60 protein-coding genes, 1 tRNA gene and 1 pseudogene (2 of these 62 only partly in view) are annotated in these 54,367 nt (G+C 64.1%); 30 read left to right on the forward strand and 32 right to left on the reverse strand.

Translation table 11 applies throughout. The features are described from left to right. Positions 1 to 605, forward strand: the 3' portion of a protein-coding gene (locus C0V78_RS07960) for a sulfite exporter TauE/SafE family protein (RefSeq protein ID WP_101797232.1). Its footprint begins 178 nt before the window's first position; 605 of the gene's 783 nt are visible here — the last part of the coding sequence; its start codon lies off the left edge, out of view; the stop codon is at positions 603 to 605. A 124-nt stretch (positions 606 to 729) separates the two neighbouring features. On the opposite strand, the gene C0V78_RS14760 is transcribed toward C0V78_RS07960, so the two are convergent. From C0V78_RS14760 to C0V78_RS07990, 7 genes are all read right to left on the reverse strand, one after another. Continuing rightward, a complete protein-coding gene (locus tag C0V78_RS14760) occupies positions 730 to 1,197 on the reverse strand; it encodes a hypothetical protein (RefSeq protein WP_144039856.1) in 468 nt (155 codons plus the stop codon). Then, on the reverse strand, positions 1,194 to 2,075 hold the full coding sequence (locus C0V78_RS07965; RefSeq protein WP_101797233.1) for a tail fiber domain-containing protein: 882 nt from the start codon (positions 2,073 to 2,075) through the stop codon (positions 1,194 to 1,196). Before C0V78_RS07965 ends, C0V78_RS14760 begins: the two co-directional genes overlap by 4 nt. After that, entirely contained in the window at positions 2,075 to 3,616 is a 1,542-nt protein-coding gene (locus tag C0V78_RS07970; RefSeq protein ID WP_101797234.1) for a hypothetical protein, read from the reverse strand. The genes C0V78_RS07965 and C0V78_RS07970 overlap by 1 nt, the downstream gene beginning before the upstream one ends. After that, a complete protein-coding gene (locus C0V78_RS07975; RefSeq protein WP_101797235.1) occupies positions 3,616 to 3,876 on the reverse strand; it encodes a collagen-like protein in 261 nt (86 codons plus the stop codon). The genes C0V78_RS07970 and C0V78_RS07975 overlap by 1 nt, the downstream gene beginning before the upstream one ends. After that, positions 3,873 to 4,184: a hypothetical protein gene (locus C0V78_RS07980; RefSeq protein ID WP_101797236.1), complete on the reverse strand. Its 312-nt coding sequence runs from the start codon at positions 4,182 to 4,184 to the stop codon at positions 3,873 to 3,875. Before C0V78_RS07980 ends, C0V78_RS07975 begins: the two co-directional genes overlap by 4 nt. Positions 4,185 to 4,239: 55 nt before the next feature. Then, complete coding sequence (locus tag C0V78_RS07985; RefSeq protein WP_101797237.1) at positions 4,240 to 4,434, reverse strand: hypothetical protein; 195 nt, start codon at positions 4,432 to 4,434, stop codon at positions 4,240 to 4,242. Between the two features lie 80 nt (positions 4,435 to 4,514). Continuing rightward, on the reverse strand, positions 4,515 to 4,859 hold the full coding sequence (locus tag C0V78_RS07990; RefSeq protein ID WP_101797238.1) for an NlpC/P60 family protein: 345 nt from the start codon (positions 4,857 to 4,859) through the stop codon (positions 4,515 to 4,517). A gap of 117 nt (positions 4,860 to 4,976) precedes the next feature. On the opposite strand from C0V78_RS07990, the gene C0V78_RS07995 reads away from it, so the two are divergent. The 8 genes and pseudogenes from C0V78_RS07995 (at position 4,977) to C0V78_RS08035 (ending at position 12,792) form a co-directional block, all read left to right on the forward strand. Then, positions 4,977 to 5,600, forward strand: coding sequence for a plasmid pRiA4b ORF-3 family protein (locus tag C0V78_RS07995; protein ID WP_101797239.1), 624 nt, complete (start codon positions 4,977 to 4,979; stop codon positions 5,598 to 5,600). A gap of 121 nt (positions 5,601 to 5,721) precedes the next feature. Continuing rightward, positions 5,722 to 5,898 (forward strand): annotated as a pseudogene (locus C0V78_RS08000) (S24 family peptidase); the annotation flags it as partial. Positions 5,899 to 6,119: 221 nt separating this feature from the next. After that, positions 6,120 to 6,722: a TetR/AcrR family transcriptional regulator gene (locus tag C0V78_RS08005; RefSeq protein WP_101797240.1), complete on the forward strand. Its 603-nt coding sequence runs from the start codon at positions 6,120 to 6,122 to the stop codon at positions 6,720 to 6,722. Beyond that, positions 6,719 to 7,870, forward strand: coding sequence for an efflux RND transporter periplasmic adaptor subunit (locus C0V78_RS08010; protein WP_101797241.1), 1,152 nt, complete (start codon positions 6,719 to 6,721; stop codon positions 7,868 to 7,870). The genes C0V78_RS08005 and C0V78_RS08010 overlap by 4 nt, the downstream gene beginning before the upstream one ends. Continuing rightward, complete coding sequence (locus C0V78_RS08015; RefSeq protein ID WP_094473000.1) at positions 7,867 to 9,072, forward strand: ABC transporter permease; 1,206 nt, start codon at positions 7,867 to 7,869, stop codon at positions 9,070 to 9,072. The genes C0V78_RS08010 and C0V78_RS08015 overlap by 4 nt, the downstream gene beginning before the upstream one ends. A 107-nt stretch (positions 9,073 to 9,179) precedes the next feature. After that, positions 9,180 to 9,890, forward strand: coding sequence for an ABC transporter ATP-binding protein (locus C0V78_RS08025; protein ID WP_094473001.1), 711 nt, complete (start codon positions 9,180 to 9,182; stop codon positions 9,888 to 9,890). Positions 9,891 to 9,970: 80 nt separating this feature from the next. After that, positions 9,971 to 11,395, forward strand: a complete 1,425-nt coding sequence (locus C0V78_RS08030) for an efflux transporter outer membrane subunit (protein WP_216822168.1) — start codon at positions 9,971 to 9,973, stop codon at positions 11,393 to 11,395. A gap of 1,028 nt (positions 11,396 to 12,423) precedes the next feature. Next, on the forward strand, positions 12,424 to 12,792 hold the full coding sequence (locus C0V78_RS08035; RefSeq protein WP_094472187.1) for a hypothetical protein: 369 nt from the start codon (positions 12,424 to 12,426) through the stop codon (positions 12,790 to 12,792). 267 nt (positions 12,793 to 13,059) lie between these two features. Here C0V78_RS08035 and C0V78_RS08040 read toward each other — a convergent pair. Continuing rightward, positions 13,060 to 13,150, reverse strand: a tRNA-Ser gene (locus tag C0V78_RS08040). Positions 13,151 to 13,278: 128 nt separating this feature from the next. Here C0V78_RS08040 and C0V78_RS08045 point away from each other — a divergent pair. Together C0V78_RS08045 and C0V78_RS08050 are read left to right on the forward strand one after the other, a co-directional pair. Beyond that, positions 13,279 to 13,683: a metallopeptidase family protein gene (locus tag C0V78_RS08045; RefSeq protein ID WP_101797244.1), complete on the forward strand. Its 405-nt coding sequence runs from the start codon at positions 13,279 to 13,281 to the stop codon at positions 13,681 to 13,683. A gap of 34 nt (positions 13,684 to 13,717) precedes the next feature. Beyond that, positions 13,718 to 14,785 (forward strand): peptidylprolyl isomerase, encoded by a 1,068-nt coding sequence (locus tag C0V78_RS08050; RefSeq protein WP_101797245.1) that lies wholly within the window; start codon positions 13,718 to 13,720, stop codon positions 14,783 to 14,785. Between the two features lie 18 nt (positions 14,786 to 14,803). Here the strand turns inward: C0V78_RS08050 and C0V78_RS08055 are convergent, their stop codons facing one another. The 3 genes from C0V78_RS08055 to C0V78_RS08065 are packed head-to-tail and all read right to left on the reverse strand — an operon-like array spanning position 14,804 to position 18,427. Continuing rightward, positions 14,804 to 16,897 (reverse strand): bifunctional (p)ppGpp synthetase/guanosine-3',5'-bis(diphosphate) 3'-pyrophosphohydrolase, encoded by a 2,094-nt coding sequence (locus C0V78_RS08055; protein ID WP_101797246.1) that lies wholly within the window; start codon positions 16,895 to 16,897, stop codon positions 14,804 to 14,806. Between the two features lie 46 nt (positions 16,898 to 16,943). After that, the gene (locus tag C0V78_RS08060) at positions 16,944 to 17,678 is read right to left on the reverse strand and encodes a TVP38/TMEM64 family protein (protein ID WP_101797247.1); all 735 of its coding nucleotides are present in this window, start codon (positions 17,676 to 17,678) and stop codon (positions 16,944 to 16,946) included. Beyond that, on the reverse strand, positions 17,675 to 18,427 hold the full coding sequence (locus tag C0V78_RS08065; RefSeq protein ID WP_101797248.1) for a glycosyltransferase family 2 protein: 753 nt from the start codon (positions 18,425 to 18,427) through the stop codon (positions 17,675 to 17,677). The genes C0V78_RS08060 and C0V78_RS08065 overlap by 4 nt, the downstream gene beginning before the upstream one ends. Before the next feature lie 133 nt (positions 18,428 to 18,560). Between C0V78_RS08065 and C0V78_RS14910 the strand changes: the two genes are divergently transcribed. Both C0V78_RS14910 and C0V78_RS08075 read left to right on the forward strand, forming a co-directional pair. Next, on the forward strand, positions 18,561 to 19,841 hold the full coding sequence (locus C0V78_RS14910; protein ID WP_101797249.1) for a hypothetical protein: 1,281 nt from the start codon (positions 18,561 to 18,563) through the stop codon (positions 19,839 to 19,841). Then, positions 19,841 to 21,106, forward strand: a complete 1,266-nt coding sequence (locus C0V78_RS08075) for a glycosyltransferase 87 family protein (protein ID WP_101797250.1) — start codon at positions 19,841 to 19,843, stop codon at positions 21,104 to 21,106. Before C0V78_RS14910 ends, C0V78_RS08075 begins: the two co-directional genes overlap by 1 nt. 3 nt (positions 21,107 to 21,109) lie before the next feature. On the opposite strand, the gene hemF is transcribed toward C0V78_RS08075, so the two are convergent. Further along, the gene (hemF, locus tag C0V78_RS08080) at positions 21,110 to 21,976 is read right to left on the reverse strand and encodes an oxygen-dependent coproporphyrinogen oxidase (protein ID WP_101797251.1); all 867 of its coding nucleotides are present in this window, start codon (positions 21,974 to 21,976) and stop codon (positions 21,110 to 21,112) included. A 45-nt stretch (positions 21,977 to 22,021) separates the two neighbouring features. On the opposite strand from hemF, the gene pdeM reads away from it, so the two are divergent. Further along, entirely contained in the window at positions 22,022 to 22,696 is a 675-nt protein-coding gene (pdeM, locus tag C0V78_RS08085; protein ID WP_101797252.1) for a ligase-associated DNA damage response endonuclease PdeM, read from the forward strand. A 78-nt stretch (positions 22,697 to 22,774) separates the two neighbouring features. Here the strand turns inward: pdeM and C0V78_RS08090 are convergent, their stop codons facing one another. Then, positions 22,775 to 25,483 carry a TonB-dependent receptor gene (locus tag C0V78_RS08090; protein WP_101797253.1) on the reverse strand — a complete coding sequence of 903 codons (2,709 nt, stop codon included), beginning with the start codon at positions 25,481 to 25,483 and terminating at the stop codon, positions 22,775 to 22,777. A gap of 196 nt (positions 25,484 to 25,679) precedes the next feature. After that, on the reverse strand, positions 25,680 to 25,910 hold the full coding sequence (locus tag C0V78_RS08095) for a hypothetical protein (protein WP_101797254.1): 231 nt from the start codon (positions 25,908 to 25,910) through the stop codon (positions 25,680 to 25,682). Here C0V78_RS08095 and C0V78_RS08100 point away from each other — a divergent pair. From C0V78_RS08100 to C0V78_RS08115, 4 genes are all read left to right on the forward strand, one after another. Further along, the gene (locus C0V78_RS08100; RefSeq protein ID WP_254049856.1) at positions 25,833 to 26,777 is read left to right on the forward strand and encodes a cation diffusion facilitator family transporter; all 945 of its coding nucleotides are present in this window, start codon (positions 25,833 to 25,835) and stop codon (positions 26,775 to 26,777) included. The genes C0V78_RS08095 and C0V78_RS08100 overlap by 78 nt on opposite strands. Continuing rightward, complete coding sequence (locus tag C0V78_RS08105) at positions 26,774 to 27,322, forward strand: sigma-70 family RNA polymerase sigma factor (protein WP_371514429.1); 549 nt, start codon at positions 26,774 to 26,776, stop codon at positions 27,320 to 27,322. Before C0V78_RS08100 ends, C0V78_RS08105 begins: the two co-directional genes overlap by 4 nt. Beyond that, positions 27,319 to 28,014 (forward strand): anti-sigma factor domain-containing protein, encoded by a 696-nt coding sequence (locus C0V78_RS08110; protein WP_158241511.1) that lies wholly within the window; start codon positions 27,319 to 27,321, stop codon positions 28,012 to 28,014. Before C0V78_RS08105 ends, C0V78_RS08110 begins: the two co-directional genes overlap by 4 nt. Positions 28,015 to 28,092: 78 nt before the next feature. Further along, positions 28,093 to 28,650: a fasciclin domain-containing protein gene (locus C0V78_RS08115; protein WP_101797257.1), complete on the forward strand. Its 558-nt coding sequence runs from the start codon at positions 28,093 to 28,095 to the stop codon at positions 28,648 to 28,650. A gap of 128 nt (positions 28,651 to 28,778) precedes the next feature. Here the strand turns inward: C0V78_RS08115 and C0V78_RS08120 are convergent, their stop codons facing one another. The 3 genes from C0V78_RS08120 to clpP form a co-directional block, all read right to left on the reverse strand. Further along, a complete protein-coding gene (locus C0V78_RS08120; RefSeq protein WP_101797258.1) occupies positions 28,779 to 29,651 on the reverse strand; it encodes a VOC family protein in 873 nt (290 codons plus the stop codon). Between the two features lie 99 nt (positions 29,652 to 29,750). Then, the gene (clpX, locus tag C0V78_RS08125) at positions 29,751 to 31,007 is read right to left on the reverse strand and encodes an ATP-dependent Clp protease ATP-binding subunit ClpX (protein WP_101797259.1); all 1,257 of its coding nucleotides are present in this window, start codon (positions 31,005 to 31,007) and stop codon (positions 29,751 to 29,753) included. A 161-nt stretch (positions 31,008 to 31,168) separates the two neighbouring features. Continuing rightward, positions 31,169 to 31,861, reverse strand: a complete 693-nt coding sequence (gene clpP / locus C0V78_RS08130) for an ATP-dependent Clp endopeptidase proteolytic subunit ClpP (protein ID WP_101797260.1) — start codon at positions 31,859 to 31,861, stop codon at positions 31,169 to 31,171. 141 nt (positions 31,862 to 32,002) lie between these two features. Between clpP and C0V78_RS08135 the strand changes: the two genes are divergently transcribed. Beyond that, complete coding sequence (locus C0V78_RS08135; protein ID WP_254049857.1) at positions 32,003 to 33,493, forward strand: amidase; 1,491 nt, start codon at positions 32,003 to 32,005, stop codon at positions 33,491 to 33,493. A gap of 9 nt (positions 33,494 to 33,502) precedes the next feature. Here C0V78_RS08135 and C0V78_RS08140 read toward each other — a convergent pair whose 3' ends face one another. Together C0V78_RS08140 and C0V78_RS08145 are read right to left on the reverse strand one after the other, a co-directional pair. Further along, a complete protein-coding gene (locus C0V78_RS08140) occupies positions 33,503 to 34,168 on the reverse strand; it encodes a peptidylprolyl isomerase (protein ID WP_101797261.1) in 666 nt (221 codons plus the stop codon). 44 nt (positions 34,169 to 34,212) lie between these two features. Next, positions 34,213 to 34,737, reverse strand: a complete 525-nt coding sequence (locus C0V78_RS08145; protein WP_173843364.1) for a helix-turn-helix domain-containing protein — start codon at positions 34,735 to 34,737, stop codon at positions 34,213 to 34,215. 143 nt (positions 34,738 to 34,880) lie between these two features. Between C0V78_RS08145 and C0V78_RS08150 the strand changes: the two genes are divergently transcribed. Further along, positions 34,881 to 35,198 carry a hypothetical protein gene (locus C0V78_RS08150; RefSeq protein WP_101797262.1) on the forward strand — a complete coding sequence of 106 codons (318 nt, stop codon included), beginning with the start codon at positions 34,881 to 34,883 and terminating at the stop codon, positions 35,196 to 35,198. Positions 35,199 to 35,211: 13 nt separating this feature from the next. Here C0V78_RS08150 and C0V78_RS08155 read toward each other — a convergent pair whose 3' ends face one another. The 5 genes from C0V78_RS08155 to C0V78_RS08175 form a co-directional block, all read right to left on the reverse strand. Beyond that, on the reverse strand, positions 35,212 to 35,838 hold the full coding sequence (locus tag C0V78_RS08155) for an HAD family phosphatase (RefSeq protein ID WP_254049858.1): 627 nt from the start codon (positions 35,836 to 35,838) through the stop codon (positions 35,212 to 35,214). Positions 35,839 to 35,933: 95 nt separating this feature from the next. Further along, a complete protein-coding gene (gene ykgO / locus C0V78_RS08160) occupies positions 35,934 to 36,059 on the reverse strand; it encodes a type B 50S ribosomal protein L36 (RefSeq protein ID WP_003046794.1) in 126 nt (41 codons plus the stop codon). A 108-nt stretch (positions 36,060 to 36,167) separates the two neighbouring features. Then, positions 36,168 to 37,556 (reverse strand): DUF2142 domain-containing protein, encoded by a 1,389-nt coding sequence (locus tag C0V78_RS08165; protein ID WP_101797264.1) that lies wholly within the window; start codon positions 37,554 to 37,556, stop codon positions 36,168 to 36,170. Next, the gene (locus tag C0V78_RS08170) at positions 37,549 to 37,908 is read right to left on the reverse strand and encodes a hypothetical protein (protein WP_101797265.1); all 360 of its coding nucleotides are present in this window, start codon (positions 37,906 to 37,908) and stop codon (positions 37,549 to 37,551) included. Before C0V78_RS08170 ends, C0V78_RS08165 begins: the two co-directional genes overlap by 8 nt. Continuing rightward, on the reverse strand, positions 37,905 to 38,651 hold the full coding sequence (locus tag C0V78_RS08175; RefSeq protein ID WP_144039858.1) for a class I SAM-dependent methyltransferase: 747 nt from the start codon (positions 38,649 to 38,651) through the stop codon (positions 37,905 to 37,907). The genes C0V78_RS08170 and C0V78_RS08175 overlap by 4 nt, the downstream gene beginning before the upstream one ends. A gap of 196 nt (positions 38,652 to 38,847) precedes the next feature. On the opposite strand from C0V78_RS08175, the gene C0V78_RS08180 reads away from it, so the two are divergent. Next, positions 38,848 to 39,882 carry a glycosyltransferase family 2 protein gene (locus C0V78_RS08180; protein ID WP_254049859.1) on the forward strand — a complete coding sequence of 345 codons (1,035 nt, stop codon included), beginning with the start codon at positions 38,848 to 38,850 and terminating at the stop codon, positions 39,880 to 39,882. On the opposite strand, the gene galE is transcribed toward C0V78_RS08180, so the two are convergent. Then, positions 39,873 to 40,874: a UDP-glucose 4-epimerase GalE gene (galE, locus tag C0V78_RS08185; RefSeq protein WP_101797267.1), complete on the reverse strand. Its 1,002-nt coding sequence runs from the start codon at positions 40,872 to 40,874 to the stop codon at positions 39,873 to 39,875. The genes C0V78_RS08180 and galE overlap by 10 nt on opposite strands. Before the next feature lie 152 nt (positions 40,875 to 41,026). Here galE and C0V78_RS08190 point away from each other — a divergent pair, with 152 nt between their 5' ends. The 6 genes from C0V78_RS08190 to C0V78_RS08215 are packed head-to-tail and all read left to right on the forward strand — an operon-like array spanning position 41,027 to position 45,946. After that, on the forward strand, positions 41,027 to 41,743 hold the full coding sequence (locus tag C0V78_RS08190; protein ID WP_101797268.1) for a DUF4136 domain-containing protein: 717 nt from the start codon (positions 41,027 to 41,029) through the stop codon (positions 41,741 to 41,743). 8 nt (positions 41,744 to 41,751) lie between these two features. After that, on the forward strand, positions 41,752 to 42,390 hold the full coding sequence (locus C0V78_RS08195) for a DUF4136 domain-containing protein (protein WP_254049860.1): 639 nt from the start codon (positions 41,752 to 41,754) through the stop codon (positions 42,388 to 42,390). After that, the gene (locus tag C0V78_RS08200) at positions 42,387 to 43,526 is read left to right on the forward strand and encodes a M14-type cytosolic carboxypeptidase (RefSeq protein WP_101797269.1); all 1,140 of its coding nucleotides are present in this window, start codon (positions 42,387 to 42,389) and stop codon (positions 43,524 to 43,526) included. The genes C0V78_RS08195 and C0V78_RS08200 overlap by 4 nt, the downstream gene beginning before the upstream one ends. Then, entirely contained in the window at positions 43,523 to 44,242 is a 720-nt protein-coding gene (locus tag C0V78_RS08205; RefSeq protein WP_216822169.1) for a prolipoprotein diacylglyceryl transferase family protein, read from the forward strand. The genes C0V78_RS08200 and C0V78_RS08205 overlap by 4 nt, the downstream gene beginning before the upstream one ends. Then, a complete protein-coding gene (locus tag C0V78_RS08210; RefSeq protein ID WP_216822170.1) occupies positions 44,196 to 45,653 on the forward strand; it encodes a radical SAM protein in 1,458 nt (485 codons plus the stop codon). The genes C0V78_RS08205 and C0V78_RS08210 overlap by 47 nt, the downstream gene beginning before the upstream one ends. Then, the gene (locus C0V78_RS08215; RefSeq protein ID WP_101797271.1) at positions 45,650 to 45,946 is read left to right on the forward strand and encodes a hypothetical protein; all 297 of its coding nucleotides are present in this window, start codon (positions 45,650 to 45,652) and stop codon (positions 45,944 to 45,946) included. The genes C0V78_RS08210 and C0V78_RS08215 overlap by 4 nt, the downstream gene beginning before the upstream one ends. Here C0V78_RS08215 and C0V78_RS08220 read toward each other — a convergent pair. The 5 genes from C0V78_RS08220 to C0V78_RS08240 form a co-directional block, all read right to left on the reverse strand. Continuing rightward, a complete protein-coding gene (locus C0V78_RS08220; protein WP_101797272.1) occupies positions 45,943 to 46,971 on the reverse strand; it encodes a hypothetical protein in 1,029 nt (342 codons plus the stop codon). The two genes, C0V78_RS08215 and C0V78_RS08220, sit on opposite strands and share 4 nt — an antisense overlap. 124 nt (positions 46,972 to 47,095) lie before the next feature. Next, the gene (locus tag C0V78_RS08225; protein WP_101797273.1) at positions 47,096 to 47,986 is read right to left on the reverse strand and encodes an SDR family NAD(P)-dependent oxidoreductase; all 891 of its coding nucleotides are present in this window, start codon (positions 47,984 to 47,986) and stop codon (positions 47,096 to 47,098) included. A gap of 60 nt (positions 47,987 to 48,046) precedes the next feature. Further along, positions 48,047 to 48,472 (reverse strand): cytidine deaminase, encoded by a 426-nt coding sequence (locus C0V78_RS08230; RefSeq protein WP_101797274.1) that lies wholly within the window; start codon positions 48,470 to 48,472, stop codon positions 48,047 to 48,049. A 9-nt stretch (positions 48,473 to 48,481) separates the two neighbouring features. Further along, positions 48,482 to 49,180 (reverse strand): glycoside hydrolase family 25 protein, encoded by a 699-nt coding sequence (locus C0V78_RS08235; protein ID WP_101797275.1) that lies wholly within the window; start codon positions 49,178 to 49,180, stop codon positions 48,482 to 48,484. Positions 49,181 to 49,237: 57 nt separating this feature from the next. After that, positions 49,238 to 49,723, reverse strand: coding sequence for a UPF0262 family protein (locus tag C0V78_RS08240; RefSeq protein ID WP_101797276.1), 486 nt, complete (start codon positions 49,721 to 49,723; stop codon positions 49,238 to 49,240). A gap of 161 nt (positions 49,724 to 49,884) precedes the next feature. Here C0V78_RS08240 and C0V78_RS08245 point away from each other — a divergent pair, with 161 nt between their 5' ends. Beyond that, the gene (locus tag C0V78_RS08245) at positions 49,885 to 51,399 is read left to right on the forward strand and encodes a replicative DNA helicase (protein WP_101798263.1); all 1,515 of its coding nucleotides are present in this window, start codon (positions 49,885 to 49,887) and stop codon (positions 51,397 to 51,399) included. Here C0V78_RS08245 and C0V78_RS08250 read toward each other — a convergent pair. Then, positions 51,390 to 52,592 carry a nitrate/nitrite transporter gene (locus C0V78_RS08250; RefSeq protein ID WP_158241512.1) on the reverse strand — a complete coding sequence of 401 codons (1,203 nt, stop codon included), beginning with the start codon at positions 52,590 to 52,592 and terminating at the stop codon, positions 51,390 to 51,392. The genes C0V78_RS08245 and C0V78_RS08250 overlap by 10 nt on opposite strands. Before the next feature lie 134 nt (positions 52,593 to 52,726). Here C0V78_RS08250 and rpoZ point away from each other — a divergent pair, with 134 nt between their 5' ends. Continuing rightward, entirely contained in the window at positions 52,727 to 53,071 is a 345-nt protein-coding gene (gene rpoZ / locus C0V78_RS08255; RefSeq protein WP_101797278.1) for a DNA-directed RNA polymerase subunit omega, read from the forward strand. 75 nt (positions 53,072 to 53,146) lie between these two features. On the opposite strand, the gene C0V78_RS08260 is transcribed toward rpoZ, so the two are convergent. After that, positions 53,147 to 53,521: a hypothetical protein gene (locus C0V78_RS08260; protein ID WP_144039859.1), complete on the reverse strand. Its 375-nt coding sequence runs from the start codon at positions 53,519 to 53,521 to the stop codon at positions 53,147 to 53,149. Positions 53,522 to 53,613: 92 nt separating this feature from the next. On the opposite strand from C0V78_RS08260, the gene C0V78_RS08265 reads away from it, so the two are divergent. Continuing rightward, positions 53,614 to 54,367 carry the 5' portion of a DUF3667 domain-containing protein gene (locus C0V78_RS08265; RefSeq protein WP_101797280.1) on the forward strand. 308 nt of this gene lie beyond the right edge of the window, so the window shows 754 of its 1,062 coding nt (coding positions 1-754); it begins with the start codon at positions 53,614 to 53,616; the stop codon falls past the right edge of the window.

The raw sequence follows: 54,367 nt of genomic DNA on the forward strand, positions 1-54,367 counted from the left end.
ATGCCGCAGCTAACCTCGTTCCGCACGCCCGGGCCGGGGCGATCAAATGGCGGTGCGCCGGAATGTTTGCTGCGGCAGGGGCTGTGGGCGCCTACGCCGGCTCGACCCTGGGCAAGGCCATGGACGGACAACGACTTTTGTTCCTGTTCGCCTTGCTCATGCTGGTAGTGGGCGCACTGATGATCCGCAATCGCAAGGATCCCGGCAATCCTGATGTCCAGTGCCGCCGCGAGAATGCGCCAAAAGTTATGGGCTACGGGCTCGGCACCGGCTTATTCTCGGGCTTTTTCGGCATCGGTGGCGGTTTTCTCATCGTACCGGCCCTGATGGCATCAACTGCCATGCCGATGCGCAATGCCGTTGGTTCATCTCTGGTAGCCGTGACCGTCTTTGGGCTAACGGCCGCCATCAACTATGCCTTTTCCGGTTTCGTGGACTGGTGGTTGGCTGGAGTGTTCATTGCAGGCGGTATTGTAGGAGGATTTGCAGGAGCCTTGCTTTCACAACGTCTTTCTTCAGTTAAGGGCGCACTTAACTCGGTTTTCGCCGCACTGATTTTTGTGGTTGCGGCCTATATGTTGTGGCGGAGTGGCCAAGCCTTATAAACGATCGAGGTTGTAATATGTCTTGATGTATTCGACTAATACCGCGCTCATTTTTGGTGGCGGACTGACTGCAGCATTCATCTGCGGGATATCGATCGAGGCACCGGCCCGAGCAATCGCTGGTTCACGCATATCCCTCGTTGATCAGCTCAACCTGCCAGTATCGGGTTACACCTCCAGCGGTCGCACTGACCGTCCAGAAACTCTGCCGGATCGAGTAGCCCGTATTCGAAAGGCGGAAGGTGATCGCCGTTGATGATCCCCCAGACGCGACGTTCACAAATGACCCAGTCCCACCCGACCCAGACCAGGTCCAGACGGCGGACTGTGTGCACTGGATTGTAACCGCCGCATTTCCTCCTCCGGCAGCCCAGTCGCTGAGTGCGACCGGCGATCCACTCGACAGCCCGCCCGCGGGCGTGAATGCGACAGACGATTTGCCGTAGAGGTTGGACAATTTGATCGCCCCGGAGGCAATACCAGCCAAATTGCGGACCGCGGTTTCGCCTAGTGAAGTGGTGGTGCCGGCCGCGCGGCCGAGCTCTGCGCCGACATTGCCCAGAGATATCGGGCCGGTTGTTTGCAGGGTCATTGTCGCGCCTCAAGCTTGGCAATGGTACGCGCTTGGGTGTCGCTGAGATCAGCGAGCTCTTTGACCGCTTCGATGAGCAGTCCCACCAGGTTTCCGTAGGCGACAGACATGAGCCCATCGTCATGGGTCATGACTGCTTCGGGCACGATGGGAGCCAGTTCCTGGGCAACGAGACCGATACCGCGACTGCCCGTGTCACGCTGAGTGAAGGTCACTCCGCGAAGCTTGCGGACGCGATCCAGGGCGTCAGAAACCGTCTCCACGTCGGTCTTGAGCCGCGCATCGGAAAACGCCGTCACGTCGCCAGTAGCGGTGATGGTTCCCGAGACCGAGATGCTGCCGGTGAAGCCTTCGCCCGCCTTGTTGGCAGGCGTGAAGCCCAGTGCACCGGTCACATCGCCCGAAGTCATAGAGGAGCCGGCCGTTACCCGTCCTTTGGCGTCTACAGTGACCTTGAGATAGGTCCCGGCCGTCACGCCGCTGTTGGCCAGCGTGGCGGCGAACGAAAGATTGCCAGAGCCATCGAAGCTGCCGCTCGTCCCTGTCACATCACCGGTCAGCGCAATGGTGCGCCCAGTCGCCCACCTGGTTGCTGTCGCGGCATTGCCGGTGCAGGATCCTGAGGAACCGGTGATCGACCCACTGGCCGTGATATAACCGCTGGGGTTGGTCGAATTATAGGGCGTGAAGCCCAGCACAGTCGTCACCATCGCCGAAGTCAGATTGCCAAAGCCCACCTGAACGACGGTGCCGCCCGCAGTCTTCGAATAGAGCTTCTGGTCAGCCAGATTGACGGCGAGTTCGCCCGCCTGCAGCGAAGCCGCCGCGGGCACGCTGGAGGCAGTCGAAGATCGTTTGAGCAGGATGGTGCTCGGCATCAGAAGGTTCCACCATCCAGCGTCACGCCATCAATCGAGCCACCGGTGATGGCGACGTTGCTCGCCGCCTGGGTCGACATGGTGCCGAGCCCGGAGATATCGGTGTTGGGGATCGTTGCCGACGCGGTGAAGGCGGAGGTGCCATTACCCTTGAGGTAGCCAGTAAGAGTGGTCGCGCCCGAGCCGCCCTTGGCCACGCCTAGCGTGCCGCCGATGTTACCCAGCGTCAGGTTTGCTTCGTTGACATCGACAGTTAGGTTGCCCGCCAAACCATCGCCATTGGTGACTGCGATCTTGGTCGAACCGGCCGTTAGCGTCCGCGCTGCCACAGTTCCAGCGGCTGTGCGGGCGATTATCCCGTTGGTGCCAAGGTTGTGGAGCGCCAGCGCCTGACCGGTCAGTGCAACAGTGTCAGCGGCTACGGCAATACCGGTCCCGGCCCCTACATCAATCGTGTTGCCGGTCTTGGTGAGGCCATTGCCGGCCACGATCTGCCCAGCGCCATTGAATTGGACGAAGGCGATGAACGTGGTGCCAAGCGTGCCACCGGTATCGGCCGTGCAAAGATAACCAATATCAGCGTTCACCGTGCCTTGTTCGACAAACAGGTACGCCGAGACATGCTCGTCCCAAGTCGACAGATCGATTGCGCGCGCCCAGGCACCCGAGGCAACGACATAGACGCCGTTGGCCGAAGCGGTGGTCTGGTCCTTCACCAGCACGCGGTCGCCAACAGCAAGCGCCACCCCGTCAATGGTCATAGTCCCGGAGAGTGAGGCGATGTTTGCGGTCGAGGCAGCTTTGACCGAAGCCTTCGGATCGAGCCCCTGAACGGTCAGATCGACGTAATTCTTGGTGGCTGCGTCCTGGGCGGCGGTCGGATCCGCCAGCCCGGTGATGCGCTGGTTGTTGAGACCCAGTGCCGCGGAGGGCGATGCCAGTTGATCGAGCCGGTTGGCGCGAACTCGGGCATCAGTGAAATAGAGGTTGGTACCTTCAGAGACGTCGCTGGTGGAGAGCGTGATGGCACCGGTGCGGCCGGCAACCGAAGTCACCGGGAAGGTGATTGCGACGTTGCTAGCGGCCGTTACGCGCCCTTTGGCGTCAACAGTGACCTGACCGACTTGCGTGGCAGAGCCATAGGAGCCAGCGGTCACGCCGCTGTTTGCAAGGGTCGCGGCAATGGTTGCATTGGCGGTGCCATTGAACGAGGCTGTGCCGCTTACATCACCGGACAGGCCGAGCGAACGCGCCGTTGCCAGCGCGGTTGCAGTGCCCGCATTGCCGGAAATTGAACCCGCAATCGTGCTCGAGAAAGTCTTAACCCCGGTGATCGTCTGATCACCTGAAATCCCGACAAATGCGCCCGGGCCACCAATCGCAATGACGGACGTCGCCGCCCCACCAGCGCCGCCCGTGCCTGTCCCATAGTAGAGCGTATTGTCCTGCTCGTTGAATGCGAGCTCTGCGTTGGCGAGAGTTGCGGGGGCGCCTGCCGCACCGCCTGCGGCGCGGCGCTTGATACGAAGAGTATTGGCCATCAGAAATTACCTCCATCGACCAGCCTGGCCGAATTCGTGTTGGTCCACCGGTTGTCGGGAGACGAAAAAATAAGGACGTCGCCGCCCTCGGGCTGAGCCAGCTCGACATCCGAGAGATCATTGAGTGCGCTAAGCGGCCCGGGCGGCCCTTGCGGCCCCTGTGAGCCGGTCGCGCCGGTTTCTCCGCGGGGGCCGGCAATGCCTTGGGGCTCGATGACGATGGTCTGCACCGTCTCCAGGATCTGGACGGTGCTGGTCATTCGACATCAAACGTGAAGGCCGGCAAGACCTCACGCTCCCCTTCACCATTTTCGAGACCGACAATCAGCCAGACCCGCCCGGCCCCCGGTTTGAGGTGGGCCGTCTGCTCGTCAGTCCAAAGCACTTCGATTTCGCCCAAATTAGGCGGGCTGCGAACGGTGATAGCCGGCACAGCGACATTGGGGCTCTGATCGACCACGAGAGCGGTAAGCGCCGTCAGATCTCGACGAGCCCCCGCAGCAAGGTTCGCAAACAAGGTGGCGCGCAGGCGCCGGGTGCCGCCGCGGCGGATAGTCAGCCTGGTCATGGGTGCACCTGTTGAAATGTGGATGGCGGGAGCCGCAGCTCCCGCCCATGTCGCGTCAGCCGATGCGGGCGGTTGCCGTTTTGCGGAACAGGACGCCGCCAATACCCGTGAGCGCCAGCACGACGGTCAGGACATCAGCTTGGCTGAGGCCTTGCGGCAAAATGCCAAGCGTACCGGCAATACCCCAGAGGCTGCCGATGACGCCGGTCCAGATGGCTTTGGAGGTCCACCAGGGCTTCAAGTCTTCCATGTCATTTCTCCAAAGAAAAACCCGCCAGACGCGGCGGGCGGTTGATCCGGCTGCTTGGGCACAGCGGATGGCGGGTGATGTCAGGCTTCGTTCAGCGACAGAGCGCCGGTCGCGGCAAGCTCGACTGGCTTGGCGGTTGCAGGTGCGGCCTTGTAAACGGGCCGGCGCACAGCGATGCAGCGGTCCTTGGCAATGCGGGTGATGGTCACGCCATCAGACTGGTTGCCTCCCAGCACATGAAAGGCGCCGTAATCCTCGCCGATGTAGATCCCGACATGGCCGGAGGTTTCCCCGCGGCGAAACACCAGCACATCGCCAAGCTGCGGCCGGGCGCTGCCGTCCTTGCCAAAGTTCACCCAGCTGCGCGCCCAGAGAGGCTGGGTGGGGAGCGCCTTGCCGGCGCGCTTGGCCGCGCCGTTCCCCAACGAATGGGGCGCGCAGCGGCGACACTTTGGAATCGACGCCTGATGGGGTGCATCTCCGTGAAAACCGCGGATGCTTTTTGCTGACGGCAGCGACCATGGCTTGCTATCGCAGGCAGCATGACCAACGCCCGCGCCGTCGATAGCTTCACCGAGATCGCCACCTTGCACATCATGCTCAAGGACTCTGACCCGCCGATCTGGCGCGAGGTTGAAGTTCCGACCTCGATCACCCTCAAGGTCCTGCATGATATCGTTCAGGTCAGCATGGGTTGGCTTGACTATCACCTGTGGCAGTTCGTCATCGGCGGTCAGACCTATGGCCTGCCCATGGACGAAGACTGGGGCAAAGCGCCGCGCAAGCCCGCCTCGCGAACCCGTCTGCGCGACGTCATTGGCCCGGGCATCACGCCGATCGATTACACTTACGACTTCGGCGACAACTGGGAACACGAGCTCGTTATCAGTGATGTTCGTCGCGGTGATCCCGGCAAGGCCTATCCCCGCTACATTGGCGGCGAGCGAGATTGCCCGCCCGAGGATTGCGGAGGCATTCCCGGCTTTTACGAGATGCTGGAAGCCAGGGCGGATCCAACCCATCCGGACCATGCCGAGATTAGCGAGTGGCTGGACGAATACGACCCTGACGAGCTGGATGTTTTTCCGATCGAGGTGGCGCTCGGCCGGATTGCCGCACGCCGCAATGCGGCGGCCAAGCGTATTCTGAAGCCGGCAAACGACTGAAAGGCCTGGGGCGCGGACAGCGCCACCCCTGCGGCGGGTTTACCGCACGGGCTGATCGCATCCGTTGACGAATCACAGCAACAGTGTTCTTTTATGTTCCATTCATCCTGGAACCTGAAAAGTGCTGCGCTTCGTCGAATATCCCACCCCGCTCGAACTGCCTTTGTTTGGCTCGCCTGTAGAGGCTGGCTTCCCAAGCCCGGCCGATGACCACATCGAGGGCAAGCTCGACCTGAACGAGCATCTGGTGCGGCGGCCGGCCGCAACCTTCTTTGTGCGTGCGGCCGGGGAGTCCATGCGCGGCGCCTGATCCGACATCCGCCACTCGCCGGAATGGATGGAAACCGCACTAGATCGTAACTACTCACTATGGCCATCCTGTCGATGCTGATGTGTGATGGGCCGTCACCCGCGGCAAATCGATTGCTTCCTGGTAATGCAATCGGCTCATCTACGCCTTGACGTGGCGCTTACCCGATCCTAAAAAATAGTGATTGATTACTATCTAAGGCGCGACTCATGCAGACCAGATATATGCCAGCTGACGATCGACGGGCCGTCACTGTCGAGGCCGTGGTGGCGCTGGCGGCGCAGCAAAACCCCGGCGACATCACGACCGCCGCGATCGCTGCACACATGGGGGTCACGCAAGGGGCGCTGTTCCGGCATTTCCCGACCAAGGAAGCCATCCTTGAGGCGGTCATGGATTGGGTGGCGGATCGGTTGCTGGCGCGGATCGACAAGGCATCTCACGGCGCGCCAACGCCGCTAGATGCGCTTGAAGCAATGTTCATGGCCCATGTCGGCTTTTTCGTGGAACATCCCGGCGTCCCTCGGATGCTGTTCGGGGAATTGCAGCGGGCCGAAATGACAGCGCCCAAGCGCGTGGCGCACAAGATGTTGCGACGTTACCGCGAGCGGCTCGTCACTGTGATCGAGGACGGCAAGTCAAGCGGGCAGCTGGAGCAGGGTAACGACACGGCCGCGCTCGGCACGCTGTTCATCGGAATGATCCAGGGGCTGGTGATGCAATCGCTGCTGGCCGGTGACGTGCAACTTATCCGTCGGGAAGCGCCGGGCGTATTCGCGCTGTTCCGCCGCGCAGTCGCGGTGCGCCCATGAACATCACCGCCATGCAGCGCCGCAAACTGGCGCTGATCGCTGTCATAGCCGTGCTCGGCGCTCTGCTGGCCTATGTGGCGCTGCGTTCCGGCCCATTGGCGCCGATTGCGGTCACGACGGCAAAGGTGGAGAGCCAGTCGCTGCGCCCGGCGTTGTTCGGGGTTGGCACGATCGATGCCGAACGCACCTACCGCGTCGGGCCGACGTTTGCGGGCCGGGTCAGGAGCCTGACCGTCAATGTCGGTGACCGTGTGGTGGCAGGCCAGACTATTGGTGAGATGGATCCGGTCGATCTGGATGACCGGATGGCCGCGCAAGCATCGGCCATGCAGGGTGCCGAGGCGGCTGTTCGCGAGGCCACCGCCCGGCAAGCCTATGCCGCAAGCGAGGCAGGCCGCTATGAAAGCCTGCTGGCCGCACGTGCCACCAGCGAAGAGGTGCTGGCCGCCAAACGGCAGGAACTGGTGGCGGCCAAGGCTGCGGCCGCGAACGCCCGGTCCAATCTGGAGCGGATGCGCGCAGACCTTTCCGGGCTGCAATCGCAACGCGGCAACCTGCGCCTCATTGCGCCGGCATCGGGAATTGTCACGCTGCGAGAGGTAGAGCCGGGCACGGTTGTGGCCGGTGGGCAGACCGTCATCGAAATCATTGATCCGGCGAGCCTGTGGGTCGATGTCCGGATCGATCAGGTGAGTTCGGCCGGGCTGCGGGCTGGATTGCCGGCGCGAGTGCAATTGCGATCGAGCGATGGGAAGGTTCTGCATGGCCGGGTGCTACGCATCGAGCCCAGAGCCGATCCGATCACGGAGGAAACCCTGATCAAGGTGGTGTTCGACACGCTTCCCACGCCGCTCCCCCCGCTTGGCGAATTTGCCGAAGTCACGCTTGACCTTGCCCCGATTGCCAAGGGTCCGGTTGTGCCGAATGCCGCAATCCGGCGGATGGGTGACCGCATCGGCGTATGGAAACTTGACGACGGGGACCCTGTGTTTGTGCCGGTCGAACTCGGCAAGGCCGATCTGGGCGGGCGCGTTCAGGTGCTCAAAGGGCTGGACGATGGCGATACGATCATCGTCTACAGCGAGCAGGAGCTCGGCCCAAACAGCAATATCAGCGTTGTTGATCGCATTCCCGGGGTCACGCCGTGATCAGCCTTGCCGGGCGGGACATCCTCCACAGCTGGGGGAAGTTCGTGTTTACCGGCGTTGGCCTCGGCCTGCTGATCGGGGTAACGCTGGTGATGGCCGGGGTGTATCGCGGCATGGTCGATGACGGGAAGGCACTGCTGGATAACAGCGGTGCTGATCTGTGGGTGGTGCAGCGCGACACGCTTGGTCCCTACGCGGAATCCTCCAGCATCAGTGATGATCTCTACCGCACCGTGCTGGCCATGCCGGGTGTCGCCGAGGCTGCCAATGTCACCTATCTGACGATGCAGGTCCGCCAAGGCGAGACCGACGTCAGGGCGATGGTGGTGGGCATCATGCCCGGCGCGGCATGGGGATCGCCGGGCTGGCCATCCTATCTGGTCGAAGGTCGCCAGATCACGCGGGGCCATTACGAGGCCGTCGCCGATATTGCCTCGGGCTTTGGGCTGGGGGATGAGATCACCATTCGCCGCAACCGGTATCAGGTGGTCGGGCTGACGCGCCGCATGGTGTCGTCCAGCGGCGACCCGATGGTGTTCATTCCGCTGAAGGATGCACAGGAGGCCCAGTTCCTGAAGGACAATGAAGCCATCTGGCAGAACCGTAGGCGAACTGCGGCCAACCCGGCGTTCAATCGTCCCGGACAGCCAGATATCCTCGATGCGGTGGATGCCTCCCAGGCCAGCAGCACGTCGGTCAACGCCATTCTGGTGCGGCTTGCGCCCGGCGGCGATGCCGAAGCTGTGGCCCAGGCGATCCGCCGCTGGAAAAGATTGACTGTCCACACCCGCGCCGAAATGGAAGACATCCTGATCGGCAAGCTGATCGCCACCTCATCACGGCAGATCGGGATGTTTCTGGCCATCCTGTCGATCGTCAGCGCAGCGATAGTCGCCTTCATCATCTACTCGCTGACGATGGACAAGATCCGCGAGATCGCGGTGCTCAAGCTGATCGGCACGCGCAACCGCACGATCGCGGGGATGATCCTCCAGCAGGCCCTTGCGCTTGGGACAATCGGCTTTGCGGTGGGCAAGATCACCGCCACTTTCGCCGCGCCATACTTCCCCAAATATGTGCTGCTGTTGCCGATGGATGCCATCGCCGGTTTCATCGCGGTGATGATCATCTGCGCGCTCGCCAGCCTGATTGCGATCAGGATGGCGTTGAAGGTCGATCCGGCCGAAGCGATCGGAGGCTGAGATGACAGCGCTTGGCATTCGCATCGAAGGACTGAGAAAACGCTACGGCGAAGGCGACACCGCTATGGCGTTGAAGGTCGATCCGGCCGAAGCGATCGGAGGCTGAGATGACAGCGCTTGGCATTCGCATCGAAGGACTGAGAAAACGCTACGGCGAAGGCGACACCGCTGTCGATGCCTTGAAGCATGTCGATATGGAGGTTGCGCCGGGAGAAGTGGTTGGTCTGATCGGCCCTTCGGGATCGGGCAAGAGCACGCTGCTCAAATGCCTTGGCGCGGTGATCGATCCGACCGCAGGCCGCATGACGCTGGGCGGCGAGGTGATTTACGATGATGGCTGGAAGGTTTCCGACCTGAGGGCGCTGCGCCGCGACAAGATCGGCTTCGTGTTTCAGGCACCCTATCTGATCCCGTTTCTCGATGTGGTGGACAATGTCGCGCTGCTGCCGATGCTGGCCGGGCTGCCCAATGCCGAAGCCCGCGCGCGCGCATTGGAATTGCTGACCGCGCTGGATGTGCACCACCGGGCAGCGGCCATGCCGTCGCAATTGTCGGGCGGGGAACAGCAACGCGTCGCCATCGCGCGCGGTCTGATCAATCGCCCGCCGGTGATCCTGGCTGACGAGCCGACGGCGCCGCTGGACTCCGAACGCGCCATGGCGGTGATGCGGATCCTGAATGAGATGGCCGAAAAATATCAGACCGCCATCATCATCGTCACCCATGACGAAAAGATCATTCCGACCTTCAAGCGAATTTATCATATCCGGGACGGCATCACGTCCGAAGAAGCGGGTGAAGGACGGCCCATCTCATGACCCTTGGCAAAAACCACACGCCGCTGCCGCAATCAGGAAAGCCGGTCTTGGCCACCCGCCATGCCGCCAGCCTTGCCTTGATGGTTGTGCTGGCCGGATGCGCTGCGGGGCCGGATTTCGAACGGCCCGCGCCGCCGGTGTCCGAAACCTATTCGTCCCATGCCGACAACGCGCTCGTCACGCCGGCTCCTTCCGCAGTGGACAGCGCCCAGCGGGTTGTGCCGGGAATGCCGGTGGCAGCGGAATGGTGGCGCACCTTCGGATCGCCGCGGCTCGATGCGTTGATTGCCGATGGCTTGCAGCACAGTCCCACACTGGCCGCCGCGCAAGCCACGCTGCGGCAGGCGCAGGAGCTGCAGCAAGCCCGCGCCGGATCGACGCAGTTGCCGCAGGCCGAAATCGGTGCATCGGCGCAGCGTCAGCGGTTCAATCCGGGAGCCTTGGGGCAGGATCAGGACCCCCGCGAATTCAGCCTTTACAACGCCGGCGTCACGGTCAGCTACAATCTCGACCCGGCCGGCAGCAATCGCCGTGCGATCGAGGCGCTGTCAGCGCGCGCCGACACGCAGGGGTTTGAATTGCAGGCCGCCCGGCTGACGCTGGCGGGCAACATTGCGACCGCTGCTTTCGCGCGAGCGCAGATCGCCGCGCAGATCGAAAGCACCACGGCGCTGCTCGCCAACATCGAAGAACAACGCGATATTGCCCGCGCTCGGCTGCGGCTGGGCAATGCCGCCGCCGATGAAGTGCTGGCGCTGGACACACAGACTGAGCAGCTCCGGGCCGGGCTTCCCGTGCTCAGGCAGCAACTGGCGGAAACCGAACATCTGCTGGCCACGCTGGCGGGCCGGGCACCCGGCCAGGGCGGTGTCCCCGATTTCGCGCTGAGCGAGTTCACCTTGCCGCAGGATTTGCCGCTGGTTGTGCCTTCGCAGCTTGTTCGCCAACGGCCCGACATTCTGGCGGCCGAAGCCATGGTCCATGCCGCCAACGCGGATTACGGCGTGGCCGTGGCGCAGATGTATCCGCAACTGAACCTCAGCGCGACGCTGGGCACGCAGGCGCTGACGGGCGACGCGCTGTTCGGCGGCCAGTCGATTGTCTGGAATATCATCGGGCAGTTGACCCAGCCGCTCTTCAACTCCGGCCTTCCTCATGAAAAACGGGCGGCGCTTGCCGGGTTCGATGCTGCCACGGCCCATTACAAGGAGGCGGTGCTGAAGGCCTTGCGCGACGTGGCCAATGTGCTGGTGGCGGTGGACACCGACGCCCACGCTCTCGCCGCGCAGTCCAGCGCCGCTGCTGCTGCTCAAGGATCGCTGAAGACGATGCAGCGACGCTACCAGCTTGGCGCGGCAAGCCATGTCGAGGTTCTGATCGCCGCCCAGCAGGCAGAGCGGGCACAGCTGGCGGTGATCGCGGCCCGGGCCGACCGTCTGGCAAACAGCGCCGCCTTCTATGTTGCGATGGGGGGCGGGCCAGTTCCAGCTGAGGTCACGGAGTAGCCTTTGATCTTTGCCTAATGCCGCCAGTAAATGGAACTATGCCTCCCGGCGCCCAGCAGATCATCTCCGTGTGGCGAGCGGTTCGGGAACATTGACCGAAAGCCTCGTCGATCCGAGCACCTATTTCCCTCGCCGTCACGCCGGAAACTCGCGCGACCCTGAAAACTCGCCGTTCAGCAAATCACCAAGTTGCAGGCGCGAAGCGCCCTGCGGCAGCTTCCTTAGAGTCGGCTTGCAGCTTTAGCTCGGCCGTGGTCAAGAACCCGTTATTTGGCAACCAGCCCAGTTGTTGGCGGGATGCCGGCAGCATTGGCCAAGCGCTCGTCGTCGGATATTGGCGAAACCCGCCGTTCGGCACCTCGCCGTCGGACGGCAGGAAAGTCTAAAATTCAGCCATCCAGGTTGACTGGTAACCTTGTCCGCTTTCTGGCGATCGACATGCTACCCACCAACCGACGTAGTTGCTCAAAACGGACATCTGAATTCCTCCGACGACCCTGCGCGGGGCGATCCCACACTCAGTCTAAGCGAGATGTCGATTTCATCGTCGAGCTTAGAGACCGGTCTCGATCTTATAAGCTCGAAACATAGGCACACCCTACGCGACAGGTCGCCATGATATTGCAATGAAATTAAACAAGAAAATGTCGGAACGTGCGCATGGCAGCTTCTCAATCAAATCCGACTGACCAATCGGATCAGATAAGTTGATCGTTATGCCGCTGGAAAAGCGATACATTTTTCAGACTTCAATCATGCGAATCTGATTAGAAGGTCGCAAGTTCAAATCTGACCCACATTGTCCCACGTTTTCCACAGGCATCCGGCTGATGAAGGGGCTCATCTGGGGGCCTCAGAAGGCTGCGGTGTAAAAATTAATACGATCTATCAATATATTGAGCCGACGATTGGCTTCCCTTCACCCGCTCCTGACCGGCCCCCACTGAGTGGTCCGCTATGTTTGTTAGTGTAAAACCGGCTCTGGTGCCATGGCTGGCCGCAGGTGGAGCGAAGCGGAACCGGAGGGCATGGAGGCTGCCGATCCAGACCTGCCTGACGCTGCTGTTGAACACATCAGCCACATGCTGACGCTAGCCAAGAGCAAGCATCAGGAGGCCATGGCGTTGCTCGGTACGCCTGATCCGAGCGCAGTTCCTCGACTGCGGGAGGTGCTTCGGTTGCTTGAGGAGGTCGAGCTTCTGGCCGACGACGCCTCGACTTACGTCGAGACCGGCGTGATGAAAGCGGCCCTCAAGGATCTGCACTTTCAGCAGGCCAGCGTTCAAATGGCGATTGCCCAGCTTGAGCAGATGAAGGCGCGGTCACCCTGGGCAACGCCCTGGCCGTGGATCACGATTATGGCCCTGGCGCTGATCATCGCCCAAGCTTTGCGTTGATGCAGTGGTTGGAACCGGGACGGTTTTTGAGGTGAATCTCGGTTCTGACCCCAAAATGGCGCGCCAGAATATCTGCATATTTTCAATGCGATAAAGCTCTACACTAAAATCGGTGTAGTCGAGAGCTTTGGAGAATATCGGCAGAGAGAGAGCATGTCAGGGGCATATCAGGCCTAACCCGGTGGAGAGCCCTTTGCCTATAACCCTTGAAACAAACGGGATTTTTCGATCTCAACCCATGAAATAGAATGATTCCAATGGGTTAAATGGCGGAGCGGGAGGGATTCGAACCCTCGATACGCTTTTGACGTATACTCACTTTCCAGGCGAGCGCCTTCGACCACTCGGCCACCGCTCCGCAAGTGCCTGAACGATACGGGCAAGGCCCGGACCGTGAATCAGGCGATATTCCAATCGCACTGGAAGCCGCGGCACTAGCGATCCCTTTGGGGTTTCGCAAGCCGGAAGCTTGGCTATGCTTGCGCCATGGATCGCTGTTTCGGACTTCCCCCTTCGCTTGACGATATCGACGCGCTTGCCCGCCATGCGCTGGACCGGTTGCCCGCCCGGTTTCGCCAGCATCTCGACGGGGTGCGGCTGGTGGTGGAGGACTTTGCCGACGAGGCGACGCTGGCCGCGCTGGGGATCGAGGATGCTTTCGAGCTGACCGGCCTCTACGAAGGCGTTCCGATGGGCGAGAAGTTCTCGGTCGGCAGCGGTGCGATGCCCGATCGCATCCGGCTGTTCCGTGCGCCCATCCTTGATGAGTGGGCGGCGCGCGGGGATGAGACGCTGGAACATCTTGTGGCCCATGTCCTGATCCACGAAGTAGGCCACCACTTCGGCCTTTCGGACGAGGCCATGGCGGCGCTTGAAGAAAGCGTGGCCTAGTTGCTTTCCGGAGCGGGCGTGGCAGGATGGCCTGATGCGCAAGTTCCTGAACACACTTTCCTTCGGACCTGGCCTTGGCCTGCTCCTCGCCTTCCCGGCCGCGCCGCTGGCCGCACAGGACAAGCCGCTTGCCCCATCGGAGATCGTGGCCGCCGCGCCCCGGACCGACTGGGTGGCCATCGCGCCATCCGACCTGCTGGTGATGACGCTGGCGCTCGATGTCGCGGGAAAGCCGCGTCGCGTGGTGATCCAGCTGATGCCGTCGCCGTTCAGCGAGGGCTGGGTGCGCAACATCCGCAAGCTGGCGGCAGCGCGCTTCTGGGATGGCTTGTCGGTCAACCGGGTCCAGGACAATTACGTGGTCCAGTGGGGCGATGCCGATGCTGAGGACAAGGCGAAGGCCCGCGCGCTGCCGCAGGGCCTCTCCAGGATGCCGGAGGCGGACTATACGACCGCTTTCAAGCCGGGGATGTTTGCGCGGCGCCTGACGCCCTGGGGCAGGCGCGATGCCATCATATCGCGCGATCCGGTGCCCATGCTGGTGACCCAGCAGGCCGCCGAGCCGAACTTTGCCGATCCCCATGCCATCAGCGTCGGCTTCGCATCGGGTTTTCCCGTCGCCATGACCTATCCACCCTACCGCATGGCAACCGATCCGAAGGCGGAAAAGGGGCCCGAACAGCCGGAACGGGTCTGGCCCGTGCACTGCTATGGCATGGTCGGCGTGGGCCGGGACATGTCTCCCGACACCGGCAGCGGGGCCGAGCTTTATACCGTGATCGGCCAGGCCCCCCGCCATCTCGACCGCAACATTGCGCTGGTCGGCCGGGTGATCGAGGGGATCGAGAACCTCTCAAGCCTGCCGCGCGGAACGGGGGCACTAGGCTTCTACGAAAGTGCGGCGGAGCGCACGCCGATCTTGACCGTGCGCATGGGTGACGAGGTGGAAGGGCTGCCGGCTTATGAATACCTCTCGACCGAGAGCCGCAGCTTCGCCGCCTATGCCGATGCGCGCGCGAACCGGCGCGATGCGTTCTTCATCCGGCCGGCAGGCGGTGCGGACCTGTGCAACATCCCGGTGCCGGTTCGGCGGGCGCAATAGTGCACCCGGCGGGGCGAGCTAGATTCTCTCGGCCTCGGCCACCGCATCGCTGGCGCGCAAGGCGGAGACGATCCGCGCCAGGTGCGCCAGGTCGGTCACTTCCAGATCGACTTCGTAGATCCCGAAGAGGTCGTCGCGCCCGGTCATTTCCAGCGCGACGATATTGGCGTGATTGCTGGCGAAAATGCCGGTGACTTCGGCCAGGGTACCAGGGCGGTTATGCAGCACGACGCGGATGCGGCCGACTGCGCCGGTCGTCGTTTCGCCCCATGACAGGTCGAGCCAGTCGGCATCGACCCCGTCGGCCAGGCTGAGGCAGTCGATTGCGTGCACTTCCACGGCCTCGCCCTTGCGGCGCAGGCCGACGATGCGATCTCCGGGCACGGGGTGGCAGCATTCGCCCAGCTTGAAGCCCATGCCCGCGGTAAGGCCCTTGATGGAAATTGCCCGTTCCTGCTTGGGCCAGTCTTCCGGCGCAGGGAGGCTCTGGGTGGAACCGGGGACAAGCGCTTCCATCACCTGCCGGTCATCCAGCTTGGCCGTGCCGATGCGGACCATCAGGTCTTCCTCGTCCATCACGCCCAGCCGCTTCACCGCCTCGCGGATCGCCTTCTTGCCGATCTTGCCCGGCAATCGCCCGACGATCTCGTCGAACAGCTTGCGGCCGATGGTGGCGATTTCCTCGCGCTCATACGCGCGCACCGCGCGGCGGATCGCGGCGCGCGCCTTGCCGGTGACGACAAAGCCCAGCCAGGCGAGTTGCGGCGAGGCCTTGCGGCTCTTGATGATCTCCACCACGTCGCCGTTGTTGAGCGAGGTGCGCAGCGGCATGTGCCGCCCGTTGATCTTGGCCCCGACGGCCATCGAGCCCAGGTCGGTGTGCACGGCATAGGCGAAATCGATCGGCGTTGCCCCCTTGGGCAACTGGTAAAGCGCGCCCTTGGGCGTGAAGGCGAAGATGCGATCCTGGTAGATCGCCATCTTGGTATGCTCGAGCAGTTCCTCGGCATCGTGGCTGGCATCGACGATCTCGATCAGGTCGCGCAGCCAGCCCACCTGCCCGTCCGGGCGCACGCCGCCCTGCTTGTAGGCCCAGTGGGCAGCAAGGCCGAATTCGTTGAGCCGGTGCATCTCGCGCGTGCGGATCTGCACTTCCATGCGCATCGAGTTCTCATAGACCAGCGAAGTGTGCAGCGAACGATAGCCGTTGCCCTTGGGGGTCGAGATATAGTCCTTGAAGCGCCCGGGAATGACGTGCCAGGTGCGATGCAGGACGCCGAGCGCGCGATAGCAATCGTCCTCGCTGTCGGTCAGCACGCGGAAGGCCATGATGTCGGTGATCTGCTCGAACGAGACGTGGCGCTCGGCCATCTTCTTCCAGATCGAATAGGGGTGCTTCTCGCGCCCGGAGACTTCCACCTTGATGCCGCTTTCGGCCAGCGCCTGCTTGATGGCGAGCGCAATGGCATCGACCTGGCCGCCGTCGCTTGACCGGATCTGCGCTAGCCGCCCGGTGATCAGCTTGAAGGCCTCGGGCTCGATCTGCTCGAAGGCGAGCAGCTGCATCTCGCGCATGTATTCGTACATGCCCACGCGCTCTGCCAACGGGGCATAGATATCCATTGTTTCGCGGGCGATGCGCCGCCGCTTTTCCTCGCTCTTGATGAAGTGCAGCGTGCGCATGTTGTGCAGCCGGTCGGCCAGCTTGACGAGAAGGACGCGGATATCCTCGCTCATCGCCAGGAAGAACTTGCGCAGGTTTTCGGCCGCGCGCTCCGTCTCTCCCATCGCCTCGATCTTCGACAGCTTGGTCACGCCATCGACCAGCCGGGCGATGTCCGGTCCGAACAGCTTCTCCACTTCCTCGATCGTCGCGAGCGTATCTTCCACCGTATCGTGCAGCAGGGCGGTAACGATGGTTTCCTGATCGAGCTTCAGCTCGGTCATCAGCCCGGCCACTTCCACCGGATGGCTGAAATAAGGGTCGCCCGAGGCGCGCTTTTGCGTGCCGTGCTTCTGCACGGTGTAAACGTAAGCGCGGTTCAGCACCGCCTCGTCGGCATCGGGATCGTACGCTTTGACGCGTTCAACAAGTTCGTACTGGCGGAGCATTAGGCTCTAAATGGCTTCCCGATGGGACTTAGGGCAAGGAGAAACGTCAGTTTTCTTCACGTCGCTTCGTTTCGGATGCAGAAGCGCCACCACCCGAGATGCGACGCACGATCGCGCCGGTGCGCCAGATTACCAGCGCGACGGCAACGAGGCCGACCACGAACAGCGTCCATTGCAGGGGATCGCCGTTGCCGAGGCTGAGGTTCAGCCCTTCACGTCCCATCGCGCCCAGCGCCACGAAACTGGCCAGCGCCGGCAGCGAGGCCAGCGTGCCAAGCAGGAAATCGCGCTGCCTGATCGTCGTCAGGCCCAGCCCATAGGAGGTCAGCGCAAAGGGCATGACCGGGGAAAGCCGCAGCAGCAGCACGAAATGCCAGCCTTCGTGCTCAAGCTCGGCATCAAATTTCTGCGTCCATTCCGTGCGGCCGACCAGCCATTCGACCAGCGGGCGAAGCAGCGAACGCGAAAGCAGGAAGGCCAGCCAGCCGCCCAGCATGGTGAATGCGGCCGAGATGATGAAGCCCCAGACCATGCCGTAGGCGGCACCAGCCATGACCGCCATGACCGAAGCCGGCAGGACACCGCTGGCCGCGATGATCGCCTGACCCATGCCGAAGGCCAGCCAGTTGGTGGCGAAGAAGCCCTCCACCTCGCCGATCATGCGCAGCAGCGCGTGGCGGGTGCCGGGCAGGTAGGCGATCAGCGTTCCCGCCGCGACGACGAGCGCCACCAGGGCGCCGCCCAGGCGCAACAGCCCCAGCCGTCGCGCCGCAGCCATCATCGTCCGGTCTTGGGCTCGAAGATTGCCGGCTTCATCAGGCCCATCTTTGCCAGTCGATAGGTGAGCGCCGTCCCCAGAACGCCGAAGCCATAGATGCAGCTGCGCTTGAAGTTGATCGAGCTCGCTTCCTCGAAATACTTGGTCGGGCAGGAAATTTCGCCGATGCTGAAGCCGAACCAGGTGGTCTGGGCCAGCATCTGGTTATCGAACACGAAATCGTCCGAGCAAGCCTCGAGCGGAAGCTCTTCCAGAACCTTGCGGCTCCAGGCGCGGTAGCCGGTGTGATATTCGCTGACCTTCTGGCCCATGAGCAGGTTCTGCGCGAAGGTCAGGCAGCGGTTGGCGATGTATTTGTAGAGCGGCATCCCGCCCTTCAGCGCCCCGGTGCCGAGGATGCGGCTGGCGAGCACGGCGTCGAACTGGTCGGACGCAATCATGCTGGCCATCGCCGTGACCAGGCGCGGCGTGTACTGGTAATCGGGGTGCAGCATGACGATGATGTCTGCCCCGCGTTCGAGCGCGGCGGCATAGCAGGTCTTCTGGTTGCCGCCGTAGCCGCGGTTCTTCTCGTGCACCAGCGTATGGATGCCAAGGCTGCGCGAAACCTCCTTGGTATCATCGCGGCTGGCATCGTCGGTCAGGATCACGTCATCGACGATATCGAAGGGGATCTCGTCATAAGTCTGCTTGAGCGTCAGCGCCGCATTGTAGGCGGGCAGCACCACTGCCACCCGGCGACCGTTAATCATGCTGCTTCTTCGAACCCCCTCTGCGCGGACAAGGGCTGATCCCTAGAGTCGGGGATTCGCCCGTCAACTGCTATTTACGCTCAAAGGGGCGCGTGACATAGCGGAGGCTCACGAAAAGGGTGGCCTTTGACCGGTGCAGAGTGAATCGAAAAGGCGGGCGATTCCGCCACTTGTCGCGCTGATCGCCTTTGTCGCGCTTGGCCTGCTCTATGTGCTGGCAAGCTGGCCCACCTATCGTCAGGTGCTGGGCATCTGGGGCGTGCGTGCCTGGCCCTGGCCGTTCCTGGATACCGATACCGTGCTGTCTGCCGTGCGCTGCCTGCGCAAGGGCGCAGACGTCTATGCCATCAACCCCTGCGATCCGCTGCTGCGCACCTATGGCTATTCGCCCTTGTGGATGGTGATGGCCTACCTGCCCGTTACCAAGGCTTGGATTCCTTGGATCGGCAGCCTGTTCAGCCTGATGTTCATCGCCTCGCTCTGGCTGCTGCCTGCCGGCCGCAACCGCGAGGCAGTGGTGCTGATCGTGCTTGGCGTGCTGTCCAGCGCGACCCTGCTGGCGGTGGAACGCGGCAACAATGATCTGGTCAATTTCGCGCTGGTTGCCGGCATGGCGGTGCTGATGGGCCGTCCGGCCGGTGCGCGGCTGTGGGGCTATGCCCTGGGCCTGCTCGCCGGGCTGCTCAAGTTCTATCCCCTGCTGGTCATGGCTTCTGCCCTCCGCGAAAAACCCGGCCGCTTCTTCGCGATTGCCGCCGCCTCGATTGCCGTGACGGTATTCGCCGCAGCCGTCACCTGGCACGATCTTTCGCGCGCACTGGCGATCGTGCCGACCGGATCGCCAATCTATGAAATGTTCGGCGCCCCCAATATGGGCAAGGGGCTGGTGATCCTGCTCGGCTGGCCGGAATGGACCGCCGGCGCGGTTCGGCTGGCGCTTACCGCCGCGGCCCTCGCAGCGGGCTTGTGGGTTGGCCTGCGCCCGGCAACTGCCGCGGCCATGGAAAACCTGACCCAGCGCGAGCGGGATTTCCTGCTGATCGGCGCGCTGATGGTCATGGGCTGCTTCTTCACCTCGCAGAACATTTCCTACCGCACGATCAACCTGCTGCTTGTCCTGCCCGCGCTCACCGCCTTGCGCGCCACCTCGGCCCCGTCGGCGCTGCGCGCCATGACCTGGGTGGCGCTCGGCCTGCTCTGGGAACAGCTCCTGTTCCGCTGGGTACAGGCCATAGCCGCAACCATCGGCGGTGCAGCCGAACCGCTCATCGAATTCGGCCTGGGCTGGTTCGGGCGCGAACTGGCTTGGTGGTGGCTCGTCACCATGCTCGTGGCTTGTGCCACCGCCGTGGTGCGCCCGATGCCGATGTGGCAGGCGGTGTTCTCCCGTTCCCTCACAGCAAAGGCAGCCTGATGTCCGCGTTTCTCCGTCGCCATGCACCGGCGCTTGCCTGCTGCCTGCTCGTCGCCTTTTTCGTCGCGACCTACCATGGTGCCTATACGACCTATCGCAGCGTGAACCTGGCCTTCGGCAACAAGGCCTACTGGTTCCCCTTCCTCGATACCGACACGGTCCTTTCCGCCGTGCGCTGCCTGCGCGCCGACGTGGACGCCTATGTGTTCAACCCCTGCGATCCGCAGCTTCGCGTCTTCACCTATTCGCCCTTGTGGATGGGGCTGACCGCCCTGCCAATTACCGAAGCCTGGCTGCCGTGGATGGGCATGGCCTGGGTGCTCGGCTATCTGGGCGCGCTGTTCCTGCTGCCCGAAGCGCGCAGCAGGGGCGCAGCCCTGGCCATGATCGCCGCCACCTGCTCCAGCGTCAGCGTCTACGCGATGGAGCGCGGCAACAACGATATCGTCATCTTCGCACTGGTCTCGCTCGCCGCAGTGCTGTTCGCCCGCCAGCGCAAGGTGCAATGGATCGGCTATGCGCTGGTGCTGGCCGCAGGCCTGCTGAAATACTATCCGCTTGGCGCAATGGTAGTAGCCTTGCGCGAAAGGCCGCGCCGCTTTCTGGGCATCGCCGCGCTATCGGTAGCTATCACCCTGCTGGCAATCTACATCACCTGGGCCGATCTGGTCCGCGTGCTGAAGTCCATTCCGGTGGGCCAGTTCTATACCGACATGTTCGGATCGGAATCGGTGGGGCGGACACTGGTCGAACTGTTCGGCCTGCCCAAATGGGTCCATCCCGTCACCCGCGCCGCACTCTCGTTCGCGGCGGTGGCCGTGGGACTATGGCTCGGCCTCAAGGGCCGGATTTCCAGCGATGTCGCGCGCCTGACCGATCGGGAACGCTCATTCCTGCTGCTCGGATCGCTGATGACCTGCCTGTGCTATTTCTCGGCCCAGAACATCGGCTACCGCGCGATCAACCTGATCCTGGTCCTGCCCGCCATAACCGCGCTGGCCGTGGTGACCGGACGGCGCGGCTATCGCTGGCTGGCCGCCGCCGTCATCGTGCTGCTGTGGACCGGGGCATGGCGCTATTTCTGGGAAGACAGCGTCATGGCCGGCGTCGGGCTTTACGAACCCAAGCGCTATGTCGCGCTGTTCGTGCGCGATGCGCTGTGGTGGGCGGTGATCCCGGTGCTGATCGGGGCCATTGTCGCGCTGCTGCGCGACGGCCCGATCCCGCAGGCCGTGCTCAAGCCGCTGGGCCTCGCGCGGGGCTGAAGCCTATTCCCAGACCGCTTCGGGCGGCAAGCTCATCAGGATGGCGTCGATATTGCCGCCAGTCTTGAGGCCGAACAGCGTGCCGCGATCGTAGACGAGGTTGAACTCTGCATAGCGCCCGCGCCAGGCGAGCTGCTGGCGCTTGTCTTCAGCCGAGAATTCCATGCCCATGCGGCGGCGCACCAGTTGCGGGAAGATCGAGAGGAAAGCGCGGCCGACATCCTGCGTGAAGGCAAAGTTGCGTTCCCATGCCGCCTCGTCCTCGCATTCCAGGTGATCGTAGAAGATCCCGCCTACACCGCGATGGACCTTGCGGTGCGGGATGTAGAAATAATCGTCCGCCCACTTCTTGTAGCGTTCGTAATAGGTGGGATTGTGCCGCGCGCAGGCGGCGCGGAACTCGGCGTGGAAATCCTCGGTATCCTCGGCATAGGGAAGCGGGGGGTTAAGGTCTGCCCCGCCGCCGAACCACGCCTTGGTCGTCGTCAGGAAGCGCGTGTTCATGTGAACCGCCGGGACGTGCGGGTTGGCCATGTGCGCGACCAGGCTGATGCCCGTGGCGGAAAAGGCGTTGTTTTCTGCCGAGGCGCCGTTGATCGTTGCGGCAAAGTCCTTCTGCAGGCCGCCGCTCACGGTGGAGATGTTCACGCCAACCTTCTCGAACACCTTGCCCTTCATCAGGCCGCGAGTGCCGCCGCCGGTATCGCCCCCGCCTTCGCCTTCAACCTCGGCGCGCTTCCACGGATCGTACTGGAAGCTGGCGTCTGAACCGGCCTCGCGTTCGATCGCCTCGAACTCGGCACAGATGGCGTTGCGCAGCTCCTCGAACCAGGCGGAGGCACGGGCGGTGTAGGGGGTCCAGTCGGTCATACGGCTGCGCTTGCCAAATGCCGCCGCGCGGGGCAAGGAAAAGCCATGGTTCCCTTTTCGTTCGCGGGTGAGGAATGGCGCTTCCTGCGGTCGGGCGCGCTGTTCTGGCCGCGCGAGAACGCGCTGCTGGTGGCCGACCTGCACCTTGAGAAGGGCAGTTTTTTCGCCCGCTTCGGGCAGATGATCCCGCCCTATGACAGCCGCGAGACGCTGGAGCGACTGGCGATCGCGATCAGGGAAAGCGGCGCGCGCCGGGTCATCTGCCTTGGCGATTCGTTCCACGACGCCCGCGGCGCAGACCGGCTGGAACCCTATGCCGCCGGGATGCTCTCCGCCCTGACGCGGGTGGCGGACTGGCTGTGGATCACCGGCAACCACGATGAAGGGCTTTCCCCGCGGCACGGCGGCACCCTTGCGCAAGAGGCGGTGATCGGCGGGGTGATCCTGCGCCACCAGGCCCGGCGCGGAGAATGCGGGGCGGAGCTATCCGGCCACTTCCATCCACGCCTGCGCCTGTCGGTGCGCGGTCGGAACATCGTGCGCGCTTGTGCCGTGGCCAGCGAGAACCGCTTGGTCCTGCCCGCATTCGGGGCCTTTACCGGTGGCATGGACGCCGCTGACCCGGAGATCCTGGCCGCCCTGCAACCGGCGCGCACCATCCGCGCCCTGCTGGCAACACAGGGCAAGGTCGCGGAATTTCCGCTCTGGGCTGCGGCCTGATCCAACCGCTGGCTGCCGGGACAAAAAAGAAGGGGCGCCGAAGCGCCCCTTCCCGTTTCCTGACTGTTCCGCCTTCGATCAGAAAGCGAAGACCAGCGTGCCGCTGACCGTGCGCGGAGCGCCGATCTGGACGTTCGGCACGGAACCGTAGACCGAGAGACCGGCCGGCACGTTGAAGCACGTATTCGACGAGCTGCTCGAAGTGGCCGAGCAGAAGGTCTGGTTCTGGTTCAGGTTGCCGCCGAAACCGCCGACGTAGAACTGGTCGAACAGGTTGTAGACGTTCAGCTGGAAGTAGGTCTTGTCATTGAGGCCCATGAACGAAAGGTTCACGCGAGCGTCAAGGTTGACCAGCCAGTAAGCGGCGGCCGTGGCTTCATAGACCTTGGTTGCGCTGGGAACACCGGTCGGAGCAGCGCAGACCGTTGCCGAGCTGCAGTTCTTCGCGCCGTTGGCGATAAAGGTGCCGGTGTAGATCGCCTCGTTGGTGTCGTAGATGTAGCGTTCACCCGTGCGCTTGGCAGTGATGCCAAGCTCGACCGGGCCGAGCGTGCCGCGAGCGGTGACGCCAAAGGTGTACTTCGGAGCACCGGCTTCGCGCTTGCCAGCGGTCAGCGCATAGATCGGCGTGCCATCCAGGTTTTCGCCGATTGCCAGGTTATTCTTGATCTTCGACTTCAGGATCGAACCGAAGGCGTAGAAGGTCAGGGCCTCGACAGGCTGCCAGGCGATGGAGCCGTCGATACCGTACTTCTCGACATTGCCGAGGTTGCGATAGACGGTCTGGTTGATTTCCGGATCGTAAGCCGAAGCGGTACGGTTCTTGAACTCGTTATAGAAGCCCGACAGCTGCGCCTGGATGTTGCCCGAACGATAACGGACACCCAGATCGAAGTTGTTGGTCGTTTCGGGCTTCGGACGCGCATTCGGCGTGTTCAGCGGGAAGTAGAACGCGTTGTACAGGTTGTCGGTACCGGGCACCGAAAGCCCCTGGCTGAAGTTGCCGAACAGGCTGACTTCATCCATCAGGCGGTAGGTGAAACCGGCGCTCGGCAGCAGCTTCTTGTAGTTGTAGATGCGGTTCTGCGGCGGAGCCCAGCCGGTGACCGAAATCGCACCCGTCGTTGCGTTGACGCTCGACGAATAGGGGTTCAGCGTCTGCGCCGTGGTGGCAAGAGCCGTGTTGGTGCTGAAGCATTCAACGAAACCGCTGGCCGAGCTGGTGAAGCAGTTGTTCGTCAGGTCGCGCTTGAAGAACGGCATGCGCGCGCCAACCGTCACGACCAGGCTGTTGTCGAAGTATTCACCGCGGTATTCGGCCGAAACCTGGTGCAGGATGGCGAACGACAGACGATCACGCTTCTGCAGGGGGGCACCGCTCGAATCCTTGTCCGGGTTGTTGACCGGGAACACGTCAAGCGGCGTGCCGTTGCCCATCAGGCCAATGGTTTCGCCGGTCTGGCGGTGACGGGCACGGTCCCAGGTGTAGTTGAGACGCAGGGTGTGCGCATCATCCATGTCATAGCGAAGGCCGGCAATGACGCCATAGCGCTTGGTCTGGGTCTGGCTGGGCGCGATCACCAGTACGGTGTCGAGCGAGTCGCCATCGCCGTTGATGTCGCGGCCATAGTAGGGCGAGCCGCCGAGATAGCCGACTGCATTGTTGGTGCCCGAGGTGGGATCGATGTCACGCGTACCTTCGCGTGCGCTTACCGTGCCCCCGCCGTTGGCCTTCACGTACTGGAAGCTCGGATCGACCGTCAGCACCAGGTTGTCCGCGAGCGTGAAGCGCGAGGTGATGCGGATGTTGCCGGTGTTCGACGGGTTGAAGCGGCGATCGTATTCCGAACCGCAGGTGGTGGCAGCATCGGCCACGCCGCGCACGCCCGGCTGGATCGTGCAGGGCCAGTTGATCAGGTACTTGCGCTCGCTGGCGTTCTTGGGGAAGCGCTGGCTCGAAAGCGAGCCGACGGTACGGCCGGCATCAAGGCGCAGCGGCAGCGAACCGAAGAAGTTGGTGCGGTTCTGGTTGTAGTGGCCGGCGATTGAGACGAAATCGTCACCTGCAAGCGGGATGTACAGCCGGGCGTTGTACTGCTGCTTGTCGACCTTGCCGTAGTTGTTGAACGGGTTGTCGTTGCGGGCCATCGAGGCCGAAACGAAGGCGCGGATGCCGCCCGGGGTCAGGTCGCCGGTTTCGATCTTGCCGAACATGCGCATGAAGTCGAACTGGCCGGCCGAACCGGAAAGCATGGCGCCGAAATCGCGATCGGGCTTCTTGGTGCGGTAGTTGACCGTACCGCCGGCTGCCGAAGCGGTCGGGCTGTCGACGTCGGTGGTGCCGAGGTTGACGTTGACCTGCTCGATCAGTTCGGGATCGATCTGCTGGTTCGAGTAGATGGCGTAGTTGCCCGAGTCATTCAGCGGAACACCGTCGAAGGTCAGGCTGACGCGATCAGCAGCAAAGCCGCGGATGTTCAGCGTACCGCCCGACGAACCGTAGGCGTCGTTGTTCTGGAACGAGACGCCCGGAACCTGGTTGATCGTATCCAGGATGGTCTGGCCGGGGTTCTGGCGCTGGATGTTTTCCGAGGTCAGCACGGCCTTGGACTTGGCGGTATCCGGAACGGAAACGCCGCCGACTTCCTGGACGCCGCGCGTGCCGGTGACGATGATTTCCTTTTCGAAATCAACCGAGCCGGTCGACTGGGCGTAGACGGGAGTGGCAAGGCCGATTGCAAGCGGAACGCTGGCTGCGCTGACGGCAAGGAAAGACTTGAACTGCATGGTTTTTCAACCCCGGTTGCCCCCCGATATGCCCCAGGGGATGTTGGCGAAAGATGCGTGCCGGAAGTCCCGCGAATCAGCGGATGCTCCCCGGCCCTGCCGGGCTCTTACAAGCACCGGCGCGTCTCCTGAACACCGGAACATGACACCTTGTTGACAGTGCGCCCGCACCCGCCTTTCGCGCCGCAACAAGATTTCATGCGAAACTTTGCTTATGAAATAAAAATGCAGATTTACGCATAAACCCCATGTGCTGGCGGGATTTAGACCATATGGACGCCTGTCGATTCTTGCTGCACTGCGGCAGATGTGCAACGGTTGCGATTGAAACGGAATACCGGGGGAACTTTTGGGCGCGCATCATCATCACGCCGGTGACCACGGCGATCACGACCATGGCCACCCTCATCATGCCCATGGCAGCCATGGCATGGCCTTTGGCCTGGGCGTTGCGCTCAATGCCCTGTTCGTGCTGGTCGAGGCGGGATACGGTTTCCTCTCCGGATCGATGGCGCTGGTGGCCGATGCGGGGCACAACCTGTCGGACGTGCTGGGCCTGCTCATTGCCTGGGGGGCAGACAGCCTTTCCGCCCGGCCGGCTTCCGAACGCTTCACCTATGGCTACAAAAGCTCTTCGATCCTCGCCGCCCTGATCAACTCGGCGCTGCTGACGCTGACCATCGGCGCAATCGGCGCGGAAACGATCCGCCGTTTCTTCAACCCGGAACCTGTTGCGGGGCAGACGATGATGATCGTGGCGGCCATCGGCATCGCGATCAACGTCTTCACCGCCATGCTGTTCCTTAAGGGCAGCCGGCATGACATCAACCTGCGCGGCGCCTTCATTCACATGGTCGGCGATGCGGCGGTATCGGCCGCCGTCGTCGTGGCAGGCCTGCTGATCCTGTGGACCGGGCAGGTATGGATCGACACCTTGACCGGCCTGATCATCGTTGCGGTTATCGGCTGGTCCACCTGGGGCCTCGCGCGCGAGGCGGTGAAGATGGGCCTGCTTGGCGTCCCTGCCCGCATCGACATGGGCACCGTGCGCGCCCTGCTGATGCAGCAGCCGGGCGTGATCGCCGTGCACGATCTTCATGTCTGGCCGATGAGCACGAAGGAAACCGCGCTGACCGCCCACCTGATCATGCCGCAGGGCAGCCCGGGAGATGGCTTTCTCCATGCCCTGGCCGATGATCTGGAACACCGTTTCGGCATCGGCCATGCAACCTTGCAGGTGGAAACCGCCGATGGTCCGTGCCATGCTGCGGCAATGCACGGGCACACCCATTGACGACACGCGAAGACCTTGCCGATGCCATGCGGCGGATCGCGGCGGGGGACCGGCGCGCGCTGGAATTCGTCTATCGCGCCACCTCGGCGAAGCTTTTTGGCATATGCCTGCGTATAGCTGGTGACAGGGGCGAAGCGGAGGACGCCTTGCAGGACGTATATGTCAGCTTGTGGAATGCCGCGGGCCGGTTCGATCCGGCGCGCGCCAGCCCCGTGAGCTGGCTGGCCGTGTTTGCCCGCAACCGCACGATTGACCGGCTGCGCCGCCGCAAGCGCGTCGATGCCAGCGCCCCGATCGAGGCGGCGGCAGACGTTGCCGATGCCAGCCCGCTGGCCGAGGACCGGCTGCTTGCGGGAGAGGAGCGGGCGAAGGTCCACTCCTGCCTTGACCAGCTTGACGAACCGCAGCGCGGCACCATCCGCACCGCCTTTTTCGAGGGCGTAACCTATGCCGAACTGGCCAGCCGGCAAAGCGTGCCGCTGGGCACGGTCAAGTCATGGGTGCGGCGCGGCCTTGCCCGTCTGAAGGCCTGTATCGAAGCATGACCGAGCGCGAACTCCTTGCCGCCGAACTGGCACTGGGCCTGCTGGAAGGCGAAGAACTGCTCACCGCGCACGGGCTGGTCGCCAGCGATGGCGAATTCGCCCGCCTGGTCGAGGACTGGGAGCACCGCCTGGCTCCGCTGCTCGATACGATCGATCCCGTCGCCCCACCGACAGATGTCCTGCAACGCGTGCTCGCCGGCATTGACCGGGCCCCTGAAGCCGGGACGGAAGTCATCGCGCTGCGCCGCAAGGTGCGCCGCCTGCAATGGACGGCGGGCCTTGCCGCCCTGGCCGCAGGCGTTCTGGCGATCGTCACCCTGCCGCCGATGTTCGCGCCCGCCCCCACCGCACCGGCGGCCGCGCCGCTCGTCGCCAGCTTTGCCCTGTCCGGCACCGAATTGCGCCTTGGGGTGACTTACCTGCCAGAGCGCGGCGACCTGCTGATCAATGCCGCAGGCCTTGCCGGAGACGGCGTGCACGATCACGAACTGTGGCTCGTGCCGCCAGAGGGCAAGACGATTTCGCTGGGCATTGTCGCGCCTGACAGATCGGTTCGGCTGCATATTCCGGCAGAGCTTGCCGCGCGCCTGCGTGACGGGGCCGTGCTGGCGCTCACGCGCGAGCCGCTTGGCGGCTCACAGGGCCGCACGCCCGGGCCGATCGTGGCGACCAGCAAATTTTCTTCGACCTGATGCATCCATAGCTCCACCGGCTGCGTAACTCCCCCTGCAAGTCACCCCCAGGCCTTGGTTTTTTGGGGAGTTTCAAGAATGAACCGCAAGTCGATCACTCTCGCCGTCGCCGCGCTTGGCCTCGGTACGCTGGCCGTCGCCAATCCCGCGATTGCCGGGATGCACGGCAAGCATCACGCCGCTGCGCCTGCCAAGTCGATCGTCGAAACGGCCGTTGCTTCGGCCGACCACACCACGCTGGTTGCCGCAGTCAAGGCAGCCGGCCTTGTCGATACGCTGGCCAGCCCTGGCCCCTTCACCGTCTTTGCCCCCACTAACGATGCCTTCGCCAAGCTGCCTGCCGGCACGGTGGACACGCTGCTGAAGCCGGAAAACAAGGCGCAGCTGGGCAAGGTGCTGACCTATCATGTCGTCTCGGGCAAGGTGATGTCCGCCGATCTGGTCAAGATGATCCGCGCCGGCGGCGGCAAGGCCGAGTTCTCGACCGTGCAGGGCCAGAAGCTGACTGCCCGCCTGAAGGGCAAGCGCATCGAGATCACCGATGCCAACGGTGGCAAGACTCACGTTACCAAGGCCGATCTCAAGCAGTCGAACGGCGTGATCCACGTCACCAACGGCGTGTTCCTGCCCGCCTGACGCAAGACCCCTGCGCTGCACGCCCTCACACGCAGCGCCGCGCTCCGCCCCCTGCCTCCCCTATCCCGGGGACGGAGCGCAGTCCCTGACTGAGGGCCGCAAGGAACATGCGGCCCTCCCTTTTTTGGCTAGTCTTCCGCAATTGCCGGGCGGGCGACGAATTCGTGCCGCGCGCCAAGGAAGTCATCGGGATCGATGGCGAAACCGGCGGAGACGCAGCCCTCGCCTGTCACGCGCAACTGGCACTTGCCCTCGAAGTGGGCGCGCGCCTGCCCGGGATCCTCGACCTGCCAGACGAGCGCGTAAATGCCGTTTTGCACCTTTGACAGGAAGGCGCCGAGCGCGCCTTCATCCGGCGCATCGGGCTGGATGAAGGCCACCCGCGTATCGCCAAGCCGGATGAGAGCCCGGCGGGCGGGCTGTGGCAGCTCCGTCCGGCGATCATCAAGCACTTCGCCGTCGCACAGGCCGGTGAAGAAGTGCAGCGCCTTGTCAACATCGGGCACGACGCAGGCAATGTGATCGAGCCGCAGCACGCCCGATGCGTGGCCCTGCCCTATCTCCGGCCCCCAGCCGCGCCGGTCATAGGGATCGTTGGGCATCGGCACTTCGCAGACTTCCAGCAGCACGCCGCCCGTGCCCTCGGGCTTCACGAAGAAGAAGAAGCCATAGTCGCTGGCCGTCACCGCGCCGCCATCGCGGAAGGCCTGGCTTGCCGCCTTGCCGTCTGCAACCTTGATCTCGAACGAATGGAATGCCTGCCCGATCTTAGCCGCCATGCGGGCGAAAGGCTTGGTCAGGTCTTCGGGATGGCGCGGGGCCATCGGCTCGACCATGTGATTGGTGACATAGAGCAGCGCCGCATCGCGGTCCTCTGCCGGGAAGTAATTCTCGGCGAACACCAGCCCGCCGAGCACGTCCTGGTAGAGCGTGCGGCACTTGTAGATATCGGTCGTGGCGTGGATCGTATGGATCACGCGGGATACGGGAATGCGCGTCATCGGGGCAGCGTGGCGGATGGCCGGCGCGCGATCAATCCCGCGCCGTCACGATCCGCTGCTGCGATAGGCCGGACCCGCGCATGGCGGGCCCGGTGGCGATCAGGCCGCCTCTTCCTTGCCCTTGAGCACGCGCACCGGCTCCTTGCGGCCTTCGACCACGTCCTTGTCCACTACGACTTCGGCGATGTCGCTTTCGGTCGGGATATCGAACATGGTGTCGAGCAGCAGGCCCTCGACGATCGAGCGCAGGCCGCGCGCGCCGGTCTTGCGGGCGATCGCCTTGTTGGCGATGGCTTCCAGCGCGTCATCGGTGAAGGTCAGCGTCACATCTTCGAGGTCGAAGAGCTTGGCATACTGCTTGACCAGAGCGTTCTTCGGCTCGCGGAGGATCTTGACCAGCGCTTCGATATCGAGGTCTTCCAGCGTGGCGATGACCGGCAGGCGGCCGACGAATTCGGGGATGAGGCCGAACTTCAGCAGGTCTTCCGGTTCGGCCTTCTGGAGCAGTTCGCCCACCCGGCGCTTGTCGGGATCGGCAACGTGCGCGCCAAAGCCGATCGAGCGCTTCTGCAGGCGATCGGCAATGATCTTGTCGAGGCCCGCAAAGGCACCGCCGCAGATGAACAGGATGTTGGTGGTGTCCACCTGCAGGAATTCCTGCTGCGGATGCTTGCGTCCGCCCTGCGGCGGCACGGAGGCCGTGGTGCCTTCCATGAGCTTGAGCAGCGCCTGCTGCACGCCTTCGCCCGAAACGTCGCGGGTGATCGAGGGGTTTTCGGCCTTGCGGCTGATCTTGTCGATCTCGTCGATGTAGACGATGCCGTGCTGGGCCTTTTCGACGTTGTAGTCGCTGGCCTGAAGCAGCTTGAGGATGATGTTTTCCACGTCCTCGCCCACGTAGCCCGCTTCGGTCAGCGTGGTGGCGTCGGCCATGGTGAAGGGCACGTCGAAAGTCTTGGCGAGGGTCTGGGCAAGCAGGGTCTTGCCCGAGCCGGTGGGCCCGACGAGCAGGATGTTGGACTTCTGCAGTTCCACATCGCCGCCCTTGCCGCTGTGCTTCAGGCGCTTGTAGTGATTGTGAACGGCAACCGAGAGCACGCGCTTGGCGCGGTCCTGGCCGATGACGTAATCGTTCAGCGTTTCGAAGATGTCCTTCGGGCTGGGAACGCCGCCGTCCTTCTTGCCGGCAATGCCTGCCTTGGTTTCTTCGCGAATGATATCGTTGCACAGCTCGACGCATTCATCGCAGATGAACACCGTCGGGCCCGCGATGAGCTTCCTCACCTCGTGCTGGCTCTTCCCGCAGAAACTGCAGTAAAGCGTGCTTTTCGCGTCGGATCCGCTCAATTTCGTCATTCGTCTTCCTGTCACGCCCCGCGATTTGGACCCCGGGGGAATCGCCCGAGTCTAGCCCCGGCCCACGCAGAATCAATCCCGCCCCTTAGCAGGATTAGCTTTCAAAGGGCTGAAAACCGTGGTGGCGTTTGCCTTAACCACGGCTCAATCCCCCGGAAACCTTATTCGGGGGCGCCGCCGGAGCCGCTCTGGTCACCAACCGTGTCGCTGTCGGGCCGGCTTTCGAACACCTTGTCCACAAGGCCGAATTCGCGCGCTTCATCGGCATCGAGCCAGGTATCGCGATCGACCGCTTCGTTGATCGTCTCGATCGGCTTGCCGGTGTACTTGGCGTAGCATTCGTTCAGCCGCTTGCGCAGGCGCAGGATTTCGCGCGCCTGGATCTCGATGTCGCTGGCCATGCCGCGTGCGCCGCCCGAAGGCTGGTGGATCATGATGCGCGCGTTGGGCAGCGCGATGCGCATGCCCGGCTCGCCTGCGGCAAGCAGGAACGAGCCCATCGAGCAGGCCTGGCCGATGCACACGGTGGAAACGCGCGGGCGGATGTACTGCATGGTATCGTGGATCGCGAGACCCGCCGTGACCACGCCGCCGGGCGAATTGATGTACATCGAGATGTCCTTCGAGGGATTCTCGCTTTCGAGGAACAGCAGCTGGGCGACGATCAGCGAGGCCATGTGGTCTTCCACCTCGCCGGTGATGAAGACGATGCGCTCACGCAGCAGGCGCGAATAGATATCGAAACTGCGTTCGCCGCGGCTGGTCTGCTCGACCACCATGGGCACCAGAGCGCCGGTGATCGGGTCCACGGAGAATTTGCCCTGCGCGCCGGGCTGGTTGAACAGGTCGATCATGAAGTCCCTCTTGAAATTGTCGCGCCTATGTCGCCCCTGCAGGACCGATGTTCAAGGGCATTAACCCTCTCAAAACCGATTCATCGACGCTTGCTTCTGACTGCGCTTGGCGACAGCCTGATGGCAATAGGGGTTTTTGCCATGAATCGACTGCCAATCCTGATTTTGCCGGTGATGCTTGCCGCCTGCGGTTCCATCCCGAAGCCCGATCTCACCTCCGCGCCGGCCACCGCCTCGGGCTATGTCCAGCGGATCGATGCGCTCGACGATCAGGGGCCGCAAATCAATGCGGTGATCGCCATCAATCCCACCGCGCTGCGCGATGCTGCCAAGGCGCAAGCGCTGCCCGGCCCGCTTGCCGGCAAGACCGTTCTGGTGAAGGATAACATCGAGACGGCAGACCCGATGCCAACCACGGTGGGCAGCCTTGCCCTGAAGGACAATGTTACCGGCCGCGATGCCCCGCTGGTCGCCAGGCTGCGTGCGGCCGGCGTGGTCATTCTGGGCAAGACCAACCTTTCCGAATGGGCGAATATCCGCGGCAGCCGCTCGTCCTCCGGGTGGTCGGGCGTTGGCGGGCAGACGAAGAATCCCCATGCGATTGACCGCAGCCCCTGCGGATCGTCCTCAGGCAGCGGCGCGGCCGTCGCGGCCGGCTTTGCCTGGGCGGCCATCGGAACAGAGACCGACGGTTCGATCACCTGCCCTGCCAGCGCCAACGGGGTGGTTGGCTTCAAGCCGACGGTCGGGCTTGTCTCGCGTCGCCACATCGCCCCCATCAGCCACAGCCAGGACACCGGCGGCCCGATGGCCAACACGGTCCGCGATGCCGCCCTGCTGCTGGCAGCCATGGCCGGCAGCGACAGTGGCGACCCCGCCACCCAGCGCGCCGACCTGCACGTTCAGGACTTTGCCGAGGGCATCGATACCGCCAGCCTGAGCGGCAAGCGCATCGGCGTGATGCGCCGGGGCGTGGGCAACCATCCCGGTGTCACCGCCCTGTTCGATGCGGCACTGGCAGACCTCAAGCGCGCAGGGGCCACGCTGGTCGATATCGACTGGGAGCCGGACGGGCAGATGTACCGGGATGAAAGCCTGGTCCTGCGCTGGGAGCTCAAGCGCGACCTTACCGCCTGGCTCAAGTCGCTGCCCGGCAACCCGCCGGTCCGCAGCCTTGCCGACGTGATCGCCTGGGACAAGGCGAACGCGGCCTCGGAACTGCGCTGGTTCGGGCAGGACACGTTCGAGGCAGCCGAACGGCTGACGGACGAGGCCGCCTATCGCAAGGCGCGGGAGAATTCCCTGCGGATGGCAGGCAAGGAAGGCATCGACATGCTGCTTGCCCGCCACAACGTGAACCTGCTGGTTTTCCCCACGGAAGGCCCGGCATGGGCGATCGACCTGATCACCGGCGGCAGCTCGCTCCCCGGCATCGGCATGGGCAGCCTGCCTGCCATCGCCGGCTATCCGCACCTTTCGGTGCCGATGGGCGCTGTCGAGGGCCTGCCGGTAGGCCTCTCCATCGTTGCCGGTCAATGGGCTGACAAGGCTGTGCTGGATGCAGGCGCTGCCTATGAACGCGCGCGGACCAGCCCGCTCGCCAAGCCCGGTTTCAAGCGTTGGGGCGAATAGCCGCTGCCGCTATTTCACTGCGGGAGGAGCGACGGTCAGCGGCACGCGGCGGACGGTGAGAATGCGGACCGGCGGCTCCAGCATCTGGCCCTTCATCGATCCCTGACCGCGCGTCGGGCTGGTAGGAGAATCGAAGATCCTGCGCACCACGTCCATCCCACCGGTGACCCGGCCGAAAACCGCATAGCCCGCCTGCTGGTCCGGGTTCGTCGCCTTTGGATCGGCATCGAGTGAAGTCAGGTCGGAAAGCAGGATCGAAAAGTCCGCCGTGCCTGTCCCGGGCGCATTCCGGGCAAGCGAAACGGCACCCGCCTTGTGGCTGAGGCCGGTCTGGCTGGTCGGCTCATGCACCACGGGCTTGAGCACGCGCTTCGGGTCCATCTGCAGACCGCCCTGGATCAGCCCGTTGGGCGGCGTACCCCAGGCCAGCTTCATGGCGCGGTAGAAGTTCGTGTTGTCGAGCCGGCGCTGGTCGACATAGCGCAGGATGTTCTCGACCGTCATGGGCGCGTGCTTGTGATCCAGCTCGATCTCGATGCTGCCCATTGTCGTCGCAATGGCAATTTTCACCGTATCGGCCACCGGCGCGGGCGCGGGCGACTTCCTGGGTGCAGGGGCAGCGGCGGTAAGCGCCAGCAGGAATGGCGCAGCGAGCAGGACGAATCGGCGGTTCATGGCGCAGGATGATGCCTGCGCCGCTCGCAAGGGCAAGGCGCTTTTCAGCCGATCATGTCTTCGTGCCAGCCCGGCAGGTCCTGCGCCGAAGGGCCGACACAGGGCTGGTCGGGCTTGCCCAGATCGGCCTTGTCGAACCAGCGCAGGTCTTCATGCGACAGCACCCGGCCATCGTGGGCAAGGACGCTGATCGGCTGGATCGGCAGTCCATCGCGCTTGTCGACAAGCACCGGGTTGGAAGGCACGCCAAGGCCATATTTCTCGCCCCACTGGCGCAGGGCAAGCATGGCCGGAAGCAGGTCCATGCCCTTGTCCGTCAGGCGATAAAGCACCTTGCGGCGATCGTCTTCCATCTGCTGGCGCTGGAGAATGCCGTTTTCCACCAGCCGACCGAGCCGGTTGGACAGGATGTTGCGGGCAATGCCCGTGGCGGCAAGGAAATCTTCGAAGTGGTGCACGCCATTGAGGGCGGCGCGCAGGATCATGAAGCTCCACCTTTCGCCCATCGCCTCAAGCGCCAGCGGCAAGCCGCAATCCTGATCGTCCAGCGGTTCGCGAAGCTTTCCCATGGGGCTTTCTAGCGCATCGCCGCAATCTTGCGACAATTTTTCCAAAATGAGTTGCATATCGCAACTAAACTTTATAGGTGGCGATTCGCAACTTAAATTGCGGCACCCGCCCCCCGGGGCCGTCCGCAACAGGAGATTTCCCCATGAAAACCGCACTTTCGCGGGCCCTTCCGCTTGCCTTGCTGCCGCTTGCGCTTTCGCTGACCCCCGTCACCGCTCACGCTGCCAGTGGCGGCGTCAACGTCGCCACGCTGGCGCAGCCGCTTGCAGCGCCGAAGCAGGAAATCATCGGTGAAGTGCTGTGGAAGTGTGCGGGTGACCGCTGCATCGCCGCAAATGCCGGTTCCCGCCCGGCCATGGTGTGCCAGCGCGTGGCGAAGAAGTTCGGCGCAGTGGCGCGCTTCACCGCCGCAGGAACCGAGCTTTCCGCTGCCGACCTTGCCAAGTGCAACGGCAAGTAGGCCGATCCGGCTGCTAGCCGATCAGACCCCTCGAGCGCAGGTCCTCGCGCAAGCCCTCTGCCCCCCCGGTGAAGTGATGGACCTGCCAGCCCAGGCGCGCCGCCGACTCGATGTTGGCGGCGTTGTCGTCAATGAACAGCATGGCTTCGCCCGGCAGGCCAAAGCGCTGCTCGGCCAGGCGGTAAATCGCCGGATCGGGCTTGGCGAGTTTCTCGTCGCCGGACACCACGATGTCGCGGAAATGATCGAAAACCGGCCAGCCGGCGCGGAACGTCGGCCAGAACTCCGCGCCGAAATTGGTGATGGCGAACAGGGGCATGCCGCCTGCCGCCAATGCCTCGACAATCTCGAGGCTGCCGGGAACCGGGCCGGGGATCGATTCGGCAAAGCGCGTGGCATAGGCATCGATCAGGTGCGCATGGTCAGGGTATTGCGCCTTGCGCGCCGGCACCATCTCGGCCAGCGGCACGCCCTCGTCATGCTGGAAGTGCCATTCCGGCGTCACGACGGTGGTGCAGAACCATTCCAGCTCGGCGGGATCAGCGATCAGCTTGGCGAAAAGGTGGCGCAGGTCCCACTCGAACAGCACCCGCCCGACATCGAATACGACCGCTTCGATCCTGCTTTGAGAACCTGCCAACCCGCCCACTCCAGACATGACAGCGGCCCGCGCTCCAGCGGAGGCGGGCCGTTGAGAAACCGGCCGGGGCAATACCCCGGCTCAACCAGCGGCAATCAGCCCTGGCGCGCCTTGAAGCGACGGTTGGTCTTGTTGATCACATAGGTGCGGCCACGGCGGCGGATCACGCGGTTGTCCCGGTGGCGGTCCTTGAGCGACTTCAGGCTGTTGCGAATCTTCATGGTTTCCTCGGCGGCGGGCCGGTGCCCGCAGAATTGAAGTGGGGCCGTTAGTGGCAGGCTGGCACAGAGTCAAGGCGGCTAACGCCCCAACCGCGCCTCTCGCTGGCTTCAGGCATAGAAAGCCTGCACGATTGCCGTCAGGCTTGCCGCATTGGCCAGGACCATGGCCAGGGCCACCATGCGCGCCGCACCCGCCTGCGGTTGGCTGCGAGAGCGCAGGAAAGCAAGCCCGACGGGCAGCAGCAATGGAATGAAATAGCGGCCCTGCAAGCCTTCGATCCGTTCCGCGCCAAGCGGCGTGGCGGCCAGGAACATGGCAAGGGCCAGCAGGATCACTATGCCGCCACACACCGCCAGTGACCACAGCCGCCACGGCCGGGACAGATCGCCTGCCCGCGCATCGCCAGCCCACAGCGCAATGCCCAGCCCGATAATGAAGGCCAGCATGGCCGGCATGACCGGCCCGACCGTCAGCCAGCCGAACTGGAACAGTCTGCCCAGCAGGATCGCAAGTCCGCCAAGGTCGAAAGTCCGGGCCAAGGCCATCGGAAAGGATGCGGGGTGTTCGATCATGAAGCGGGCTTGCTCACCCGGCGAGGGCATTCCCACCATCATCGGCACGGCCAGCCCGGCATTGAGCGCCAGCCAGCCCCCCAGCAGTACGGCCGCAGCCAGCCCGGCCAGCAGCGGGGCCAGCGCGATCCGCAGCCCGCCGGATTGCCGCCGCAGGAACAGGCCAAGCCCGACAAGCGGCAGGTAGATCATCTTGGAAAGCGTCACCAGAACGGTCAGGACCATGGCGAGCCGGCCACTGCCCCAGCTCCAGCTCCCGCCGATGACTGCCTTCAGGCACAGCGCCACCAGCCAGGCCGAAGCACCGATCACCAGCCCGTCCTGCCCCAGCGACCCGGCGCAGGCGGCGGTCATCGGCAGCAGGGCAACGACAAGCAGCAGCAGGCGGCCGACCGGAAGGGCCTGCATGGCAGCGCGCAGCAGCAGGAAGGCAAGCGCGGCGTTCAGCAGGCGGCCGAGCCGGACGATGTTCTCCACCGACAGGCCCAGCGCCTGCCCGATCCATACGCCAAGCACCTGCGGCACATAGCCGGCCGGGCTGTAGCTGACCGATCCCAGGAAGTTGGCGAAGGGCCATGGCTCACCGGATGCGACGGGAGTGGCGCGCGAAAGCCGCTCGTCCCAGCCCGATTGCGGTGCCGAACGGAATGGCAGGTGCGGCTCGGCCGAACCCAGCTCCGCCTCTGCCGCGCGGACCAGGCCGGGAGCAATTTCTCCGCCCGAGGCATTGCCGCGCCGCTCGCCGATCAGGTCGAAGGATGCAAGCTGCCACGCGCGGAACAGGTGCTGGTGCTCGTCCGGCGTCTGCAGGGGCGGCGTCAGCAGCGCGTAAAGCGCGAAAAGCAGCGGCGCGATCCAGCCGAACAGCCGCAGCGGATCGGCTCCGACCTGGCGCTCCCCCACCCTGTCGGCAGCCTCAGGCACGCGCGGTAACGATCACGCCTGCGACGATCAGTGCAGCGCCAAGCGCATAGGTCAGGTTCAGGCGCTCGGCAAAAAGCAGCGCGGCGATGATCGGCACGATGACGAAGCCCAGCGCGGCAAAAGGATAGGCGCGGCTGAGCGGCACGGTTTGCAGGATGTAGATCCACAGCAGGGTGCCTGCACCATAGAGCGCCAGCGCCAGCCAGAAGCCGGGCATCGCGACCAGCGAGAAGAGGCCACCAACCGTACCACCCGTCTGGCCCAGTTTCAGCGCGGAGGCCTTGAACAGCGCCTGCCCCGCCGCCAGCAGAGCGGAAAAGCCCAGCAGGGCCGCGATCTGCTGCCCGGTCATGCGCCCTCTCCCGCCGATTCCGCCAGAATCCTGCGCGCAAGGTCCAGCCGGGGCTCGCGCGCTTCGAGGTATGTGTAGAAGCTCAGGTGACCGGACGGCAGCGGGAAACGCGCGGTCCGGACATCGGCAAACAGGTGCGACACCACTTTCAGGATCTCCTGCGCCGAGTTGACGTGTTCGTGGCGCATGACCTTCCCGTAATCGAGGCCGGTGCGCAGGAAATAGGCAAGACCGGTGGAGAACCGCCAGCCAAGCCACCACAGCAGGCCGCCTTCGCTGGGGATGCCGGCCTGGAACACGCCTCCCTCGTCAAGCAGCAGCGCCGAGCGGGCAAGATCGCGCGGCAGGTCCGTCAGGTGTTCGAGCACGGCGATCGAGATGACCCGCGCATAGCGGTTGGCCGGGGGAACATCATGGACCGAGGCGTAGGAAGCGCGCACGCGGGACAGTTCGGGCTTGCCTTCGAACAGCGAGACGAACGGCTCGACAATATCATAGGTGGCGGCATTCGGCTCGAACCTCAGGTGGTTCAGCGTTCCGGCCCCCAGTTCCAGTACGGGATCGCCGGATACCGATGCCACCTTGCGGTGCATCCACTGTTCAAGCTTCTGCGCGGCACCATCGACTGCAGTCGTACCTTCGCGGTTGATCTTGTACTGCTCGGCATAGACGCGCTGGTATTCCTCGGGCAGCGGCGCACGCTCGCGCGGATAGCTGGCCAGAAGGTGCGAAATGTCCGTCACTGCCACCAACTGCCTGCCCCCACGCCCCAACGGTTACGGAACTGTCCATAGCAATGGTTTGCCTGCCAATTCCATACCGGTGACGCCGAAATCCGGAAATGACGGGCTGTGCCCGGGCCGCGGGCGCTCCATGCTTAGCAATTAATTAACCATGGACGCCGAAAGCTGGACCGGAAGGACAAGGCGGAGACGCGACTTGAGCTACGAGGCCGGCAATTTCTGGGCCGAGGCCATGCAGGCTGCTGCACAACCGCGCGTTGCGGTGGTGATCCCCTGCTATCGCGTGTCGCGCCAGATCGCGGCCGTGATCGCGCGCATCGGCCCGGAATGCAGCGCCATCTATGCCATCGACGATGCCTGCCCCGAACAGTCGGGCGCGGCGATAGAACGCGTTTGCGCCGATCCGCGCGTGCGGGTGATCCGGCACGAGGCCAACCAGGGCGTTGGCGGTGCGATGATCACCGGCTTCCGCGCCGCGCTGGCGGATGGGGCCGATATCGTCGTCAAGCTGGATGGTGACGGCCAGATGGATCCCGAGCTCATCCCGGGCTTCATCGCCCCGATCGCGCGCGGGCAGGCCGATTACGTTAAGGGCAACCGCTTCTTCAGCCCGGAAGATGCCCGGTCGATGCCGCGCACCCGGCTGCTGGGCAACCTCGCGCTGACGTTCATGACCAAGCTGTCGAGCGGCTACTGGTCACTGTTCGATCCCAACAACGGCTATGTCGCCATCGATGCCCGCGTCCTGGCGCACGTGCCGCTGGACAAGGTAGCACGTCGCTATTTCTTCGAAAGCGACATGCTGTTCCGCCTGAACACCCTTCGCGCCCGCGTGATCGACCTGCCGATGGAAGCGGTCTACGGAGATGAGGAGAGCAGCCTCAGCCCGATGAAGATGGTGCCGCACTTTTTCGGCCGCCACGTGACGAACACGTTCAAGCGCATTTCCTACAGCTACTTCCTGCGCGATTTCTCCATCGCGTCGATCGAGCTTGTCGCCGGCACGCTGCTGATGGCCTTCGGGCTGGTCTTCGGCAGCTATACCTGGATCGCCAACCTGCAATCGGGAACGGTCACGCCCACCGGCACGGTGATGCTTGCCGCCCTGCCGGTGCTGATGGGGCTGCAGTTCCTGCTGGCCTTCATCGGGCATGACATCGCCAGCGCCCCGCGCGATACCGTCGGGCCGCTGCTGTCAGGACGCAGGCGGAAGGCCGCAGCTCAGCGCTGAAGCGTTTCCAGCTTGCGCTCCCAGGCGAGGGCGTGGGCAACGATCGTATCCAGATCGGCGTGCTGCGGCACCCAGGGCAGGGTCGCCTTGATGCGCGCGTTATCCGACACCAGCGAGGCGGGATCGCCCGCACGGCGCGGTTCCTGGCGGCGCTCGATCTTCAGGTTGGTCACCCGGTCCACGGCATCGAGCACTTCCAGCACCGAAAAGCCCCGGCCATAGCCGCAGTTCATGGTGAGCGAGCGCGCCGGATCGGCAATCAGCGCCTCAAGCGCCAGGACGTGTGCGGCGGCAAGATCGGACACGTGGATATAGTCGCGCACCCCGGTGCCGTCGGGCGTGTCATAGTCCGTGCCGAAAACCGAAACGTGCCCGCGCTTGCCCAATGCCGCCTCGACCGCAACCTTGATGAGGTGGGTGGCGCCAGCGGTCGACTGGCCGGACCGGGCCTGCGGATCCGCCCCCGCGACGTTGAAATACCGCAGGGCGCAGAAGTTGATCGGATGGGCCGCCGCCGTGTCCTTCAGCATGATCTCGGTCATCAGCTTGGACATGCCATAGGGATTGATCGGCAGTTGCGGGCTGTCTTCGCGCACGGGCGAAACCTTGGGCTCGCCATAGGTCGCAGCTGTCGAACTGAAGATGAAGTGCGGCACCCCGCCCCTGACCGCCGCCTCGATTAGCGAACGGCTTTTGGCGGTGTTGTTGTGATAGTACTTCAGCGGGTTCTCGACCGATTCCGGCACCACGATCGAGCCGGCAAAATGCATGATCGCCTGCGTTCCCTGCTCGGCAAAGATGCGGGCCAACAGCGCGCCATCCTCTATGTCGCCTTCGTAAAACGGCACGCCATCGGGAACGGCGAAGCGAAAGCCGGTCGTCAGGTTATCGATCACCGCAACCGGCCAGCCAGCGTCTTTGAGAGCGAGCACGGCGTGGCTGCCGATGTAGCCGGCACCGCCGGTAACGAGAACTGGAACCTTGCTGGACATGCGACCCCTTCAGGATGAGTTGACAGGAAAGGCAATAGTACGAATTGATTACGGTGTCCTTGCCGTACATGCCGGTGGTTCATGCGGCGGAAAGACTGCCGCGCCTAGCGCAAGCGCAACAGGGGAAACGCCTTTTCCCGGGAGCAAGGTCCATGATTATCCGCAGCCACTCCGCCAGTATCGTCGCGATCGGCATGGTTCTGACGGCCATGGCCGCTCCTGCCCAGGCACGACCGGGGGTGATGGGGCCGGGCATGGGCTGGCACGATCCCTTTGGCGACAGCTATCCCTCAAGCCAGCGCCTGCGCTCTGCCGACCGCGTGGAGGGCCGGGTGGAAGTGACCCGTTTCGTCGCCGAAGATGGCGGCGCGGACCTGCTTGGCAAGGGCAGCGCGATCTCCGTCCCGGCCCCGACCGGAGCCGGGGTGGAGGATGCGGCCCTGCGTCCCTTTGCCGCCGCGGTCGATGATCGGCTCGCAGCCGTGGGCTACCAGACGGCCACTAATGCCGGCGGCGCGGGCCAGCTGGTCGAGCTGCGCGTCAGCCGCGATGTCGTGGTGCCCGAAGAGGGGCCGAAGAAACCGGTCAGCGGTGAAATGGCGGTGGGCGTATCGAACCACGGATCGATGATGGGGCTTGGCCTCAACATCGACCTGAGCAAGCCGAAGAAGGCCCTCGTCTCCACTCGGCTGGAGGCGCGCATCAGGGATGCGGCCAGCGGCAAGGTGCTGTGGGAAGGCCGCGCCGACATGGTCAGCCGCGAAGGCAGCACCAAGTGGAGCGAATCCGCCGTTGCTGCCCGCCTTGCCACTGCTCTGTTCGACAAGTTCCCCGGCAAGCCCGGCGAAACCAGCCTGACAGTGCGCTGAGCCTTGCCATGGCGACAAGGCCGGGCCAGAACCGGCACGACTGGAAGGTGACGAGGATGAAGACGAGACTGATCGCCCCGCTCACGGCCCTGCTGGCCCTGTCCGCCTGCGTCGCGCCAACGGGTCCGATCGAGGTCACGCGGTTCCATGTGCCCGATACCTCGCAGCTGGCGAAGGGCACCATTGCCGTGGAACCGGCCGCCGGCATGGACGGCCAGTCGCTCGAACTGCACAGCTTCATGGCTGCGGTGCGCAGCGAACTGCAACGGCTCGGCTACAGCGATGCTGCGGCGGGATCGGGCAACCAGGTTGCGCTCGTCCGCCTTGTCCGCCAGCGCTACCAGCCGGAACGCGCCCGCAGCCCGGTGAGCGTTGGGGTGGGCGGATCGACCGGCTCCTATGGATCGGGCCTGGGCGTGGGCATCGGCCTCAATCTTTCCGGTCCGCCGCCCGAGCAGGTGGAGACCGAGCTTGCCGTGGCGATCAAGGACCGCAAGAGCGACAAGGTGTTGTGGGAGGGCCGCGCCAGCTTTGCCGTGCGGGCCAGCTCGCCGCTCGCCCAGACGCAGCTCGGCGCGCCAAAGATGGCGGCAGCACTGTTTGCGGGCTTCCCCGGCAATTCGGGTGAGACTATCACGGTCAGATGACCGACATCCTGATCCATTCGAACTTCGATTCCGGCAATATCGAGGTGCTCTCCGTCGAGGGCACCACGGCCGCCCTTGCCATCCGCCGCGACCACCAGAGCGAATTCTTCCAGTGGTTCCATTTCCGCGTCTCGGGCGCACAGGGGCGCGAGCTGACCTTGCGGATCACCGGGCTGGGCAAGAGCGCCTATCCCGACGGCTGGCCGGGCTATCGCGCCGCCGTTTCGGAAGATCGCAAATTCTGGGGCCGCGCCGAGAGCAGGTGGAATGCAACCGAGGACGATGGCACGCTGACCATCCGCTACACGCCTGCGGGCGATTCCGCCTGGTTCGCCTATTTCGCGCCCTATTCGATGGAGCGTCACCACGACCTGATCGCCCAGACCGCGCAGGCCGACGGCGTTACCTATCGCTGCCTTGGCACGACGCTTGATGGCCAGCCGATCGATTGCCTCGAGCTGGGCGAAGGGCCTTTGCAGGTCTGGCTCTACGCACGCCAGCATCCGGGCGAGACGATGGCCGAATGGTGGATGGAAGGTGCGCTGGCCTGCCTGACCGACCCCGCCGACCCCTGGGGCCGACTGCTGCGGCAGAAATGCCGCTTCCACGTGGTGCCCAACCTGTGTCCAGACGGTGCGCGGCGCGGCCACCTGCGGACCAATGCCGCAGGGGTCAACCTCAACCGCGAATGGCACGAACCCAGCGCCGAGCGTTCGCCCGAAGTGCTGGCGATCCGCAATGCAATGGACGCGAGCGGCGTGGATGTCGCCATGGATGTCCACGGCGACGAGGCGATCCCCCACGTGTTCATCGCCGGGTTCGAAGGCATTCCCTCGATGAAACCCGGACAGGCCGAGCAGCTTGAGCGCTACAAGACGATCCTCGCGCGGCGCACGCCGGATTTCCAGACACGGCACGGCTATCCCGTGGCCCCGCCGGGCAAGGCGAACCTTGCCATGTCCACCAACCAGCTTGCCGAGCGCTACGGCTGCATGTCGCTGACGCTGGAAATGCCGTTCAAGGACAACGACGACCTGCCGTGCCCCGCCCAGGGCTGGAGCGCGGAACGCTCCGCCCTGCTTGGCCGCGAATGCATGGCGGCGCTGGGCGAATGGGTGCTGGGGCGGGAAGGTTGATCTCTGTATCCACCGCCTGGTGGGCACATTACCTGTTCGATGCCCTCGCCTGGGGCAGCGCTGCCCTGGCGGCGCGGTGGCAGCACCGGCGCTTTCCCGAAATGTCGCGGCGTCTGGAGGGGCAGACGCGGACCTCCTACTTCATCGCGCTTGCCGTTGGCGCGGTGATCGGGGCCTGGGCATTCGGCACGGCGAACACATCGGGCAGTGGCCACTTCGCGCCATCGCACTCGGTCGCGGGGGCGCTTGCCGGGGGGATCGCGGCGGTAGAACTGTGGAAGTGGCGCGCCGGGATCACGCGATCCACCGGCGCGGCATTCGTTCTGCCCCTGGCGGTGGGCATTGCGGTGGGGCGGCTGGGCTGTTTCTTCGCCGGCACGGTGGACTTCACCTTTGGCACGCCGACCGGCCTGCCTTGGGCCGTGGACCTGGGCGACGGCGTGGGCCGCCATCCCGTGCAGCTATACGAAAGCGCGGCCATGGGGCTGTTCGCCCTTGCCTATGCGCGAGCGCTGATCGCACGGCAGGGCTGGACGCGCGAACATGCTTTCCATGCCTTCGCAATCGTTTATGCTGCCCAGCGTTTCGCGTGGGAGTTCGTGAAGCCCTACCCTTCGGTGGTCGGGCCGCTGAACCTTTTCCACGTGCTTTCGCTGGGGATGCTCGCATATGGAATCGTCTGGTGGCAGCGCGGTGATCGACCAGCCGGTGCTTGAGCGCAAGGCGGCACCCTATGTCTTCCATTCGCAGACCACCAGCCTTTGCGCCACCTGCCTTGAGCCTGTTCCGGCCAAGGTGATCATCGAGGACGAAAAGGTCTTCTACCTCAAGCGGTGCCGCAGCCACGGCGTGCAGAAGGTGCTGATCAGCGACGACCTGGCCTATTGGCGCGCGCAGAAGGAATGGCTCAAGCCGGGCGACCGGCCGTTGACCGCGCAGACCCGCACAGAGGCAGGCTGCCCCTTCGATTGCGGCCTGTGCCCCGATCACGAACAGCATTCCTGCCTTGCCATCGTCGAGGTCAATTCCGCCTGCAACCTTGCCTGCCCGGTATGCTTCGCCGATGCCGAGGACGTGCACGGCGCGCACCTGCCGCTGGCAACGATCGAGGCCATGCTCGATGCCCTGGTCGCCAGCGAGGGCGAGCCTGACCTGGTGCAGATTTCGGGCGGCGAGCCAACGCTCCATCCCGAATTCTGGGCAATCCTTGACGGGGTGAAAGCCCGGCCGATCCGCCACGTGATGATCAACACCAACGGCCTGAGGATCGCGCAGGAGCCTGACTTCGTCGAGCGCCTGGCGAGTTACGCGCCCCGCCTTGAGGTTTACCTGCAATTCGATTCACTCAGCGACGATGCCCTGGTCAATCTGCGCGGGGCGAAGCTGGCGCGGATCCGGCGGCAGGCGCTCGAAGCGCTGGAGCGGGTGAACCTGTCCACCACGCTGGTCTGCGTGGTGAAGCGCGGGGTCAACGATCATGAGGTGGCAGACATCGTCCGCCATGCGCTGGAATGGCGCTGCGTGCGCGGGGTGACTTTCCAGCCGGTGCAGGATGCGGGACGCAACGACGGCTTCGATCCTGCGCTCAACCGCATCACCATTCCCGAAATCCGCCGCGAGGTGGGCAGGAGCGGTGTCTTTGCCACCGAGGACATGATCCCCCTGCCCTGCAACCCCGACCAGATCTGCATCGGATATGGCCTGCGCGATGGACAGGCCGTCACCCCGATAACCAGCCTGATCCCGCGCGAGGTGATCCTCGCCGGTCCGAACACGATCAGCTACGAAGCCTATCCGGCGCTGCGCGAGAAGATGTTCGACCTGCTCAGCCTCGCCACCAGCCAGTGCAACACCGAGGAAAAACTCGCCGGGCTGCTCTGCTGCCTGCCGCAGGCGATGGTGCCGCAGGAGCTGAGCTATGCCAATTCATTCCGCGTGGTGATCCTGCAATTCCTCGATCGCTACAATTTCGATCTCGGCACGGTGAAGCGCTCCTGCGTCCATTTCCTCACGCCGGAAGGGCAGATCATCCCGTTCGACACCTACAACACCTTCTACCGCCCCGGCGCGGAAGGGGCGGGAGTGCTCGCGCGGGCGCGTGCGCAATTGCAGGGGGGGCAAACATGAGAATATTCGGTGCGATCCTGATGGCCATCGGCATCCTGATTGCCGGGGTGAGTGGCCTGTGCAGCCTGTTCATCATCGGCGCGGGCATTTTCGACGGCAGCGGCCAGATGGGCGATGCCTTCGGGATGGTCGCCATCTTCGGCCTGGTCCCCTTTGCCATCGGCGCCCTGATGATCTTTGTCGGCTACAAGATCACCAAGTCGGATGATCGTTCCATGCCGCCTCCGCCGGTGCAGCGCCCCGATGCAACGGCGCGGCCGGCGCGCCCGCTGGATGCGGACGAGCAGCCCTAGCTTTCCAGCATCATTCCGTAATCGCGGAACAGGTCGAAGCATTTGGCGTTGACCACCATCAGGCGGTCATCCTTGTCGAGGTTGAGCTTGCGCCGCAGCATCCGCACGACCGCCGTCTGCGCCGGTCCGGCAAGGCCATGTATGCCAGCCAGCACCTCGGGGTTGTGCGAGAAGGTAGAATCGACCAGCAGGTCGATATTCTGCGGGTGATAGCCGAACCCGGTGAACACGATGCGCTGCGATTTCAGCATCGCGTTGCGCACTTCCATCATGGCCCGCTGATCGCGCATCAGTTCGCCGGGCGTGCGCAGGTTGTTGACCAGGTTGATCATGTTCCACGGGTTTTCGTTGCCCCATTCCACGTCCGCTGCCTCGCCCCGCTGCCACGGCAGGCGGCCGATGGTGCCATAGGGGTGGACGATGCGCAGGTGCTCTGAAACCACGCGCTGGGCCTCGGGCAGGGTCATGCCGTAGGCCGTCATCAGGGCATATGGCAGGAAGTGCTCGATCGAGCGGTCATAGTTGAACGAGATGATCGAGAGGTTCTCGAAGCACTGGTGAACCTTGCTGCGCGGCACGCCGGCGGTCATCAGCTTGCCCAGCTCAAGCAGCCAGAAGTCCCCCGCCTGCAAGGGCAGTTCGCCGGGGTTCTTGGGCGCGGGCCGCAGGTTCGAACGCGATTCGCCCTGGCTGATGAAATGCGCGAGCGCGAGCTTGCCGGTAAGCGTGACGAGCGGGTTGTCGTCGTTCTGCTCGATCACCGTATCGATCATGTTGCTCATGCGCGCGGCAATGCGCAGGCGTTCGGTTGCCTCGTAAAGCTTGTCCTGGCTGTTGCCCGGTCGCTCTGCCAGCTTGTTGAGGTGACGCAGCAGCATCGACGAATCCTTCGTCATCTGCTCGCCGCCAAAGCGGTAGAAATCATAGGCCGAAGCCGTGCGCTCGAGCAGTTCGGTGCTCGACGGCAGGTGGATTTCCTGGCTGGTACCGGCGCCGACGATCAGCGTTGTCTTCGTCCGGATCATGCCGTCGTTTGCCCAGTCCCGCTCATGGCGATGGATCCGGCCGAGCGCCGGATACGGGCTTTTACCTAGTCGCTGTTGGTTAACGACGGGATAAATGTCTGAACAAATGTAACCCGATCGGGGGCTAGTCGATCAGGTCCGCCCCCGTGGGATTGCCCTGCGGTACGCCATTTGCCGCCTGCCACGCTTCAAGATCGTCGTAACAGGCTTCCACCACCGAGGCATAGGTTTCGGCAAACAGGCGGCGCTGGTCGGCATGGTCGAACACGAAGGGGCGGTTGTGGCGCACTGCATTCAGCACCATCGGCGCAACATCTTCGGGCCGGTAGAACGCCATCGAGCTGTGCGTCGTATCGCCGCTGGTGAACTGCACTTCTGCCACCGGTTCCGGCCCGCCGAACTTTTCCGGCCGATAGGAGCCGTTGTTCGCCTTCATGCCCGAAGCAACGCCGCCCGGGCAGTAGCTGGTGGTGAACACGTTGTGCGGGCGCATCTCGATGGCAAGGTTCATCATCAGCCCGATGATCCCCATCTTCGCCGCCGAATAAGGCACATGGACCGGCATCCAGCCCGGCAGCAGCCCGGCCATAGAGGCTGTCGCGCAGACGTGCCCGCCGCCCGCTTCGATCATGCCGGGCAGGAAGGCGCGCGTGGTGTTCATCACACCCATCAGGTTGACCTGCACGATCCAGTCGACATCGGTGTCCGACATGTCGAGCAGCGGGGTGAAGCTCGTCGCCCCGGCATTGGCGAACAGCAACTGCACCGGCCCCAGAGCGGCAAGGGCGGCATCGCGCATCGCCGCGATTGAGGACCGTTCGGTAACGTCGCAGACGAGGGCAATGGCCTCGCCTCCCTCGGCGCGGATCGCGGCGGCGACCCTTTCGGCGTTGTCCGGCTTGATATCGGCCACGCCCACACGCGCGCCCTGCCGCGCGAGTTCGCGGGCAAGGCCCATGCCGATCCCCGATCCGCCGCCAGTGACAACGGCCGCCTTGCCTGCAATCTCGGTCATGCTCTCTCCCGCCGCAGCCTAATGCTACGTTCGGGTTTCATTATGCGGGAGAGCTCGCCGCTATTCAAGCGCTTCCGGACCGAATGCGCGGGGCAGCAGGTCGGACAACTTCATTTCGAGCACTTCATGTTCACCGGCGCACCATACCACCGGGTCGCTGGCGCCCAGCGCGGCCACCTCGTAAAGCATCTGGCGGCAACGCCCGCAGGGTGAAACCGGCTCGCCAAGGCCGACCTGGCCGGCCTTTCCGGCGATCACGGCAACGGCTTCAAGCGGGCCGCGCCATTCTTCGGAAAGCGCCTTGCCCACGGCAACGGTTTCGGCACAGAGCGTCATGCCGTAGCTGGCATTTTCGACATTGGCGCCGGTCACCACCGAACCGTCGGCAAAGGCCAGCGCCGCGCCGACGTGGAAATTGGAATAGGGGGCATAGGCCTTGGCCGCAGCGGCGCGGGCCTGTTCGATAAGCGTGTCGCGATCGGTCATGCTGCCATCCTAGCGCTGCACGGCCACCCAGCGAAGCGGCTTTTCCGTGGCCTCGGTTCGCAACCAGGAATTGGCCGTCCACAACGTCCACGGGCGGCCGGCATAGTCCGGCTCAAGCCGGGTGCGAACCAGCCAGAGGTTGCGGTTGATCGCCGCCGCCACGTGGTAGCGCGCTTCGAACTTCGCGCCCAACTTCAGGATCACCGGCTTGCCGGTGTGCGTTTCCACCTGGTTGAGGAAGGTGGTCAGCTCGCTTTCGACCGCCGCTTCGGTAACCTTGCTGGGGCAGTCCTCGGCCAGCCGGTCGAGCGAGACGGCGCTGGGCAGCAGCTTGGCATCGCGGGGAACCACGGTGACGAAGTTCGCCGCCTGCCGGTCAGCGGGCTGGCAGGGATCGTATTCGTGCACCGCGCCTACCTGCAGCCCCACGGCACGCGCGCCTTCCAGGTTTGCGGCAAACCCGGAATCGCGGGCAAAGGCACTGGCCGAGGCGTCGATATAGGCAAAATCGACGCCGATGGCCTTGAGCGCGGTCCAGTCAACCGGGCCATCGTCGGAGCCAACCTCCACGCCCTGCACCGGCCACTGTTCACGCGGGGGTTGCCACGATCGCAAGTGCCACCACATCGCCACCGAGCCGGCAAGCGCCAGCAGCAGCACCAACGCAGCCAGCCGCAATCGCCAGGAGCCCCGCCCTTTCCTTGCCATGAATTGTGCGTCCCGTTGAAAAGCCGGCCATCCCGATGGCCGGGCCCTACCCCTTGATCAGGCCCTGATATGAAGAACGCAGATCAGGGTAAAGAGCCGACGCGCCGTGGCGAAGTCTGTCTCCACCTTTCCGTCCAGCCGCTCCAGCAGCATTTCCGCCGCATGATCGTGTATTCCGCGCCGGGCCATGTCGATCGACTCGATCTCGTGCGCGGAGGCGCGGCGAACCGCCTTGTTATAGCTGTCGCAGATGGCGAAATATTCGCGCACCGGACGTCGGAACTTGGCCAGGCCCAGGATGAACGATTCGAGCAGTTCATCGCTGCCATCGGCAAGAATATCGAGCTGCAGCCGCCCGTCGTTCACCGCCATGCGCAGTTTGTAGGGGCCTTCGTGCCCCGCCGCAAAGGCGCGCAGCGGCTTGAACACGTTGTCCTCGATCAGGTCGAACATGGCCACGCGCCGTTCCTGCTCGATCTCGGCGCTACGACGCACGAGCGAGCTTTCGTCGAATTCGATAGCGGATATGCGGGGCCCCGACATGGCGCATATTTCGCAGATGCAGCAAAGAGGGGCAAGGTGCGATTTCGCCGCCCTTTCCGGGGCCGTCGCCCCGCCGCCGTGACAATCCACAAGCTGTGGAATAATTCTCCGCAACTTGCCGCTTGATGCAGACGGACGGCGAGCGCATTCCCTGCCGCGCAATGGCCCTAGAAGCAATCCAGCCCAGCAACGACGATTCGCCCGTCCGCACCCTTCCCTCGAACATCGAGGCGGAGGCCGCCTTCCTTGGCGCTGTCCTGATCGACAATCGCGTCATCGAGGAACTCAACACGCCGCTGCGGCCGGACCATTTCTTCGAGCCGATCCACGGCCGGATCTATGAACGCGTCATCCAGCTGCTCGATCGCAAGGCCGTGGTCACGCCCGTCACGTTGCGCCCCTATTTCGAGGCGGACGAGGCGCTGAAGGCGCTTGGCGGCGTCACCTACCTGGCGCGGCTCACGGCGGACGGTCAGGGCCTGCTCGCGCCCAAGGAGCTGGCCGAACAGATCTATGAACTCGCCCTGCTGCGCGAGCTCGTTTCGGTCGGGCGCAAGCTCGTGACCGATGCGATGGATACCTCTGAAAGCGTCGATCCGCTCGAGCAGATCAACAATGCGGAGGCCGCGCTCTATGCCGTGGCCGATGGTGCCTCTAACCAGAACCAGGCATCGTCCTTCGGCGATGCGACGCGCGTAGCCATTACCGCGATCGAGAAGGCGCTCAATTCCGGCGGCCATATCGCCGGCAAGACCACCGGCTTTACCTCGATCAACGAGCGCATCGGCGGCCTGCACGATTCGGACCTCATCATCCTTGCCGGCCGTCCGGGCATGGGCAAGACCTCGCTGGCGACGAACATCGCCTTCAACGCCGCCAACCGCCTGCTCACCGATATCCAGTCCGGCATAGACGAGAAGGCGTCGGTCGGATCGGCGGTGGCCTTTTTCAGCCTGGAAATGAGCGCCGACCAGCTGGCCACGCGTATCCTGGCGGAGAACTCGGGCATTTCTTCCGAATCGCTGCGCACCGGACGGATCAGCCGCGAGGATTTCCAGCAGCTGTCCTTCGCCAGCCAGCGGCTCGCCGAACTGCCGCTCTATATCGACGATACCCCGGCGCTGACCATTGCCGCGATGCGCGCCCGCGCGCGCCGCCTGAAGCGCAAGCACAACATCGGCCTGATCATCGTCGACTACCTGCAGCTGCTGCAGGGTAGCGGACGGGCGAGCGATAACCGCGTGAACGAGATTTCCGAGATCAGCCGCGGCCTGAAGACGCTGGCCAAGGAACTGCACGTCCCGGTGATCGCCCTTTCACAGCTGAGCCGCGCGGTCGAAAGCCGCGAGGACAAGAAGCCGCAACTTTCGGACCTGCGCGAATCGGGCTCGATCGAGCAGGACGCCGACATGGTCTGGTTCGTCTTCCGCGAAGACTACTACGTCAAGATGACCGAGCCCAAGTTCCCGGCCGAGGGCGACACGCCCGACGTCGCCGAGAAGTGGGAAAAGTGGCGGCAGAAGATGGAGCAGGTGACAGGGCTCGCCGAACTGATCGTCGCCAAGCAGCGCCACGGCGCAACCGGCAAGGTGCGCCTGCGCTTCGAGGCGCGCATCACCCGCTTCTCCGACCTGGCTCCCGACGAACTGGCCGCCAACGCCTACGATTACGAGTGAGCTGTCGGCACCGGCGTGAAGCGCCGGCCGCCCAGCATCAGGAACAGCAGCGATCCCACCGCCGTCATCGCGGCTGCCACGAACAGGTAGCCGTTGAAGCTGCCGGTGGCGCGCTGGACCAGCGCGATCAGGATCGAACCGCCAGCCATGGCCGCGCCCATGGCCGCCGTCAGCAGGCCAACCACGGTGCCGAAGCGGGCAATGCCGAAGTGCCGGGCCACCAGCACCGGCACGACATCCGCCTCGCTGCCGAAGGCAAAGCCGATCAGCACCATGGCGAACAGCACGACGGCAAAGCTGTCAAGCGGGCTGGCGAGCAGCAGCAGGCCCAGCACGGGCAGCGCAAAGCCGAAGGCGGCAACGCGCGGCGGGTTCAGCCGGTCAATCGCGATACCGAAGATGAAGCGCCCGGCAACGGAAGCCAGGCCGATCGCCGTTACCATCAATGCGGCGGCAGTATCGGGCAGGCCCTGTTCGCCTGAAACCAGCTTGATCTGCGTGGTGGCAAGGCTGAAGGGCACGTTCACCAGGAAAGTGGCCGCCAGCATGATCCAGAAGGCCCGGTCGGAGAGGACCGCGCCATAATCCGCGCGGGCGCTGGCCTTGGTCGGCTCATCCTTCACGCCCTTCAGCAGCCACAGGGTCCCCACGGCGCAGGCCATGCAGAACGCCGCAACCAGCACATAACCGGCACTGAACCCGTAGTTCTGCACATAGAGGCTGATAAGCGGCGCACCGATCGCCCCGATCAGCGGCGCGCCCGATCCCGCGAGGCCCATGGCCAAGCCCCGGTTGCGCACGAAAGCCTGGGCAACGACACGGTTATAGACCGTGGAGGTGGTGGTTGAGCAGACGATGGTCTGGATCACGTAGATCCAGAAATAGGTCATCAGGCTGCCATCCATGAAAGCGATGGCCACCAGGAACAGCGGATAGCTGAGCGCCCCCACGGCTGCTGTCCGCCAGACGCCGAAGCGATCGGCAAGGCGGCCGGAAACCGGAATCGAGAAGATCACCATCATCTGGACGACCGACAGCCAGGTCCACTGCTCCTTGGTCCAGCCGAATTCCGCGATGAAATAGGGCGCAAAGGTGGAAAGGATATAGGTGTTCAGCGACAGTGCCGAACCGATGCCCAGGAACGCGCCAGCCAGCGGCCGCCAGTTGCGGCGGAATTCGCCCGTCTCGTCCATGATCCTCCCCATACGTCTTGTCTGGCGCGATAATGCCAGCCTTGCCGCGCCCGGCAAGCGATTTCCTTGACTTTTCGCCCCCGCGACACTAGCTGCGCATCCTTTCCGAGATTCTCGAACTGCTGGAGTGCCCCATGGCGCGCGTTACCGTTGAAGATTGCGTCGACAAGGTTCCGAACCGCTTCGACCTCGTCCTGCTTGCCGCGCAGCGCGCGCGCGAGATTTCGGGCGGCGCCGAATTGACCGTCGATCGCGATCGCGACAAGAACCCGGTCGTTGCCCTGCGCGAAATCGCCGAGCAGACCATCGTTCCGTCGAACCTCAATGAAACGCTGATCAATTCGCTGCAGCGCGTTCTTCCCGAAGACGATGACGAGGTCGATGAAATCGGCTCGCTCAGCCAGTCGGCCGAAGCCCTGCGCATCACGGCTGCGGCGCCGGTGCGCAACACCTCGCTGGGTGGTGACTACGACGGCTGATCGCCGCCGGTCATCGCAGCATGGCAAAAGGCCCGCCCCCGCAAGGAGGCGGGCCTTTTTGCTGCGCCGCTTCGATCAGCGGCAGGGCCAGGTGCGCACGGCAAGATCAGCCATGGCGCGATGCAGGTTGATCTGCCCGCGCTGCCCGGCGGGATAGCTGTTCAGGTGGTTGAGCCACATGTCCTGTGTCACCTTGGTGGGCTTGGGCGGGCAGGAACTGGGCTTGCCTGCCGCGCGCTCCCTCTCCAGCCGCGCCTTGTAGGCGAGTCCAGCGGCCATCGCCTCGTTCTTGAGCATCTTGATGTCGGACGAGAACATCGCCGCAATGCCCTTGGCCTTGAGCGCATCGACTTTGGCGAGGAACGCGGCAACCGACATGTCGCCCGGAGCCGCATGGGCCGGGGCCGCAGCGGCAAGAAGCAGTGGCACGATGGCCAGCGCGCGCTTCATCTTCAATCTCCTTCACGACCCACAGGGGTGATGGCTTGACGCAATGAGGCTTGCAAGACCATGAACGGTCCGTTCCCGGGGAAAGGCAGGCGATGAGCGGCGCGGAGGCTATCGGAGAAGTCGCACAGGGCGCCCTTGCTGCGCGGGCCGTCGAGCCCGGACACGGCGAGGCGGCGGACGGGCACACGCATGAAAGCGCCTGCCTGAACTGCGATACGCCGCTGGTCGGCAGCTATTGCCACGCCTGCGGGCAGTCCGCGCATGTCCACCGCACGCTGGGTGCCTTCTTCCACGACCTGCTGCACGGGGTGTTCCACTTCGAAGGCAAGGTCTGGCGCACCCTGCCCGCGCTGGCGCTGCGCCCCGGACAGATGACCCGCGAATACATCGACGGCAAGCGGGCCCGCTATGTCTCCCCGGTCGCCCTGTTCCTGTTCAGCGTCTTCCTGATGTTCGCGGTGGTCAAGCAATTCGGGCTGGACCTGGGCCAGGCGGCCGATGTCAGCGTAAATGGAAGGCACGTTGCCGGACTTGAGGCGAATCAGCGCGACCTGGATGCGCTCAAGGCTCGGCGCGCGGAGCTGGTCAAACAGGGCAAGCCGACTGATGCCATCGACGGCGAGATCGAAGGGCGCGAAGCGGCGATTACCGTGCTGGAGGAGCTGCGCCAGCCTGTCGATGCCGTGGCGAAACAGGCTGCCGCGCCGGCCCAGGCCGTATCGAGCAGCGACATTCCCGCAATCCGCGATCTCTTGTCCAAGGTGCGCGACAATCCCCGGCTGGCGCTGTTCCAGCTACAGACCAATGCCTACAAGTTCGCCTGGCTGCTGATCCCGATTTCCGTGA

The organism is Novosphingobium sp. TH158, assembly GCF_002855555.1.
Lineage (GTDB): Bacteria > Pseudomonadota > Alphaproteobacteria > Sphingomonadales > Sphingomonadaceae > Novosphingobium.

Coding starts and splice junctions, on each gene's coding strand:
- C0V78_RS14760 (WP_144039856.1), bottom strand. CDS start 1,197: ATGACCCTGCAAACAACCGGCCCGATATCTCTGGGCAATGTCGGCGCA.
- C0V78_RS07965 (WP_101797233.1), bottom strand. CDS start 2,075: ATGCCGAGCACCATCCTGCTCAAACGATCTTCGACTGCCTCCAGCGTG.
- C0V78_RS07970 (WP_101797234.1), bottom strand. CDS start 3,616: ATGGCCAATACTCTTCGTATCAAGCGCCGCGCCGCAGGCGGTGCGGCA.
- C0V78_RS07975 (WP_101797235.1), bottom strand. CDS start 3,876: ATGACCAGCACCGTCCAGATCCTGGAGACGGTGCAGACCATCGTCATC.
- C0V78_RS07980 (WP_101797236.1), bottom strand. CDS start 4,184: ATGACCAGGCTGACTATCCGCCGCGGCGGCACCCGGCGCCTGCGCGCC.
- C0V78_RS07985 (WP_101797237.1), bottom strand. CDS start 4,434: ATGGAAGACTTGAAGCCCTGGTGGACCTCCAAAGCCATCTGGACCGGC.
- C0V78_RS07995 (WP_101797239.1), top strand. CDS start 4,977: ATGACCAACGCCCGCGCCGTCGATAGCTTCACCGAGATCGCCACCTTG.
- C0V78_RS08005 (WP_101797240.1), top strand. CDS start 6,120: ATGCAGACCAGATATATGCCAGCTGACGATCGACGGGCCGTCACTGTC.
- C0V78_RS08010 (WP_101797241.1), top strand. CDS start 6,719: ATGAACATCACCGCCATGCAGCGCCGCAAACTGGCGCTGATCGCTGTC.
- C0V78_RS08025 (WP_094473001.1), top strand. CDS start 9,180: ATGACAGCGCTTGGCATTCGCATCGAAGGACTGAGAAAACGCTACGGC.
- C0V78_RS08030 (WP_216822168.1), top strand. CDS start 9,971: ATGGTTGTGCTGGCCGGATGCGCTGCGGGGCCGGATTTCGAACGGCCC.
- C0V78_RS08035 (WP_094472187.1), top strand. CDS start 12,424: ATGGAGGCTGCCGATCCAGACCTGCCTGACGCTGCTGTTGAACACATC.
- C0V78_RS08045 (WP_101797244.1), top strand. CDS start 13,279: ATGGATCGCTGTTTCGGACTTCCCCCTTCGCTTGACGATATCGACGCG.
- C0V78_RS08050 (WP_101797245.1), top strand. CDS start 13,718: ATGCGCAAGTTCCTGAACACACTTTCCTTCGGACCTGGCCTTGGCCTG.
- C0V78_RS08055 (WP_101797246.1), bottom strand. CDS start 16,897: ATGCTCCGCCAGTACGAACTTGTTGAACGCGTCAAAGCGTACGATCCC.
- C0V78_RS08060 (WP_101797247.1), bottom strand. CDS start 17,678: ATGATGGCTGCGGCGCGACGGCTGGGGCTGTTGCGCCTGGGCGGCGCC.
- C0V78_RS08065 (WP_101797248.1), bottom strand. CDS start 18,427: ATGATTAACGGTCGCCGGGTGGCAGTGGTGCTGCCCGCCTACAATGCG.
- C0V78_RS08075 (WP_101797250.1), top strand. CDS start 19,841: ATGTCCGCGTTTCTCCGTCGCCATGCACCGGCGCTTGCCTGCTGCCTG.
- hemF (WP_101797251.1), bottom strand. CDS start 21,976: ATGACCGACTGGACCCCCTACACCGCCCGTGCCTCCGCCTGGTTCGAG.
- pdeM (WP_101797252.1), top strand. CDS start 22,022: ATGGTTCCCTTTTCGTTCGCGGGTGAGGAATGGCGCTTCCTGCGGTCG.
- C0V78_RS08090 (WP_101797253.1), bottom strand. CDS start 25,483: ATGCAGTTCAAGTCTTTCCTTGCCGTCAGCGCAGCCAGCGTTCCGCTT.
- C0V78_RS08095 (WP_101797254.1), bottom strand. CDS start 25,910: ATGGCTGCCATGGGCATGATGAGGGTGGCCATGGTCGTGATCGCCGTG.
- C0V78_RS08110 (WP_158241511.1), top strand. CDS start 27,319: ATGACCGAGCGCGAACTCCTTGCCGCCGAACTGGCACTGGGCCTGCTG.
- C0V78_RS08115 (WP_101797257.1), top strand. CDS start 28,093: ATGAACCGCAAGTCGATCACTCTCGCCGTCGCCGCGCTTGGCCTCGGT.
- C0V78_RS08120 (WP_101797258.1), bottom strand. CDS start 29,651: ATGACGCGCATTCCCGTATCCCGCGTGATCCATACGATCCACGCCACG.
- clpX (WP_101797259.1), bottom strand. CDS start 31,007: ATGACGAAATTGAGCGGATCCGACGCGAAAAGCACGCTTTACTGCAGT.
- clpP (WP_101797260.1), bottom strand. CDS start 31,861: ATGATCGACCTGTTCAACCAGCCCGGCGCGCAGGGCAAATTCTCCGTG.
- C0V78_RS08135 (WP_254049857.1), top strand. CDS start 32,003: ATGAATCGACTGCCAATCCTGATTTTGCCGGTGATGCTTGCCGCCTGC.
- C0V78_RS08140 (WP_101797261.1), bottom strand. CDS start 34,168: ATGAACCGCCGATTCGTCCTGCTCGCTGCGCCATTCCTGCTGGCGCTT.
- C0V78_RS08145 (WP_173843364.1), bottom strand. CDS start 34,737: ATGGGAAAGCTTCGCGAACCGCTGGACGATCAGGATTGCGGCTTGCCG.
- C0V78_RS08150 (WP_101797262.1), top strand. CDS start 34,881: ATGAAAACCGCACTTTCGCGGGCCCTTCCGCTTGCCTTGCTGCCGCTT.
- ykgO (WP_003046794.1), bottom strand. CDS start 36,059: ATGAAGATTCGCAACAGCCTGAAGTCGCTCAAGGACCGCCACCGGGAC.
- C0V78_RS08170 (WP_101797265.1), bottom strand. CDS start 37,908: ATGACCGGGCAGCAGATCGCGGCCCTGCTGGGCTTTTCCGCTCTGCTG.
- galE (WP_101797267.1), bottom strand. CDS start 40,874: ATGTCCAGCAAGGTTCCAGTTCTCGTTACCGGCGGTGCCGGCTACATC.
- C0V78_RS08190 (WP_101797268.1), top strand. CDS start 41,027: ATGATTATCCGCAGCCACTCCGCCAGTATCGTCGCGATCGGCATGGTT.
- C0V78_RS08195 (WP_254049860.1), top strand. CDS start 41,752: ATGGCGACAAGGCCGGGCCAGAACCGGCACGACTGGAAGGTGACGAGG.
- C0V78_RS08200 (WP_101797269.1), top strand. CDS start 42,387: ATGACCGACATCCTGATCCATTCGAACTTCGATTCCGGCAATATCGAG.
- C0V78_RS08210 (WP_216822170.1), top strand. CDS start 44,196: ATGGAATCGTCTGGTGGCAGCGCGGTGATCGACCAGCCGGTGCTTGAG.
- C0V78_RS08215 (WP_101797271.1), top strand. CDS start 45,650: ATGAGAATATTCGGTGCGATCCTGATGGCCATCGGCATCCTGATTGCC.
- C0V78_RS08220 (WP_101797272.1), bottom strand. CDS start 46,971: ATGATCCGGACGAAGACAACGCTGATCGTCGGCGCCGGTACCAGCCAG.
- C0V78_RS08225 (WP_101797273.1), bottom strand. CDS start 47,986: ATGACCGAGATTGCAGGCAAGGCGGCCGTTGTCACTGGCGGCGGATCG.
- C0V78_RS08230 (WP_101797274.1), bottom strand. CDS start 48,472: ATGACCGATCGCGACACGCTTATCGAACAGGCCCGCGCCGCTGCGGCC.
- C0V78_RS08235 (WP_101797275.1), bottom strand. CDS start 49,180: ATGGCAAGGAAAGGGCGGGGCTCCTGGCGATTGCGGCTGGCTGCGTTG.
- C0V78_RS08240 (WP_101797276.1), bottom strand. CDS start 49,723: ATGTCGGGGCCCCGCATATCCGCTATCGAATTCGACGAAAGCTCGCTC.
- C0V78_RS08245 (WP_101798263.1), top strand. CDS start 49,885: ATGGCCCTAGAAGCAATCCAGCCCAGCAACGACGATTCGCCCGTCCGC.
- C0V78_RS08250 (WP_158241512.1), bottom strand. CDS start 52,592: ATGGACGAGACGGGCGAATTCCGCCGCAACTGGCGGCCGCTGGCTGGC.
- rpoZ (WP_101797278.1), top strand. CDS start 52,727: ATGGCGCGCGTTACCGTTGAAGATTGCGTCGACAAGGTTCCGAACCGC.
- C0V78_RS08260 (WP_144039859.1), bottom strand. CDS start 53,521: ATGAAGCGCGCGCTGGCCATCGTGCCACTGCTTCTTGCCGCTGCGGCC.